The organism is Streptomyces bambusae, assembly GCF_020532645.1.
GTDB classification, from domain to species: Bacteria; Actinomycetota; Actinomycetes; order Streptomycetales; family Streptomycetaceae; genus Streptomyces; species Streptomyces bambusae.
In genome coordinates, this window is record NZ_JAJAUZ010000051.1 from 1 (window position 1) to 54,702 (window position 54,702).

The 54,702-nt window shown below is 73.2% G+C and carries 55 protein-coding genes and 1 riboswitch; of the genes, 19 read left to right on the plus strand and 36 right to left on the minus strand.

The window, feature by feature from the left end; all coding sequences use genetic code 11:
- Nucleotides 1–348: 348 nt before the first annotated feature.
- Nucleotides 349–1,104, minus strand: a complete 756-nt coding sequence (locus LG634_RS28060) for an acyltransferase (protein ID WP_226737632.1) — start codon at nt 1,102–1,104, stop codon at nt 349–351.
- Nucleotides 1,105–1,236: 132 nt separating this feature from the next.
- Between LG634_RS28060 and LG634_RS28065 the strand changes: the two genes are divergently transcribed.
- A complete protein-coding gene (locus LG634_RS28065) occupies nt 1,237–1,785 on the plus strand; it encodes a gamma carbonic anhydrase family protein (RefSeq protein ID WP_226737633.1) in 549 nt (182 codons plus the stop codon).
- A 270-nt stretch (nt 1,786–2,055) separates the two neighbouring features.
- Here the strand turns inward: LG634_RS28065 and LG634_RS28070 are convergent, their stop codons facing one another.
- The 3 genes from LG634_RS28070 to LG634_RS28080 form a co-directional block, all read right to left on the minus strand.
- Nucleotides 2,056–2,721, minus strand: coding sequence for a DedA family protein (locus LG634_RS28070; RefSeq protein WP_226737635.1), 666 nt, complete (start codon nt 2,719–2,721; stop codon nt 2,056–2,058).
- Between the two features lie 73 nt (nt 2,722–2,794).
- The gene (locus LG634_RS28075; protein WP_226737637.1) at nt 2,795–5,323 is read right to left on the minus strand and encodes a glycoside hydrolase family 3 protein; all 2,529 of its coding nucleotides are present in this window, start codon (nt 5,321–5,323) and stop codon (nt 2,795–2,797) included.
- A 446-nt stretch (nt 5,324–5,769) separates the two neighbouring features.
- Nucleotides 5,770–6,222, minus strand: coding sequence for a DUF4442 domain-containing protein (locus LG634_RS28080; protein ID WP_226737639.1), 453 nt, complete (start codon nt 6,220–6,222; stop codon nt 5,770–5,772).
- A 96-nt stretch (nt 6,223–6,318) separates the two neighbouring features.
- Between LG634_RS28080 and LG634_RS28085 the strand changes: the two genes are divergently transcribed.
- Both LG634_RS28085 and LG634_RS28090 read left to right on the plus strand, forming a co-directional pair.
- Nucleotides 6,319–7,431, plus strand: coding sequence for a DUF8017 domain-containing protein (locus LG634_RS28085; RefSeq protein ID WP_226737641.1), 1,113 nt, complete (start codon nt 6,319–6,321; stop codon nt 7,429–7,431).
- A gap of 137 nt (nt 7,432–7,568) precedes the next feature.
- Complete coding sequence (locus LG634_RS28090; protein WP_226737643.1) at nt 7,569–8,900, plus strand: MFS transporter; 1,332 nt, start codon at nt 7,569–7,571, stop codon at nt 8,898–8,900.
- Between the two features lie 7 nt (nt 8,901–8,907).
- Here the strand turns inward: LG634_RS28090 and LG634_RS28095 are convergent, their stop codons facing one another.
- From LG634_RS28095 to LG634_RS28110, 4 genes are all read right to left on the minus strand, one after another.
- Nucleotides 8,908–9,741: a spermidine synthase gene (locus LG634_RS28095; RefSeq protein WP_264203694.1), complete on the minus strand. Its 834-nt coding sequence runs from the start codon at nt 9,739–9,741 to the stop codon at nt 8,908–8,910.
- 160 nt (nt 9,742–9,901) lie between these two features.
- Nucleotides 9,902–10,744, minus strand: a complete 843-nt coding sequence (locus LG634_RS28100) for a patatin-like phospholipase family protein (RefSeq protein WP_226737647.1) — start codon at nt 10,742–10,744, stop codon at nt 9,902–9,904.
- A gap of 99 nt (nt 10,745–10,843) precedes the next feature.
- Entirely contained in the window at nt 10,844–12,019 is a 1,176-nt protein-coding gene (gene tuf, locus LG634_RS28105; protein ID WP_226737649.1) for an elongation factor Tu, read from the minus strand.
- Between the two features lie 96 nt (nt 12,020–12,115).
- Nucleotides 12,116–12,295, minus strand: a complete 180-nt coding sequence (locus tag LG634_RS28110) for a hypothetical protein (protein ID WP_226737651.1) — start codon at nt 12,293–12,295, stop codon at nt 12,116–12,118.
- Between the two features lie 183 nt (nt 12,296–12,478).
- Here LG634_RS28110 and LG634_RS28115 point away from each other — a divergent pair, with 183 nt between their 5' ends.
- From LG634_RS28115 to lnt, 5 genes are all read left to right on the plus strand, one after another.
- Nucleotides 12,479–13,171, plus strand: a complete 693-nt coding sequence (locus LG634_RS28115) for a TVP38/TMEM64 family protein (protein WP_226737652.1) — start codon at nt 12,479–12,481, stop codon at nt 13,169–13,171.
- 48 nt (nt 13,172–13,219) lie between these two features.
- Nucleotides 13,220–14,092, plus strand: a complete 873-nt coding sequence (locus LG634_RS28120) for an undecaprenyl-diphosphate phosphatase (RefSeq protein ID WP_226737654.1) — start codon at nt 13,220–13,222, stop codon at nt 14,090–14,092.
- A gap of 129 nt (nt 14,093–14,221) precedes the next feature.
- Complete coding sequence (locus LG634_RS28125; RefSeq protein WP_226737656.1) at nt 14,222–14,401, plus strand: DUF8839 family protein; 180 nt, start codon at nt 14,222–14,224, stop codon at nt 14,399–14,401.
- A 69-nt stretch (nt 14,402–14,470) separates the two neighbouring features.
- Nucleotides 14,471–14,974, plus strand: a complete 504-nt coding sequence (locus LG634_RS28130) for a nuclear transport factor 2 family protein (RefSeq protein WP_226737658.1) — start codon at nt 14,471–14,473, stop codon at nt 14,972–14,974.
- A gap of 14 nt (nt 14,975–14,988) precedes the next feature.
- Entirely contained in the window at nt 14,989–16,560 is a 1,572-nt protein-coding gene (gene lnt / locus LG634_RS28135) for an apolipoprotein N-acyltransferase (RefSeq protein ID WP_226737660.1), read from the plus strand.
- On the opposite strand, the gene LG634_RS28140 is transcribed toward lnt, so the two are convergent.
- Nucleotides 16,505–17,410, minus strand: coding sequence for a Gfo/Idh/MocA family protein (locus LG634_RS28140; protein WP_226737662.1), 906 nt, complete (start codon nt 17,408–17,410; stop codon nt 16,505–16,507). The genes lnt and LG634_RS28140 overlap by 56 nt on opposite strands.
- A gap of 114 nt (nt 17,411–17,524) precedes the next feature.
- Between LG634_RS28140 and LG634_RS28145 the strand changes: the two genes are divergently transcribed.
- A complete protein-coding gene (locus LG634_RS28145; protein WP_372482505.1) occupies nt 17,525–18,046 on the plus strand; it encodes a DinB family protein in 522 nt (173 codons plus the stop codon).
- Between the two features lie 73 nt (nt 18,047–18,119).
- On the plus strand, nt 18,120–18,677 hold the full coding sequence (locus tag LG634_RS28150) for a hypothetical protein (protein ID WP_226737666.1): 558 nt from the start codon (nt 18,120–18,122) through the stop codon (nt 18,675–18,677).
- A gap of 58 nt (nt 18,678–18,735) precedes the next feature.
- Here LG634_RS28150 and LG634_RS28155 read toward each other — a convergent pair whose 3' ends face one another.
- From LG634_RS28155 to LG634_RS28190, 8 genes are all read right to left on the minus strand, one after another.
- Nucleotides 18,736–19,251 carry a hypothetical protein gene (locus tag LG634_RS28155; RefSeq protein ID WP_226737668.1) on the minus strand — a complete coding sequence of 172 codons (516 nt, stop codon included), beginning with the start codon at nt 19,249–19,251 and terminating at the stop codon, nt 18,736–18,738.
- Nucleotides 19,252–19,336: 85 nt separating this feature from the next.
- Nucleotides 19,337–20,014 (minus strand): uracil-DNA glycosylase, encoded by a 678-nt coding sequence (locus LG634_RS28160; protein WP_226737669.1) that lies wholly within the window; start codon nt 20,012–20,014, stop codon nt 19,337–19,339.
- Between the two features lie 112 nt (nt 20,015–20,126).
- A complete protein-coding gene (locus tag LG634_RS28165) occupies nt 20,127–21,710 on the minus strand; it encodes an ABC transporter substrate-binding protein (RefSeq protein ID WP_226737671.1) in 1,584 nt (527 codons plus the stop codon).
- 153 nt (nt 21,711–21,863) lie between these two features.
- Nucleotides 21,864–22,622 carry an SDR family oxidoreductase gene (locus LG634_RS28170; protein ID WP_226737673.1) on the minus strand — a complete coding sequence of 253 codons (759 nt, stop codon included), beginning with the start codon at nt 22,620–22,622 and terminating at the stop codon, nt 21,864–21,866.
- A gap of 14 nt (nt 22,623–22,636) precedes the next feature.
- The gene (gene fabG / locus LG634_RS28175; protein WP_226737675.1) at nt 22,637–23,398 is read right to left on the minus strand and encodes a 3-oxoacyl-ACP reductase FabG; all 762 of its coding nucleotides are present in this window, start codon (nt 23,396–23,398) and stop codon (nt 22,637–22,639) included.
- Between the two features lie 145 nt (nt 23,399–23,543).
- Entirely contained in the window at nt 23,544–23,927 is a 384-nt protein-coding gene (locus tag LG634_RS28180; RefSeq protein WP_226737677.1) for a DUF3037 domain-containing protein, read from the minus strand.
- Nucleotides 23,924–24,763 carry a HipA family kinase gene (locus LG634_RS28185; RefSeq protein WP_226737679.1) on the minus strand — a complete coding sequence of 280 codons (840 nt, stop codon included), beginning with the start codon at nt 24,761–24,763 and terminating at the stop codon, nt 23,924–23,926. Before LG634_RS28185 ends, LG634_RS28180 begins: the two co-directional genes overlap by 4 nt.
- Nucleotides 24,764–24,833: 70 nt before the next feature.
- On the minus strand, nt 24,834–25,469 hold the full coding sequence (locus LG634_RS28190; RefSeq protein ID WP_226737681.1) for a cysteine hydrolase family protein: 636 nt from the start codon (nt 25,467–25,469) through the stop codon (nt 24,834–24,836).
- An 88-nt stretch (nt 25,470–25,557) separates the two neighbouring features.
- Here LG634_RS28190 and LG634_RS28195 point away from each other — a divergent pair, with 88 nt between their 5' ends.
- Complete coding sequence (locus tag LG634_RS28195; RefSeq protein WP_226737683.1) at nt 25,558–26,016, plus strand: pyridoxamine 5'-phosphate oxidase family protein; 459 nt, start codon at nt 25,558–25,560, stop codon at nt 26,014–26,016.
- A gap of 21 nt (nt 26,017–26,037) precedes the next feature.
- Here the strand turns inward: LG634_RS28195 and LG634_RS28200 are convergent, their stop codons facing one another.
- Together LG634_RS28200 and LG634_RS28205 are read right to left on the minus strand one after the other, a co-directional pair.
- Complete coding sequence (locus LG634_RS28200; RefSeq protein ID WP_226737685.1) at nt 26,038–26,442, minus strand: hypothetical protein; 405 nt, start codon at nt 26,440–26,442, stop codon at nt 26,038–26,040.
- Nucleotides 26,443–26,515: 73 nt separating this feature from the next.
- Entirely contained in the window at nt 26,516–27,433 is a 918-nt protein-coding gene (locus LG634_RS28205; protein WP_226737687.1) for a LysR family transcriptional regulator, read from the minus strand.
- A gap of 73 nt (nt 27,434–27,506) precedes the next feature.
- Between LG634_RS28205 and LG634_RS28210 the strand changes: the two genes are divergently transcribed.
- The gene (locus LG634_RS28210; RefSeq protein WP_226737689.1) at nt 27,507–28,493 is read left to right on the plus strand and encodes a DMT family transporter; all 987 of its coding nucleotides are present in this window, start codon (nt 27,507–27,509) and stop codon (nt 28,491–28,493) included.
- A gap of 56 nt (nt 28,494–28,549) precedes the next feature.
- On the opposite strand, the gene LG634_RS28215 is transcribed toward LG634_RS28210, so the two are convergent.
- Nucleotides 28,550–29,884, minus strand: a complete 1,335-nt coding sequence (locus tag LG634_RS28215) for an aminotransferase class I/II-fold pyridoxal phosphate-dependent enzyme (RefSeq protein ID WP_226737691.1) — start codon at nt 29,882–29,884, stop codon at nt 28,550–28,552.
- 23 nt (nt 29,885–29,907) lie between these two features.
- Between LG634_RS28215 and LG634_RS28220 the strand changes: the two genes are divergently transcribed.
- On the plus strand, nt 29,908–30,606 hold the full coding sequence (locus tag LG634_RS28220) for a pyridoxamine 5'-phosphate oxidase family protein (protein ID WP_372482507.1): 699 nt from the start codon (nt 29,908–29,910) through the stop codon (nt 30,604–30,606).
- A 64-nt stretch (nt 30,607–30,670) separates the two neighbouring features.
- On the opposite strand, the gene LG634_RS28225 is transcribed toward LG634_RS28220, so the two are convergent.
- On the minus strand, nt 30,671–31,615 hold the full coding sequence (locus LG634_RS28225) for a DMT family transporter (RefSeq protein WP_226737696.1): 945 nt from the start codon (nt 31,613–31,615) through the stop codon (nt 30,671–30,673).
- A 169-nt stretch (nt 31,616–31,784) separates the two neighbouring features.
- Complete coding sequence (locus tag LG634_RS28230; RefSeq protein ID WP_226737697.1) at nt 31,785–32,786, minus strand: EamA family transporter; 1,002 nt, start codon at nt 32,784–32,786, stop codon at nt 31,785–31,787.
- Nucleotides 32,787–32,956: 170 nt separating this feature from the next.
- On the opposite strand from LG634_RS28230, the gene LG634_RS28235 reads away from it, so the two are divergent.
- The gene (locus tag LG634_RS28235; protein WP_226737700.1) at nt 32,957–33,385 is read left to right on the plus strand and encodes a type II toxin-antitoxin system Rv0910 family toxin; all 429 of its coding nucleotides are present in this window, start codon (nt 32,957–32,959) and stop codon (nt 33,383–33,385) included.
- Nucleotides 33,386–33,470: 85 nt separating this feature from the next.
- On the opposite strand, the gene LG634_RS28240 is transcribed toward LG634_RS28235, so the two are convergent.
- Nucleotides 33,471–34,091: a PadR family transcriptional regulator gene (locus tag LG634_RS28240; RefSeq protein WP_226737702.1), complete on the minus strand. Its 621-nt coding sequence runs from the start codon at nt 34,089–34,091 to the stop codon at nt 33,471–33,473.
- A gap of 180 nt (nt 34,092–34,271) precedes the next feature.
- Here LG634_RS28240 and LG634_RS28245 point away from each other — a divergent pair, with 180 nt between their 5' ends.
- Nucleotides 34,272–35,093, plus strand: coding sequence for a PhzF family phenazine biosynthesis protein (locus LG634_RS28245; RefSeq protein ID WP_226737704.1), 822 nt, complete (start codon nt 34,272–34,274; stop codon nt 35,091–35,093).
- Nucleotides 35,094–35,106: 13 nt separating this feature from the next.
- Here the strand turns inward: LG634_RS28245 and LG634_RS28250 are convergent, their stop codons facing one another.
- The gene (locus LG634_RS28250; protein WP_226737706.1) at nt 35,107–35,919 is read right to left on the minus strand and encodes a CPBP family intramembrane glutamic endopeptidase; all 813 of its coding nucleotides are present in this window, start codon (nt 35,917–35,919) and stop codon (nt 35,107–35,109) included.
- 162 nt (nt 35,920–36,081) lie between these two features.
- Between LG634_RS28250 and LG634_RS28255 the strand changes: the two genes are divergently transcribed.
- Complete coding sequence (locus LG634_RS28255; RefSeq protein WP_226737708.1) at nt 36,082–37,833, plus strand: substrate-binding domain-containing protein; 1,752 nt, start codon at nt 36,082–36,084, stop codon at nt 37,831–37,833.
- On the opposite strand, the gene LG634_RS28260 is transcribed toward LG634_RS28255, so the two are convergent.
- Entirely contained in the window at nt 37,811–39,358 is a 1,548-nt protein-coding gene (locus tag LG634_RS28260) for a glutamate-cysteine ligase family protein (protein WP_226737710.1), read from the minus strand. The genes LG634_RS28255 and LG634_RS28260 overlap by 23 nt on opposite strands.
- Nucleotides 39,359–39,859: 501 nt before the next feature.
- Here LG634_RS28260 and LG634_RS28265 point away from each other — a divergent pair.
- On the plus strand, nt 39,860–40,456 hold the full coding sequence (locus LG634_RS28265) for a hypothetical protein (RefSeq protein WP_226737712.1): 597 nt from the start codon (nt 39,860–39,862) through the stop codon (nt 40,454–40,456).
- Between the two features lie 252 nt (nt 40,457–40,708).
- Nucleotides 40,709–40,915, plus strand: a complete 207-nt coding sequence (locus LG634_RS28270; protein WP_308072688.1) for a DUF5999 family protein — start codon at nt 40,709–40,711, stop codon at nt 40,913–40,915.
- Nucleotides 40,916–40,991: 76 nt separating this feature from the next.
- Here the strand turns inward: LG634_RS28270 and gcvP are convergent, their stop codons facing one another.
- A complete protein-coding gene (gcvP, locus tag LG634_RS28275) occupies nt 40,992–43,877 on the minus strand; it encodes an aminomethyl-transferring glycine dehydrogenase (RefSeq protein ID WP_226737716.1) in 2,886 nt (961 codons plus the stop codon).
- A gap of 196 nt (nt 43,878–44,073) precedes the next feature.
- Nucleotides 44,074–44,183, minus strand: a riboswitch (glycine riboswitch).
- Between the two features lie 114 nt (nt 44,184–44,297).
- Between gcvP and LG634_RS28280 the strand changes: the two genes are divergently transcribed.
- Complete coding sequence (locus LG634_RS28280) at nt 44,298–44,678, plus strand: PRC-barrel domain-containing protein (RefSeq protein ID WP_226737718.1); 381 nt, start codon at nt 44,298–44,300, stop codon at nt 44,676–44,678.
- Here LG634_RS28280 and LG634_RS28285 read toward each other — a convergent pair.
- From LG634_RS28285 to clsA, 10 genes are all read right to left on the minus strand, one after another.
- The gene (locus tag LG634_RS28285; RefSeq protein WP_226737720.1) at nt 44,591–46,036 is read right to left on the minus strand and encodes a DNA polymerase IV; all 1,446 of its coding nucleotides are present in this window, start codon (nt 46,034–46,036) and stop codon (nt 44,591–44,593) included. The two genes, LG634_RS28280 and LG634_RS28285, sit on opposite strands and share 88 nt — an antisense overlap.
- 70 nt (nt 46,037–46,106) lie before the next feature.
- The gene (locus LG634_RS28290) at nt 46,107–46,766 is read right to left on the minus strand and encodes a MerR family transcriptional regulator (RefSeq protein ID WP_226737722.1); all 660 of its coding nucleotides are present in this window, start codon (nt 46,764–46,766) and stop codon (nt 46,107–46,109) included.
- 186 nt (nt 46,767–46,952) lie between these two features.
- Nucleotides 46,953–47,426 (minus strand): bifunctional nuclease family protein, encoded by a 474-nt coding sequence (locus LG634_RS28295; protein WP_226737724.1) that lies wholly within the window; start codon nt 47,424–47,426, stop codon nt 46,953–46,955.
- 53 nt (nt 47,427–47,479) lie between these two features.
- Complete coding sequence (gene ftsR, locus LG634_RS28300; RefSeq protein ID WP_226737726.1) at nt 47,480–48,226, minus strand: transcriptional regulator FtsR; 747 nt, start codon at nt 48,224–48,226, stop codon at nt 47,480–47,482.
- A gap of 42 nt (nt 48,227–48,268) precedes the next feature.
- Nucleotides 48,269–49,204 carry an FHA domain-containing protein gene (locus LG634_RS28305; protein WP_226737736.1) on the minus strand — a complete coding sequence of 312 codons (936 nt, stop codon included), beginning with the start codon at nt 49,202–49,204 and terminating at the stop codon, nt 48,269–48,271.
- Between the two features lie 82 nt (nt 49,205–49,286).
- Nucleotides 49,287–50,099, minus strand: a complete 813-nt coding sequence (locus tag LG634_RS28310; protein WP_226737728.1) for a DUF881 domain-containing protein — start codon at nt 50,097–50,099, stop codon at nt 49,287–49,289.
- Nucleotides 50,100–50,104: 5 nt separating this feature from the next.
- Nucleotides 50,105–50,437 (minus strand): small basic family protein, encoded by a 333-nt coding sequence (locus tag LG634_RS28315; protein WP_003970459.1) that lies wholly within the window; start codon nt 50,435–50,437, stop codon nt 50,105–50,107.
- Nucleotides 50,434–51,327, minus strand: coding sequence for a DUF881 domain-containing protein (locus LG634_RS28320; RefSeq protein ID WP_226737730.1), 894 nt, complete (start codon nt 51,325–51,327; stop codon nt 50,434–50,436). The genes LG634_RS28315 and LG634_RS28320 overlap by 4 nt, the downstream gene beginning before the upstream one ends.
- 75 nt (nt 51,328–51,402) lie before the next feature.
- Nucleotides 51,403–53,898, minus strand: a complete 2,496-nt coding sequence (locus tag LG634_RS28325; protein WP_226737732.1) for a mannose-1-phosphate guanyltransferase — start codon at nt 53,896–53,898, stop codon at nt 51,403–51,405.
- 94 nt (nt 53,899–53,992) lie between these two features.
- A complete protein-coding gene (gene clsA / locus LG634_RS28330; protein WP_226737734.1) occupies nt 53,993–54,601 on the minus strand; it encodes a cardiolipin synthase ClsA in 609 nt (202 codons plus the stop codon).
- Between the last annotated feature and the right edge of the window lie 101 nt (nt 54,602–54,702).

Genomic DNA, 54,702 nt, shown 5'->3' on the forward strand with positions numbered 1-54,702 from the left:
GGACCGGCTCCTCAAACGCCGGAGGGGCTGGGGATGGCGGCGCCAGCCCCCGGGCACCGCCCAGACCCGCTCCTCAAACGCCGGAGAGGCTGGAGGTGCGACGCCAGCCCCCGGGCACCGCCCAGACCCGCTCCTCAAACGCCGGAGAGGCTGGATGTGCCCCCGCGGGGTCTCAAGCGCCGCAGGGGCTGGGATTCCCCCGCGCGCCGTTCACCGCGAAGGCGGCAAGCCCGTCAGGTCAAGGCGCAAGGCAAGAGCCCGCCGGGTCACGGCCGGAGGTTCGAGAGGCCGCCGGATCGCGGCGGAGGTACGAGAGACCGACGGGGTCGCGGCGGAGGCCGGAGGCCGTCACGGTGTCGGGAGCCGGCCCAGGCGCTCCGCTTCGGCGAGGGCGATCAGTTGGTCGGGGGTGACGTGGGAGGGGATCGGGACGGGGGCAGGGGTGCGGAGCGGCGGCTGCCACCCCTGGTCGGGGTCGTAGCGGCGCACGATCCGCGCCGGCGCGCCGGCGACGACGGCGTGGTCGGGCACCTCGCCCCGGACCACGGACCCCGCCGCGACCACGACGTTCCGCCCCAGCCTCGCCCCCGGCAGGATGACCGCCCCGGTGCCCAGCCAGCACCCCGGCCCGATCTCCACCGGCGCACTGCGCGGCCACTGCCGGCCGACCGGCTCGTCGGGATCGTCGTAGCTGTGGTTCGTGGAGGTGATGTACACCCCGGGTCCGCAGAACGTGTCGGACCCGATGGAGATCCGGCTGTCGGCGATGACGTGGCTGCCGCGCCCGAGCACCACCCCGTCCCCCAGCACGAGCACCGGCTCCAGCCCCAGGTCGAGCCCGGGCATCATGCCCGCGGTCAGCGTGACCTGCTCGGCGATGATGCAGCAGCTGCCGAGGTGGATCCACTCCTCGCCGAAGACCGTGCCCTGCGGGAAGGCCAGCCGGGTGCCGGCGCCGATCGCGCCGAACCGCAGCCGCCCCGGCGTCTGCGCGGAGATCGACCCGGCCCGCTGCATCCAGCGCCACCCGGCGTGGGCGGCGCGTGAGGCGGCCCGTCGCCGCCAGGCGGCCAGGGATGAGAACGTGTTCTGGTTCTTCGGCACCCGGCCACGGTAGTCCGCACGGCGTGGTGCGTCCGGCCGACCGGCCTGTGATCTTCACCCCATCGTCGGTGCGCGACGGCCCGTGCCCTACGGTGCTGGGGGCGCGCAGCGTGTGTACGAAGAGGAGAGACCATGACCAGCAGTCAGGCGGACCGGGCGCTCGTCGCCGGTGTCGGCGGCAAGAGCCCGCAGGTGGACCCGGAGGCGTTCACCGCGCCGACGTCCGTGGTGGTGGGCGACGTCACGCTCGCCGCCGGTTCGAGCGTCTGGTACTCGGCGGTGCTGCGGGGCGACTGCGGCCCCATCAGCCTCGGTGCGGACAGCAACGTGCAGGACAACTGCACGCTCCATGTGGACCCCGGCTTCCCGGTGACGGTCGGCGAGCGGGTGTCCATCGGCCACAACGCGGTCGTGCACGGCTGCACGGTCGAGGACGACTGCCTGATCGGGATGGGCGCGACCGTCCTGAACGGGGCGGTCATCGGGGCGGGCTCGCTGGTCGCGGCGCAGGCGTTGGTGCCGCAGGGGATGGTGGTGCCGCCGGGGTCGCTGGTGGCGGGGGTGCCGGCGAAGGTGCGGCGGGCGTTGACGGACGAGGAGCGGGAGGGGCTTCGCGTCAACGCGGCGATGTACGTGGAGCTGGCGAAGCAGCATCGCGCGGACGTGACCCCGCAGCCCTGACCCACGGGGCTCCGCCCCGGACCCCGCGCCCCAAGCGCCGGCGGAGCTGGATTTCGGGGCTCCGCCCCGCACCCCGGTCCTCAAACGCCGGACGAGCTGGCATACGCCCCCTGCCCGCAGGCAGAGGCGCGCCGCCCGGACCGGGCCCGCCCGCTACCCCCGGGCCAGGGCAGAGCCCCGGAAATCCAGCCCCGCCGCCTATTGAGGTGCGGGGTCCGGGGCAGAGCCCAGGTCTTTGCGGCTCGGCGGCAGGGGCAGGGGCGGGGCGGGTCAGTCGGACGTGCCCGCGGGGACCGGGACGGGGTCGGAGACCGGTTCGGGGGACGCGGCGGCCGCAGCCTTCCGCGCCTTCTTCTTCAGCACCAGCATCGACGTCACACCGATCAGCACCGCCAGCACCAGCCCCAGCCAGGAGAACCGCTTCAGCCAGGCCTCCGCCACGACGCCGACGTAGTAGATGACGGCCGTGGTGCCGCCGGCCCACAGGATCCCGCCGAAGACGTTGGCGATGAAGAACTTCCAGTACGGCATCTGCAGGACCCCGGCCAGCGGCCCGGCGAAGATCCGCAGCAGGGCCACGAAGCGGCCGAAGAAGACCGCCCACATGCCCCACTTCTGGAAGGACCGCTCGGCCATCGCGATGTTCTGCTCCCCGAAGTGCTTCGGGAACCGCTTGCCGAGCCGGGCCAGCAGCGGCCGTCCGCCCTTGCGCCCGATCGCGTACCCGATCGAGTCGCCGATGATCGCGCCGGCCGTGGCGCAGGCGCCGAGGATCACCGGGTCGATGTCGCCGTGCTGCGAGGCGAGCAGCGCGGAGCTGACGAGGATGATCTCGCCGGGCAGCGGAATGCCCAGGCTCTCCAGTCCGATGACCACGCCGACCAGCAGGTAGACGGCGACCGCCGGTACGGTTTCGAGCCAGTCCTGGATGTGCACTGCCGGGTCCTCCCGCGTCCCTGTGCGCCCGCGCGGCGCACGGCTGGGCAGCCTACCCGCTCCGCGTGCCCCGTCAGCCTCCGCCGGTGGCCCGTACCAGCGCCTCGGCCCGCAGCGGAAGGTCCCTGGAGGAGCGGCCGATCTGCACCACCCGCCGCCCGGTGCCCCGTACCCAGCCGTGCCGTCCTGGGTCCCAGGACGACAGGGTGCGGGCGTCGATCACGACGGCGACGCGCCGGGCCGCGCCGGGGGCGAGGGTGAGCCGACGGTAGCCGGCGAGCAGCCGGACCGGCTGGTCGAGGCGCAGGTCGGGCGAGGGCCCCAGGTACACCTGCGCGACGTCCGTACCGGCCCGGCGGCCGGTGTTCCGTACGGTGAACTCGACGCGCAGCCCGTCCCCGTCGGGGCGGACGGCCGGCTTCTCGTAGCCGAACGTGGTGTACGAGAGCCCGTGCCCGAACGGGAACAGCGGTGCCACCCGCTGCGCGTCGTACCAGCGGTGCCCGACGTGCACCCCCTCGGTGTACTCCTGCCGGCCGCCTACGCCGGGGTAGCGGAGCGGGTCGCCGGCGACGGGGTGCCGGGTGTCGGAGGCGGGGAAGGTCTGGGTGAGGCGGCCGCCGGGGTCGGCGTCGCCGAAGAGGACGGCGGCGGTGGCGGCCGCACCCTCCTGGCCCGGGTAGTACATCTGCAGGACGGCGCCCGTCTTCGCGAGCCAGGGCATGGCGGTGCTGGACGAGGTGTTGAGGACGACCGTGGTGCGCGGGTTGGCGGCGGTGACGGCCTCGATCAGCTGCTGCTGGGCGCCGGGCAGGGCGAGGGTGGTGCGGTCGCGGCCCTCGGTGGCGTCCTCGTAGGCGAAGAGCACGACGCTGTGGGCGGCCTTGGCGGTGCGCACGGCGGTGGCGAGGTCCTCGGCGCGGCTCGCCCGGCTGGTGTGGCGCAGCCGGAAGCGCTGGCCGGTGGTCCCGCCGTCGGCCCGGACGGCGAGCCGGTGGGGGCCGGGCGCGAGCTTGACCGTGGCGCGGCGGACGGTGAGTCCGTCGGCGGCGGCGGCGAGCAGCCCGCCGGCGAAGTACTCGGCCACGCCCGCGCGTACGGGGAACAGTTCGGCCCCGTCGAGGCGGACGGCCGGCCGCTTGCCGGTGTAGTGGACGATCAGCGTCCATTCGTCCTCGGCGGGCAGGGTGAGGGTGCCCTCCCAGGCCCAGGTGCGGCCGGCGGGCACCTGCCGGTCGTCGAGGTCCGTGGCGGGGGCCAGGGTGGCGGCGGGCAGGGGGCGGCCGTAGAGGTCCTCGCCGAGGGCCCGGGTGACCCGGGCGTCCTTCGCGGCGCCGGCGGCGCGGGCGGTGAGGGCGGTGAAGGGGCTGTCGGCGCGGTCGGGGACGACGTGGGCGCTGCCGCCCCCGCTGACGAACGGCACGCTGCCGGTGGGTCCGATAACGGCCAGGGCGCGGGCGGCGGGGGCGGCGAGCGGGAGGGTGCCGCGTTCGTTGCGCAGCAGCACGGCGCCCGCCTCGGCGATCCTGCGGGCGACGTCGGCGCCCGCGGCGGGGTCGCGGGCGGGCCGGGGCGGCGGGGTGCCGTCGAGGAGGCCGAAGCGGTCGAGGGTGGTGAGGATGCGGCGCACCGCGCGGTCGACGCCGGCGATCGGGACCGATCCGGCGGTGACGGCCGTCTTGAGTGCGTCGCCGTAGTGCCGGCCGCCGGGCATCTCCATGTCGAGTCCGGCGCCGAGGGCGCGGGCCGTGCTGTGGGTGGCGTCCCAGTCGGACATGACCCAGCCGGCGAAGCCCCAGCGGTTGCGCAGCAGGTCGTCGAGGAGGGGCTTGTTCTCGCACGCGTGGGTGCCGTTGACCTTGTTGTACGCGCCCATCACGGCGCCCACGCCGGCGTCGACGGCTGCTTCGAAGCCGCGCAGCTCGGTCTCGTGCAGGGTCTGCTCGCCGGCGATGACGTCGACGGTGGTGCGGCCCTCCTCCTGGTTGTTGAGGGCGAAGTGCTTGACGGTGGCGATCAGGCCTTCCTCCTGGATGCCGCGGATCATCTCGGCGACGAGGTCGGCGGTGAGGCGGGGGTCCTCGGAGAAGGTCTCGAAGTTCCGTCCGGCGTACGGGGTGCGGATCAGGTTGACCATGGGCGACAGGAGGACGTCCTGGCCGAGGGCGCGGCCTTCGCGGCCGATGACCCGGCCGTACTCGCGGGCGAGGGCGGGGTCGAAGGCGGAGGCGAGGAGGACGGGCGCGGGCAGGGCGGTGGCCGGTCGGGCCACGCGGACGCCGGCGGGCCCGTCGGCGAGCCGCAGCGGCGGGATGCCGAGGCGGGGCACGCCGGGGAGGTAGCCGGCCTGGCCGAGCGGGGCGGGGTCGCGGTCGCCGTGCAGGACGCGGATCTTCTCGTCGATCGTGAGGCGTTCGATCAGGGCTTCGACGCGGGCCTCGCTGCCGGGGCGGGCGGCCCGGCGGACGGCGGGGGCGGCCTCGGCGGGGGCGGCGGCGGTCTGCGGGCCGGGCGGCGGGGGTGCGCAGCCGGCGATGCCGGAGGCGACGGTGGCCGCCCCGAGCAGACGGATCGCGGAACGTCGGGAAACGGCCTCGCTCATCGGCGGTCCCTCCTCGGGGTCGGCGGCACGTCGCGGCCGCCCCGCGGTGCCGCGCCGTCCGGACGCTGCCCGCGCGGCCCGCCCCGGTACGGGAGTGACGCGGGGCGGGACCCGGCGGCCCGGGCGGGATCCGGCGTGCACGGCCCGGGCAGGCGCCGGCCGCGCGGCCACTGTGCGCCAGCCGCCGCCGGGACCACGTCAGGCGCCCCGGCCGCCCCGGGGATTCCCCCCGGCTGCGGGACACGACGCACCGGCGGGTCCGGGCACCCGGCAGACCGGTCGCCCAGGCCGCAGGGCACCGCGGTCCGGTCGGACGGGACCCGGCCGGGCCGGTCGGAGCCGGTCGCGGGCAGCCGCGGGACCCGCCCCGGAAACGCCGCACGCCCGCCCGGGGTCCCGGCTGGCGGGGTGCCCGGGCGGGCGTGCGGAGGAAAGGGGGACGTGGGTCAGCTGTTGGGGCGGAGGGTCCAGACGACCGTCATTTCGCCGGTGACCGCCTCGTCCTCGCGCTGGATCGCGATGGTGACGGGGAACTCGGGGCGGCCGCCGGCGTCGAGCTCGGCGACGATCTCGGCTGCCGGGCGGCCGAGGGTGGCGGTCGCGGTGACGACGCCCTTGGCGAGCTTCTTGTAGCCGATCTCGGCCCTGACGGCGAGCGGCACGGCGCGCTGGAGCTGGTCGCCGAAGGCGGCGAGGACGATCGCGCCGCTCGCGGACTCGGCCAGCGTGAACATGGCGCCGGCGTGCGGGCCGCCGACGTGGTTGTGGTACGCGGCCTGGTCCGGCAGCCGCACGACGGCACGCTCCGGGGTGGTCTCCAGGAACTCCAGGTTCAGCGTGCGGGCCATCGGCACGGTGGCGGCGAGCAGTTCGCCCACGTTCATCTGATCAGCGCTCATGGAGCAGGATGTTACCCGCGAGTAGCGGATATTGGCCAGACCCTGGCCGGGGGCGGCCGTAGCCCTGCCACCCCTCCCCCCTTATGGTTACTGGCCATGTGGCCAGAACAGCAGCCGCCCGGGGGCGAGCAGAACGCGCAGAACGGGCAGCCGAACCCGTACCAGCAGCCGGGGGAGCCGAACCCCTACCAGCAGCCGGCGCAGCCGGGTGGTTACGGCTACCCGCAGCAGACGCCGCCGCAGGCACCGCCGGCGGGCTACGGCTACCCGCAGCAGCCGGCCCCGCAGCCCGGCGCGTACGGCTACCCGCAGCAGCCGGCCCCGGAGGGCCAGTTCGGATACCCGCAGCAGCCCGGTCCGGACGGTCAGTTCGGGCAGTTCGGATACCCGCAGCCGCCGACGGTCGAGTCCTGGCAGCCCGAGCCGCCCAAGGGCCGCAACACGACGAAGATCGTCGCCATCGGTGCCGCCGTGGCCGTGGTGGTCGCCGCCTCGGTGACCGCCGGCATCGTCATGAACAAGGACGACGGCAAGAAGGACGTGGCCGACGACAAGCCCGCCGCCCCGACCCAGCCGGCGTCGCCCACCGCGAACCCGCGGGCCGGCGGCGACATCCCGCCGTCGATCCCCGGCTGGAAGGTCGTGGCCAACCCGAAGTACGGCGTCGCCTTCGACGTGCCGCCGGAGTGGAAGGTCGACAAGCAGTCGGTCTCCCGCGGCTTCCTGGACGCCAAGAAGAACGACGGCATGCCGGTCGTCAGCATGTCGGGCACCGCCACCCTCAAGGAGGAGTGGTGCACGACGGACACCAACCAGGACGGCGAGACGGAGAACACCAGCCTCGCCGACGCCGGCACCAAGGGCGGCCAGGGCGCCAAGAGCACCGCCGAGGCGGCCCGCAACGAGGCCGGCAACTGGGTCTGGGCCGGGTTCGCGCAGAAGGCCCCGAAGGGCACGGTGAAGGTGTCCAAGGCGAAGGCGTACACAAGCAAGTCGGGCCTGAAGGGCCACTACGCCAGCGCCAGCGCGAAGGGCATGAAGAAGACCGGCAAGTGCGACACCGACGGCAAGGCACTGGCCTTCAGCTTCAAGACCGCCAAGGGTGACTACGCCAGCTTCGTGCTAGTGGCGGTGGACCGGGTCAAGGACGAGATCCCCTCGGCCACCTCCAAGAAGATCATGAGCACGGTCCGTCTCACGGGCCAGTGATCCGGCCGGTGGTCCGGCCGGCGTTCCGTCCGCCGATCCGGCCGCTTCGCGTCCGGTGACCGGGCGGCCGCCCACCCCCGCAGCCCCCGCAGCCCGGTAACCCATTTGGATTACCGGGCCGCGGCAGGGATAGTCCCGTGGTGAGCTCTCCCACCGCACTGCGCCGCCGCCCCTCGTGGGCGGGACGCAACTACACCCTGCTGACGGCCGCCGCGGTCGTGACGAACCTGGGCAGCCACGGCGCCCTGATCGCGGCGGCCTTCGCCGTGCTCCAGGCCGGCGGATCCGGTGGGGACGTGGGCCTGGTCGCCGCCGCCCGCACTTTGCCGCTGGTGCTGTTCCTGCTGGTCGGCGGCGCGCTCGCGGACCGGCTGCCGCGGCACCGGGTGATGGTCGCGGCCAACGCCCTCAACTGCGCCTCGCAGGGCGTCTTCGCCGTCCTGGTCCTCACCGGGCGGCCGGAGCTGTGGCAGATGATGCTGCTGAGCGCGCTGGGCGGCACCGGCCAGGCGTTCTTCAACCCGGCCGCCGAGGGCATGCTGCTCTCCACCGTCACCGGCGAGCAGGCCGCCCGGGCGTTCGCCCTGTTCCGGCTGGCCATGAACGGCGCCGGGATCGGCGGCGCGGCCCTGGGCGGGGCGATGATCGCCGCGATGGGGCCGGGCTGGGTGCTCGCCGTGGACGCCGTCGCGTTCGCCCTCGCCGGCGCGCTCCGGGCGTTCCTCGACGTGAGCCACATCCCCGAACGCGAGCCCGGCGGCGGGCTCCTCGCCGACCTGCGCGAGGGCTGGAAGGAGTTCAGCACCCGGCCCTGGCTGTGGAGCATCGTGCTCCAGTTCTCCGTCGTGGTCGCCGTGGTCGGCGCCGCCGAGTCCGTCTACGGACCGCTGGTGGCGCGCGATCGACTGGGCGGGGCGGCGCCCTGGGGGCTGGCCCTCGGCGCGTTCGGCGTCGGCACCATCGCGGGCGCCGTGCTGATGATGCGGTGGAAGCCCCGGCGGCTGCTGCTGGCCGCCACCCTGTGCGTGTTCCCGCTGGCGCTGCCGTCGGCGGCGCTCGCGGTGCCGCTGCCGGTGTGGGGGCTGTGCGCGGTGATGTTCGTCAGCGGCACGGCGATCGAGGTGTTCGGCGTCTCGTGGATGACGACCATGCACCAGGAGATACCCGAGGACAAGCTGTCCCGGGTCTCCGCCTACGACTGGTTCGGCTCGGTCTCCATGCTGCCGCTGGCCACCGCGGTCGCGGGCCCGGTGGAGTCCGCCGTCGGGCGCACCGCGGCGCTGTGGGGCTGCGCGGGCCTGGTCGTCCTGGTGACCTCGGCGGTCCTGCTGGTCCCGGACGTACGGCGGATGACCCGGCGGACGGACCCGGTGGCGGGGAGCGCCGGGGCTCCGGCCCCGGCGGGCGCTGCGGGCGCTGCGGGCGCTGCGGGCGAGTCTTCGGCCGGCGCCGTGCGGGACGGCTCCTGACCCCCGGTCAGCCGAGGCTGAACGCGCCCTCCGGCGGCGGGGGCGACGGCACCGCGTCCACGTCCCCGACCGGGGTCGCGCCGCGCATCATGCGGGCCAGCGCGGACCCCTCCTCCACCCGGGCCGGGAAGGCGTCGGCCGCGCAGCGTCGGGCCAGGGCGGCCAGGTCGAGCGGGGCGTGCGAGGCGAGCAGCAGCACGTTGCCGAAGCGGCGGCCGCGCATGACGGCCGGTTCGGCGACGAGGGCGAGGTGCGCGAAGGCGGTGGCGAAGTTCGCCAGCTGCGAGCGGAGGAAGTCGAACGGGGCGCCGTCGGCGAGGTTCGCGGCGTAGATGCCCTCGGGGCGCACCACGCGGGCCGCCTCGCGGGCGTACTCCACGGACGTGAGCGTGGCAGGTACGCGGGAGCCGCCGAACACGTCCCCGATCAGGACGTCGGCACTGCCGGCCGGGGCGGCGGCCAGCCAGGCGCGGGCATCGGCGGCGTGTACGGCGATCCCCGCGGCGGCGGGCAGCGGCAGCACCTCCTCGACGAGCGCCAGCAGCGGGGCGTCGGCGTCGACGACCTGCTGGCGGGAGCCGGGGCGGGTGGCGGCGGCGTAGCGGGCGAGGGTGCAGGCGCCGGCGCCGAGATGGACGAGGTCCAGGGGGCGGCTGGGGGCGGCGACCGTGTCGAGGACGTGGCCGAGGCGGCGGACGTACTCGAATTCGAGGTGCGTGGGATCGTCGAGGTCCACGTACGACTGGGGTGCGCCGGACACGGTGAGCAGCCAGGCGTTGCCGCTGTCCACGTCCGGCATGAGCTTGGCGGTTCCGCCGCCGACTTCCCGCATCACGGGCATCGCATCGTCCACCCGCCCATTGTCCCCGCTTCCCGCGCCTCAATCGCCGGACGGGCTGGGTTCTCCCCTGCCGGGGACTGCCCAGGGGCTGGATGCTGCGGGGGAAAGTCAGGCCTCGCCGGCGATTGAGGCGCGGGGAGCGGGGCGGAGCCCCGACGGGTCAGCGGGTCCAGAAGCCCGCCGCTTCGGCCGCGTGCGCAAGAGATTGCGCACGCCCCGCCACCGCAGCCGGCGCCCGCCGCGCCGGATCCAGGACGTTGCGCCCGAACGCGGCCCGCGACGCCTTGTCGGGCGTGAGGAGCAGGACCGACGCCCCGCCCGCCCGCAACCGCTCCGCCTGCCGCCGGGCAGACGGCAGCACCCCCGCCCCGGCGGCGACCGGCGCCAGGATGACGACCCGCTCGCACCCGCCCGCCAGGTCCGCATTGGTCGCCGACCGCACCCCGCCGTCGATGAAGCGCCGCCCGCCGATGGTCACCGGCGGCCACACTCCCGGCACCGCGCAGCTCGCGGCGACCGCGTCGACGAGTCCCGCCCCGTCCGAGCGGCCGAACGCACGCAGCTCCCCGGTCAGCGCGTCCACCGCAGTGACGAGCAGGCGCCGGTCGGGCCAGTCGTGCGAGACCAGCCGGGCCGCGAGCACCCGGCGCCGGTCCGCCTCCGCCCCGGTGTCCGCGGCCAGGGCGAAGGCGCCGACCCGCCGCCGGTAGGCCCGCGGCTCCCGCTCCCGCAGCATGGCGAGGGCGTGCCGGGCGAGCAGGCCGGGCCCGAGCCGGGCCGGGGTCTCCCCCGAGGCGTCGCCGAGCTGGCGCTCGTACAGCTCCGGCAGGGTGAGCAGTCCGGAGGTCAGCTGGGCGCCGATGACGGAACCGGCCGAGGTGCCGATGACCAGGTCGGCGGTGGAGAGGTCGACGCCCGCCTCCGCCAGCCCGTGCAGCATGCCGGCCTCCCAGCCGACCCCGGTGAGCCCGCCGCCGCCGAGGACCAGTGCCGTACCGCCCATGTCCGCGTCCCCCTTGCCGTGTGCGTGGTGTGTGGCGGCAGTCTGACGCAGCCCGACCGCCGCCACCACGCCGGGGTCGCCCCCGTCACCGCATCCGCATCACAGCACCTCCGTCACCGTCCCCGCCCCCACCGTCCGCCCGCCCTCGCGGATCGCGAAGCCGAGCCCGGCCTCCAGGGGCAGGTCCCGCCCCAGGGTGACGGTCATCCCGACCGTCTCGCCGGGACGGGCCACGGCCGCGGCGCCGAGGTCCACGTCGCCGACCACGTCCGCGGTACGGACGTAGAACTGCGGCCGGTAGCCGCCGGCCAGCGGCGTGTGCCGGCCGCCCTCGCGGGCGGACAGCACGTACACCCGCGCCGTGAAGCGGCGGCGCGGCCGTACGCTGCCGGGCGCGGCGACCACGTCCCCGCGCCGTACGGCGTCCCGCGGCACCCCGCGCAGCAGCAGCGCCACGTTGTCCCCGGCCTCGGCCGACTCCATCGGCCTGCCGAAGGTCTCCAGCCCGGTGACCACGGTCTCGGCCGGACCGGAGGCGCCGAGCAGGGCGATCCGGTCGCCGACCCGCACGGTGCCGCGTTCGACGGCTCCCGTCACGACCGTGCCGCGCCCGGTGATCGTCAGCACGTTCTCCACGGGCAGCAGGAACGGCGCCGCGGTGTACCGCACCGGCGTCGGGACGTACGTGTCGACGGCGTCGAGCAGCGCCTCGACCGCGGCCGTCCAGCGCGGCTCGCCGGACAGCGCGCCCAGCCCGGAGACCCGGATCACCGGCACGGTGTCGCCGCCGTAGCCGTGCGCGGTCAGCAGGTCGCGGACCTCCAGCTCGACCAGGTCGGTCAGCTCGGGGTCCCCGGCGTCGGCCTTGTTGAGGGCGACGACGATGTGGTCGACGCCGACCTGCCGGGCGAGCAGGACGTGCTCGGCGGTCTGCGGCATGATCCCGTCGAGCGCGGACACGACGAGGATCGCGCCGTCCAGCTGGGCCGCGCCCGTGACCATGTTCTTCACGTAGTCGGCATGGCCCGGCATGTCGACGTGGGCGTAGTGGCGGGTGTCGGTCTCGTACTCGACGTGGGCGAGGTTGATGGTGATGCCGCGGCGGGCCTCCTCGGGGGCCCGGTCGATGCGGTCGAAGGGCACGAAGGAGGCGCCGCCGCGGTCCGCGAGGACCTTGGTGATCGCGGCGGTGAGGGTGGTCTTGCCGTGGTCGACGTGGCCCATGGTGCCGATGTTCAGGTGCGGCTTGGTGCGCACGAATGCCGTCTTGGGCATGGCTGAGCGTGTTCCTTCCCGGAACGAGGTGGAAGCGGGACCCCCGGGCCTGGCCGACCCTCCCCCTGCGGGGTCCGCCGGACGGTCCGGGAAGGGTCAGCTTCGTGCGCCGCCGTGGGGCGCGGCGGGCGCACCGGCCGGGAAGACCGAGCAGCCCGCCGGGCCCGGGAAGGGCGAGAAGGGCGAGAAGGCCGGGAAGGGCGAGGACGTCACCACGGCAGCCTTCGGCGCGTCCGCGACGGCGGACGGCACAGGGAGGAAGGCGAACCGGGACATGCTCCGATCATGCCGTCCGCCCGGCCGCCCGTCGAACGGATTTCCCTGCGGCCGGGGCCGGTTGGGGCCGGCGGGCGCTCCCGGGCCGCGCGGCGCACCGTCTGCCGCGCCCCTCCCCCGTCGTCCGTCCGCATGAGACCCCGGTTACGGCGATCACACATATGTGTCGGTTAGTCTCCCCGGATGTCCTTCCTGCTCGCGCCGTGGACCCGGCTGTCCCTGCTCGTCGTCCTCCTGGCGTCGGCGGGGGTCTGCGTGGTCCTGTACGAGCCGCAGCGGCTGCTGGCCGACGGCTGGCCGCCCGCGCTGCCGGCCGGTCCCGCGGTGCTGCTGTTCGCGGCCCTGTACGGCCTGTGCACCGCCGCGTTCGTCCCGCGTCCGCTGCTGAACCTGGCGGCCGGAGCGCTGTTCGGCTCCTGGCTGGGCCTGGGCGCGGCGGTGGCGGGGACGGTGCTCGGCGCGGGCATCGCGTTCGGTCTCGGCCGCGGGCTGGGCCGGGAGGCGCTGCGGCCGCTGGTGCGCGGGCGCTGGCTGGAGGCGGCGGACGGGCAGCTGAGCCGGCACGGGTTCCGTTCGATGCTCGCGGTGCGGATCTTCCCCGGCGTGCCCTTCGCGGCGGCCAACTACTGCGCGGCGGTGTCCCGGATGCGGTGGCTCCCCTTCCTCTTGGCGACGGCCCTCGGCACGGTCCCGAACACGGCCGCGTACGTGATCGCCGGCAGCACCGCATCGTCCCCTTCCTCGCCGGTCTTCCTGGCCTCGTTCGGCTTCATCGCGGTGTCCGGGCTGGTCGCGGGGGCCGTGGCGTGGCGCCGGCGGCACCGTCTCGTCCCCAAGCACCCCCCTGTGGTCGGGGGCGTCACTTTCGGGCCCTAGCATCGGACCCGACCTGCCCACGATCACTAAGGACGAGCGCACCCCGACATGAGCTGGTTCGAATCCCTAATCCTCGGTCTCGTCCAAGGGCTCACGGAGTTCCTCCCCATCTCCTCCAGCGCCCACCTGCGGCTGACCGCCGCCTTCGCGGGCTGGCACGACCCCGGTGCGGCCTTCACCGCGATCACCCAGATCGGCACGGAGACCGCCGTGCTGATCTACTTCCGCAAGGACATCATGCGGATCGTGTCCGCCTGGTCCCGGTCGCTCTTCGACCGCAGCATGCGCGGTGACCACGACGCCCAGATGGGCTGGCTGGTCATCGTCGGCTCCATCCCGATCGGCGTCCTGGGCATCACGCTCAAGGACCAGATCGAGGGTCCGTTCCGCGACCTCCGCCTGATCGCGACCACGCTCATCGTGATGGGCATCGTGCTGGGCATCGCCGACCGCCTGGCGGCCCGCGACGAGACCGGCGGCCGGCACCGGGTGGTGCGCGAGCGCAAGTCCCTCAAGGAGCTCGGCGTCCGGGACGGCCTGATCTTCGGCGTGTGCCAGGCGATGGCGCTGATCCCGGGCGTCTCCCGGTCCGGTGCCACCATCTCCGGCGGCCTGCTGATGGGCTACACCCGCGAGGCGGCGGCCCGCTACTCCTTCCTGCTCGCCATCCCGGCCGTACTGGCCTCCGGCGCCTACGAGTTGAAGGACGCGGGTGAGGGGCACGTCTCCTGGGGCCCGACGATCTTCGCGACGGTCATCGCCTTCGTCGTGGGCTACGCGGTGATCGCGTGGTTCATGAAGTTCATCACCACGAAGTCCTTCATGCCGTTCGTGGTCTACCGGATCATCCTCGGCATCGTGCTGTTCATCCTGGTCGGCGCCGGCGTGCTCAGCCCGCACGCGGGCGAGTCCGCCGGCTGACGGCGGCCGTCGCACGACGCGGGGCCCGCCCGGGAACGTTCCCGGGCGGGCCCCGCGTCGTTGTCCCTGCAGGGCCCGTCCTGGACGAGGCAGGGCGGGTGGCACCAGGCAGACGAGTTGGGGGTGCCCATGGGACGGCGAGTGGTGCTGGAGCGGTTTCCGGCGGGGAGTCCGCGCGGCAGCTGGCCCGCGGAGGAGTACGCGGCCGAGCGGCTGCGGGAGGGAGTGGCCGCCGAGGTGGTGATGGACCTGGCGTCGGACGCGTTCCTGGTCGTCGTACGGCAGCGGGAGGCGCATTCCGGCCACTGAGCGCGGCCGCCGGGATCCGGTGCCCGCACGGCCCTTGGCCTGGCGGGCGCGCTGTCCCACACTGACCCGATGACGCAGCGTGTGGATCTCGCGACGGTGATGGACCGGCTGGCGGTGGACGCGGTGGTCACCGGATACGCGGTGGCGGTGGACGACGGGGACTGGACGGCGTACCGGGGGCTGTTCACCCGGGACGGGCGGGCCGACTACCGCTCTGCGGGCGGCATCGAGGGGCCGGCCGCGGAGGTCGCGGACTGGCTGGCGGAGACCATGCAGATGTTCCCGGTCCGCCAGCACCTGATCGTGAACCGGCGGATCACCCTGGAGGACGCGGGCGGCTCACCGGGCGACCGGGCCGAGGTCCTCGCGGACTTCGTCAACCCGATGCGGCTGACCGGCGCGGCCGATCCGTCGACCGCACCCAATTTCGTGGCCGGCGGCCGCTACACGTTCGCCCTCGCCCGCACGTACGACGGCTGGCGGCTGCGCCGGGTGACCGTCGCCGAGCGGTGGCGCCACTTCGCCGCCGCGGGCCCGGACGGACAGGCGCGGCCGGACGGGCCCACACTGTAAAGCGGAGGCGTGTCATGCGATTCCCGGCCGGTCCGCAGCGGGCCACCCGCGGCAGGTGGCGGCTCGCTGCGGCCCCGGCCGCGGGTGCGCTGCCGGCGCTGGCCTTCCCGGCGCCGTCGCTGTGGTGGTTCGCGTACGTCGCGCTGGTGCCGTGGCTGCTCCTGCTGCGGACCTCGGCGACGCCCCGGCGGGCCGCGCTGGAGGCCTGGCTGGGCGGCTGGGGGCTGATGGTGGCCCTGCACCACTGGCTGCTGCCGAGCCTGCACGTGTTCCTGCTGCCGCTGGCCGCGCTGCTGGGGCTGCTGTGGATCCCGTGGGGGCTGCTGGTGCGCCGGCTGCTCGGCGGGCGGCCGGCACCGGCCGATGCCGCCCGGGCGCTGGTGGTGCTGCCGGCCGGCTGGCTGCTGGCGGAGCTGGTCCGGTCCTGGCAGGGGCTGGGCGGGCCGTGGGGGCTGCTGGGGGCCTCCCAGTGGCAGGTCCCGCCGGCGCTCCGGCTGGCCTCGGTGGGCGGGGTCTGGCTGGTGGGCCTGGTGGTGGTCGCCCTCAACTGCGCGGTGGCACTGCTGATCTCCGTACCGCGGGGCCGGCGGGTGGCGCTGGCCGGGACCGCCGGGTGCGCGCTGCTGACCGGCGTGGTGTGGGCGGCGGCCCCGCAGCCGGAGGCGTACGGAAGCCTGCGGGTGGCGCTGGTGCAGCCGGGGGTGGTGGCGGGTGCGGACTCGGTGGAGCGCCGGTTCGAGGCCGGGGAGCGGCTGACCCGGCAGCTGGCCGGCCGGCCGGTCGACCTCGTGGTGTGGGGCGAGAGCAGCGTCGGCGCGGATCCGGCGCGGCGGCCGGACCTGGTGCGGCGGCTGTCGGTGCTGTCGGCGCAGGTCGGGGCGCCGCTGCTGGTGAACGTGGACGCCCGCGGCGGCGGCGCGGACGGCCGGGCGGCGGGCATATACAAGAGCGCGCTGCTGTTCGGCCCGCAGGGCCCGACCGGGGACCGGTACGACAAGATGCGGCTGGTGCCGTTCGGCGAGTACGTGCCCGCCCGGGCGCTGCTGGGCTGGGCGACGTCGGTGGGCAAGGCGGCGGGCGAGGACCGGCAGCGGGGCAGCACGCCGGTGGTGATGGAGCTGCCGGGCCGGGACGGGGTGCGTTTCGGGCCGCTGGTGTGCTTCGAGTCGGCCTTCCCGGACATGGGCCGGCACCTGGTGCGGGACGGGGCGGCGCTGCTCGTCGCACAGTCGGCGACGTCGTCGTTCCAGCAGAGCTGGGCGCCGGAGCAGCACGCGTCGCTGGCAGCGCTGCGGGCCGCCGAGACGGGCCGCCCGGTGGTGCACGCGACGCTCACGGGTGTGAGCGCCGTGCACGGTCCGGCGGGCGAGCGGCTGGGCCCAGCGCTGGGCACCGGGGCGCGCACCGCAGTGGTCCGGGAGGTGCCGCTGGTCCGCGGCAGCACGCTCTACGTGCGGTTCGGCAACTGGCCGGTGTACGGGTCGCTGCTGGTGCTCGTGCTGTTCTGCGCGGGCGAGGCGGCCCGGACGGTCAGAGGGCCTGCTCCAGAGCCGTCAGCACCACTCGCTCGCACAGGTCGTGGGTGAGCAGGGCGTCGCGGGCACTGAGCGTCTTGCCGAGGGCGACGGCCTCCAGGAAGTGGTCCACGACCTGCTCGATGCCGCGCTGCCGGGCCACCGGGGTCCAGTCGCCGCGGCGGCGCACCGAGGGCTGCCCCTTGTGGTCGACGATCTCGGACAGGTTGAGGACCTGGCGCTTGGTGTCCTGGCCGGAGACCTCCAGGATCTCCTCGGTGGATCCGGAGAGCCGGTTCATGAGGCCGAGCGCGGTGAACCCGGGGCCGGACATCTGGAGCACGACCTGGTGCATCAGCCCGTCGCGGACGACGGCGCGCACGTCGATGTGGTCGGCGTCGCCGGGCAGCAGGAAGCGCAGGGTGTCGACGACGTGGATGAAGTCGTCGAGGACGAAGGTGCGGGGGTCCTCGGGCAGCCCGACCCGGTTCTTCTGCATGACGATCAGCTCGCGCGGGTGCTCGGCGCACTGCGCGTAGCCGGGGGCGTGCCGGCGGTTGAAGCCGACGGCCAGGGACACACCGCGTTCTTCGGCGCGTTCGACCAGGCGGCGGGAGTCCGCGTAGTCGTAGGCGAGGGGCTTGTCGACGTACGTGGGCACGCCGGCGTCGAGGAGGCGGGCGACGATCTCGGGGTGTACGGCGGTGGGGGCGTGCACGAACGCCGCGTCGAGCCCGGCGGCGAGGAGCGCGTCGAGGTCGGTGTGGCAGCGGTCGGCGGGCACGTGGTGGCGGGCGGCGACCTGCTCCAGGGTGGCGGGGGTCCGGGTCTGGAGGTGGAGTTCGAGACCCGGCCGGGCCGAGAGGACCGGCAGGTACGCCTTCTGCGCGATGTCGCCGAGCCCGATGCAGCCGACCTTCACCGGATGCCTCCCTCTGGTGTCGAGCCGGCCGCCGCGGTCCACGACCGCGCCGCCGGCTGCTTCCGATGCCCGCAGCAGCTTAATCCCTGGCGCTGAGCTGCGCGTTCCCTGAGGATGACCGCCATGACCATTACAGAACGTCCCGAACCCTCCACCACCGCCGGCGAGCGCGAAAGCCTGGAGGGCTGGCTGGACTACCACCGGGCGACCCTCGCCCTGAAATGTGAGGGCCTGGACGACGCGCAGCTGCGCAAGGCCGCGCTGGCTCCGTCGGAGCTGACCCTGCTGGGGCTGGTACGCCATCTGGCCGAGGTCGAGCGCTGGTGGTTCGCCATGGTGCTGGAGGGGCTGGAGCTGCCCGACCTGTATTCCACGGCGGAGGACAGGGACGGCGACTTCCACGTCACCGAGGAGCACACGTTCGCGGACGCCGAGGCGACCTGGCAGGCGGAGATCGACCGGGCCCGGGAGATCGCGGCCAAGCACGGCCTGGACGATCTGGCGGTGCGCCGTTCCCGCCTGGGCGAGGAGTTCAACCTGCGCTGGATCTACACCCACATGATCGAGGAGTACGCCCGTCACAACGGGCACGCGGACCTGCTGCGCGAGCAGATCGACGGCGTCACCGGCGAATGAACGCTCACCCGTGCGGGGTGAATATCGCCCGCGGGTTTCCGCAAGCGGGCCGGAGCACAGCAGAGTTGCCCGGGTGCATCGAAACCGAACCACGACAAAGCTGCTGCTCGGGGTGGCCTGTGCGGTCTCCGCGGTCTCCGGCTGTGTGAATGTGAACCCTGCGGCGGTGCAGCCCGCGGCGTCCTCCGCGGAGCCTCCCGGGCACGCCCCGCGGGGTGGTGCCGCACCCGAGCCGGTGGTCGTGCAGGCGCCCGCCCTGGAGGCGCTGGAGGCCGTGGAGGCCGGTCCGGCCGCCGCAGCCGGCGGGGCGGACCGGAAGGCGTCCGGAGCGGCCGGTCCGGCGGGTTCGGCCCGCCGGGCGGAGCCCGCGCCGGTGATCCCGGCCGCCGGCCTGGCCGACGATCCGCAGCCGCCCGCGCAGGCCCCGGCCCCGGCGGCCGGGCGGGCGCATCCGGAGCATCCGGAGCACCCGGACCGGCCCGGGAAGGCCAAGGCGCGGACGCCGAAGCTGAAGGACCTGCCGCAGCTGCCGGCGGAGGCGGCGGACGTGTGCGCCCTGGGCCGCAAGTACGGGAACTGGGGCAAGAACAGCCCCGAGTCCCGGATCTGCTCGGGGGTCTACGGGGAGTGACCACGGCCGGCCGGGTCCCGCCGCCGGTCGGCCGCCCGGGGCCGGCCGGGCATCGCCGTCAGGTGAACCGGCCCGGGTAGGTCCCCGGGCCGGTGCCGCCCCCGTCCGGCCCCAGCCGGTGCTCCAGGCGCGCGATGGCGGCCCTCACCCCGTTGCCGTAGCCGTCGTCCGGCAGGTTGGCGGAGGCGGCGCGGGCCCGGGCCAGGTGGACCCGGGCCGCCTCGGGCCGCTGCACCTTGAGGTAGTCGGCGGCCAGGTTGAGGTGGAGGGACGGGTAGAGCGAGCGGACGGGGGCGGCGGGTTCGCGGCCGGCGGGCCGGTCGTCGGCGAGGCCGTCGGCCGCGTTGAGCGCCCGCAGGTCCCAGGCCAGCTCGTCCGCGGGGTCGTCCTGCGCGTCGGCCATGTAGTGCGCCAGCGTGCAGCGGTGCAGCGGGTCGCCGTGGGCGCCGATCTCCGTCCAGATGGCGCCCAGCCGGTTGCGGGCCTCCTCGCGGTCGCCGGCGTGGAGCAGCATGATCGCCTGGCCGATCCTGGTCATGACGGCGTCCGGGGACGCCTCCTGCTGCTCCGTCACTGCGGCCTCCTGCGGCGTGCGCCCGATGGGATCGTCCCGACGCTAACCGGCCGCCGACGCATTCCCGCCCAGGCGCGGTCCGGCGTCAGCCCAGGTCCGGGATCCGCCAGTCGATCGGCTCATGGCCCTGCGCGGCGACGGCCTCGTTGATCTGTGTGAAGGGCTGGGAGCCGAAGAACTTCTTGGCGGACAGCGGGGAGGGGTGGGCGCCCTTGACCACGACGTGCCGCTCCTCGTCGATCAGCGGGAGCTTCTTCTGCGCGTAGGCGCCCCAGAGCACGAAGACGGCGGGGTCCGGGCGCTCGGCGACGGCGCGGATCACGGCGTCGGTGAACTTCTCCCAGCCCTTGCCCTTGTGCGAGTTGGGCTCGGCCTCGCGGACCGTGAGGACCGCGTTGAGCAGCAGGACGCCCTGCCGGGCCCACGGCATCAGGTAGCCGTTGTCCGGGATCGGCAGGCCCAGCTCGGCCTGCATCTCCTTGTAGATGTTGCGCAGCGACGGCGGGGTCTTGACCCCGGGCTGCACGGAGAAGCACAGCCCGTGTCCCTGGCCGGCGCCGTGGTACGGGTCCTGCCCGAGCACCAGGACCTTGACCTGGTCGAACGGGGTGGCCTCCAGGGCCGCGAAGACCTGGTCGCGGGGCGGGTACACCGGCCCGTTGGCCCGCTCCTTCTCGACGAACTCGGTCAGCTCCTTGAAGTAGGGCTGCTCCAGTTCGCCGCCGAGGACGGGGAGCCAGGACTCGGGCAGGATCTCGGTCACGTCAACAACCTCCGGTAGCGCTTCGCGGCGTTCTGCAACGCACGACACGAACCTACCGGCGGCCACTGACAGTGGCTCACCCGCCTGCGGATCCCGGCTCCCCGGGGCCTCGTTACCAGCTGGTCTTGCGGTACAGCACCCACACCTGCATGACGGTCTGCGGGTCGAGGGCCTGCTCGGCGCCGCCGATGTCCTCGCCGGCGGCCACGTACAGCTTGCCCTGCCACAGGGGCAGCAGGCGGACGTCCTCGGCGAGGATCTGCTGGGCCTGGGCGAACTCGGTGTCGACGGCCCCGCGGTCGCTCTCGCGGCGGGACTTGGGCAGCAGCTCGTCCGTGATCTTCTTGGCCTCGTACGGCGTACCGACGGCGTTCTGCTTGCCGACGAACGGCGCGATGAAGTTGTCCGGGTCCGGGAAGTCCGGGAACCAGCCGCGGCCGAAGACCGGGAACTCGCCGTTCTTGTAGCCGGCCTGGAAGGACTTCCAGGGCTGGCCGCGCAGGGTGATCCTGAACAGGCCGCTGGCCTCCAGCTGCCGCTTGAGCTCGGCGAACTCGTGGGCGGTCGAGGAGCCGTAGCGGTCGGTCGTGTAGTACAGCGTGAGGTCGACCGTGTCGGTGATCCCGGCCTTGCGCAGGATCTTCTTGGCCGCCGCCACGTCGGGGTGGCCGAACCGGTCGTAGAAGGGCGTCTTGTGGCCCGCGACGCCCTTGGGGACCATCGAGTACAGCGGCTCGGCCATGCCCGGGTAGACCTTGGCGACGAGGGCGCTGCGGTCGATGATCTGGGCCACGGCCTCGCGCACGGCGGGCTTGGCGGCGGCGCCGTCGGCCGGGTTGAAGACCAGGTAGCGGATCTCGGAGCCCACGTTGTCGACGAGCTGGACGCCCGCCTTGCGGGACTCTGAGCTCTTGAGGTCCTTGATCTGGTCGGCGGTCAGGCCTCGGTAGGTGGCGTCGATGTCCTTGTTCTTGAGGGCGGCGACCATGTCCTTCGAGTCCTCGAAGTACCGGATCGTCACGGCGTCGTTCTTGCGGTCGGCGAAGCCGCTGTAGTCCGGGTTCCGGACCAGTTCCGCCTGCTTGCCGTCCTCGTACTGCTTGAGGACGTACGGGCCGGAGCCGGTGACCCTGCCGTCCTCGCGGAGCTTGTCGAGCGGGTAGTCCTTCGGCGCGACCAGGGAGGCGGCCGGGGAACCGAGGACGAAGGGGAAGGTCGCGTCGGGCGTCTTCAGGTGGAAGACCACCGTGAGGTCGCCACTGGCCTCGACCTTGTCGAGGCTGCCGAAGAGGTCCTTGGGGCCGACCTTCGAGCCGATCGTGAAGATCCGGTCGAAGGAGTGCTTGACGGCGTCGGCGTCGAGCGGCTCGCCGTTGGAGAACTTCAGCCCCTTGCGCAGGGTGCAGCGGTAGGACTCGTTGCCGGAGTCGGTGAACTCGCAGCTCTGGGCGGCGTCCGGCATCGGCTTGGCGGAGCCGGTGGGGAAGCTCAGAAGGGTCTGGTAGACGTTCCGGTAAAGCTCCCAGGAACCGTCCCAGGCCGCTGCGGGATCGAGGGTGGTCGGCTTGCTTGTCGTGCCGACGACGATCTTCTGATTGCCCTTTTCGTCGTCTTCCGAAAGCAGGCCGCAACCGGCGAGCAGGGATATGGACGCAAGGGCCGCAGCGGTCTGCAGACATCTGGTCCGGTTGAACACGTGCACGCTCCTCGATCAGCCAGGGGATCGGCGAACGATACCGCAGTGCCCCACGAATCCAAGGGGGAGGGACCCGTGGGGCACTTGACCGGTTCCGTGCAGATTAGGGATGCATTTTGCACCGGTCAGGAGGTGAATTCGTCCGATTAACGGTCATCCAACTCCGGCATTCAGAAAGATTCCACCATCAACAATCAAAGTCTGTCCGGTGATCCACTCCGACTGGTCGGATGTGAGGAATGCGGCAGCACCTCCGATATCGGCCGGTACGCCCAGTCTGCCCAGCGGATAGGCCGCGGCGGCTTCCGCTTCGCGCCCTTCGTAGAGCGTCTGGGCGAACTTGGTCTTGACCACCGCCGGGGCGATGGCGTTCACCCGGACCCCCGGGGCCATCTCGTGCGCGAGCTGGAGGGTCAGGTTGATCATCGCGGCCTTGCTCATGCCGTACGCCCCGATGAAAGGCGAGGCCGACACCCCCGCGATCGACGCGATGTTCACGATCGCGCCGCCGTGGTCCTTCTGCCAGGCGTGCCAGGTGCGCTGCGCGAAGCCCAGCGCCGAGATCACGTTGGTCTCGTAGACCTTGCGGGCCACACCGAGGTCGAGGTCGGCGAGGGGGGCGAAGACGGGGTTGGTCCCGGCGTTGTTCACCAGGAAGTCGACCCGCCCGAAGGCCTCCATCGTGCGCTCGACCGCCACGGCCTGATGGGCCTCGTCGTGGGCCTTGCCGGGCACCGCGATGACCCGGTCGGCCCCGAGGCGCTCCACGGCCTCCTTGAGGGCGTCCTCGTTGCGTCCGGTGATGCACACGCGGTCGCCGCGGGCGACGAGCGCCTCCGCGACCCCGTAGCCGATGCCGCGGCTCGCCCCCGTGACGAGGGCGGCCTTCCCGCTGTCGGGCACTGCGGTCATGTTCCCTGCCTCCGTCAGTTGAGCGGGCCGCCGGCGACGTACAGGACCTGGCCGGACACGAAGCCGGCCGCCTCGCCCGTGAAGAAGGCGATGGCGTTGGCGACGTCGTCGGGCACGCCGACGCGCGCGACGGGGATCTGGGTGGCGGCGGCGGCCTGGAAGTCCTCGAAGCCCATGCCGACGCGGGCCGCCGTCTGGGCGGTCATCTCGGTGGCGATGAAGCCCGGGGCGACCGCGTTGGCGGTCACGCCGAACTTGCCCAGTTCGATGGCGAGCGTCTTGGTGAAGCCCTGCAGACCGGCCTTGGCCGCGGCGTAGTTCGCCTGGCCCCGGTTGCCCAGCGCGGAGCTGCTGGACAGGTTCACGATGCGGCCGAACTTCGCGTCGACCATGTGCTTCTGACAGGCCTTCGCCATCAGGAACGCACCGCGCAGGTGCACGTTCATGACGGTGTCCCAGTCGGTGTCGCTCATCTTGAAGAGCAGGTTGTCGCGGAGCACGCCGGCGTTGTTGACGAGGATCACGGGCGCGCCCAGGGTCTCCGCCACGCGCGCGACCGCCGCCTCCACCTGCGCGGCGTCGGAGACGTCGCAGCCGACCGCGAGGGCCGTGCCGCCCGCCGCCGTGATGGCCTCGACGGTGTCCTTGCACGCCGTCTCGTCGAGGTCGAGGACGGCGACGGCCCGGCCCTCGGCGGCCAGGCGTACGGCAGTGGCGGCGCCGATGCCCCGGGCCGCCCCGGTCACGATCGCTACGCGCTGCTCGGTGGTGGACATGCTGGTTCTCCTCGCCCTTGAGACACGGCCGCCCATCCATGAGCAACCGCTTAGTAGGTTCAGCGCTGGAGACGCTAGAAGCCCTGGCACCCGGTGTCAACGGCACCCGGCTGCCAGGGCTTCGGGCCCGGACCCGTCCTGCGGATCAGCGGACCAGCAGGTCGAGCAGGCGCTCCACCTCCGCCTGGGGGTCGGCGGTGAGCCCGGTGTGCACCGGACCCGGCTGCACGACGGTGCTGCGCGGGGCGATCAGCCAGCGGAACCGCCGTCCCGCGTCGTCGCCGGCGGCCTGCCCGGCCGCCTCGCCGCCCGTGCACACCCCTTGCACCCCGTGCAGGGCCGCCCGTACGCCCGGTACGTCGGCTCCGGGATCCAGGGCGAGGAGCTTGGCCTCGTCGAGGTGGGTGCGGGCGGCCACGAAGGACTTGGCCCGGCAGTAGACGATCACTCCGGCGTTGAAGCACTCGCCGCGTTCGACCCGGGGCACGACCCGCACCAGTGCGTACTCGAAGACGTCCCGCTTGCTCACTTGCTGTCGCTCTTCTTCTTGTGGGGCCATTCGGTCAGGTGGTCGGTCAGCCAGCCCGGCGGGCCCGACGGGGCCTTGGCCCGGGCCTCCATCGAGATCCGCTCGTGGATGACCGCCGCCCGCGGCAGCAGCGTATCGACGTACGCCCGCCGGACCTCGTCGGCAGAGCCGAAGCCGGGCTCGTCGACCAGCCACTCGTCCGGCACCTCGGCCGCGACCTCCATCAGCAGCTCGCGGGTGACCAGCGGCGCGAGGGCGGCGGCCGCCGCGGCGAGGTCCGGGCCGAACGGGGCGAGGACGTGGTCGGATGCGTTGTACGGCTTGTCCGCGGCGGTCTTGGCACCCGGCCAGTTGTGGTGCCAGATCATGGTCGCGCCGTGGTCGATCAGCCACAGGTCGCCGTGCCAGACGAGCATGTTCGGGTTGCGCCAGGACCGGTCGACGTTGTTGATCAGCGCGTCGAACCACACCACGCGCCCGGCCTCGGCCGGGTCCACCTGGTACGCGAGCGGATCGAAGCCGATCGAGCCGGGCAGGTAGTCCATCCCGAGGTTCAGTCCGCCGCTGGACTTGAGCAGCTCCTGCACCTCCTGGTCCGGCTCGCCGAGCCCGATCACGGGGTCGAGCTGCATCTGCACCAGCCGCGGCACCCGCAGCCCCAGCCGCTGGGCCAGCCGCCCGCAGACGACCTCGGCGACGAGCGTCTTGCGCCCCTGCCCGGCTCCGGTGAACTTCATGACGTAGGTCCCGAGGTCGTCGCCCTCGACGATCCCCGGGAGCGAGCCGCCCTCACGCAGGGGCGTGACGTAGCGGGTCGCGATGACTTCGGACAGCATTTCCCCAGGCTAACCGGCTGCCCGCCGGAGCAGCCACGGCTTTCCCGCCGGCCCGGGGGACCTGAGGCCCTCAGCCCGCCGGCCGCCAGGCGGCCGCCACCGCCTCCGCGGTGGTGACGGTGGCCACCAGGGAGAGGGAGTTGCGGAGCACCTCGGCGGTGTACGCAGCCGGCACGCCGGCGATCGCGTCGGCCGGCACGACCACGGTGTAGCCGAGGTTCACCGCGTCGAAGACGGTGTTGGGGACGGCCACGTTCGAGGAGACGCCGGTGACGACGAGCGTGCGGCAGCCGAGGTTGCGCAGCAGCGGGTCGAGGTCGGTTCCGGCCATCGGGGAGAGCCCGTGCAGCCGCCGCACGACCAGGTCCTCCTCGGCGACCTCGACGGGGTCGGCCACCCGTACCGCCGGGCTGCCGCTGAGCTGCTGCACGGGCAGCCGGCCGGCCGCCCGGAACAGGCGGGCGTTGTCGTTGGCCCCGCGCCCGTCGGGCCGCCGCTCGGCCACCGCGTGCACCACCTGGACGCCGGCCAGGTGCGCGGCGCGCACCAGTGCGGCCACCCGCTCCAGCATCCCCGACTCCCGGGCCTCCTTGGCGAGTTCGGGGAGGGCGCTGTCGGGTCCCACCACGCCCTGCTGGCACTCGACGGTCAGCAGGACCGTGCGGGCGGGGTCGAGCAGGGCGGCGATCCGGTCGTCCGGGTCCATGGCGGTTCTCCCCCTGTGCGATTGCGCCGCTGCGGCCGATCCCCCATGCTTCCTGACACACAGTCAGATGTGAAGGGGTGGCGGGCAGATGGACGAGACCCAGCGGCACGGCCGGCGGATCATGATGACCGGCGAGGAGGTGGACGCATTCCTCGCGGAGCAGCGCACGTGCCGGGTCGCGACCGTCTCCCCCGACGGCAGGCCGCACGCGGGCGCCCTGTGGTTCGCCTGGGACGGCACCTCGCTGTGGCTGTACTCGCTGACCCGCAGCCGCCGTTGGGCCGACCTGCGCAAGGACCCGCGGATCTCGGTGCTCGTGGACGCGGGCGAGTCGTACGACGAACTGCGCGGGGTGGAGCTGACGGGCACGGCCGTGTTCGTGGGCGAGGCCCCCCGCACCGGGGAGCCCTGCCCGGAGCTGGCGGAGGCCGAACGGATCTTCCCCGCCAAGAACTTCGGCATCCCGGACATGCCCCACGACGGGCGGCACGCCTGGATCCGGCTCACCCCGGAGTCGGTGGTCTCATGGGACTTCCGCAAGCGCTGAGGGCGGGCCCGTGCCGGGCGGTCACGTCCACTCGAAGAGCCGGGCCGTGACCTCGCCGCTCTCCTCGGTGTCGAACTCGAACAGCACCGAGATGCCGGTGAGCCCCTCGAACCCGCCGGCGGCCGCCTCGTAGAAGATGGCGCCGCGCCAGTTCACGCCGCCCGGTTCGGTGAACCGCCCGACGCCGGAGCCGTGCCAGGTGAGCACCTCGCCGCTGCCGGTCGTGACGACCCCCTGGCCGTCGCCGAAGAGCGTGCCGTCGGCGCGTACGACCGACTCGTAGGTGCCCATGTCCTTGACCGGCTTGCCCCGCAGGGCGCCGGCGCCCTGGAACGAGGCCCCGACCACGGCGTGCCCGCCGTCGGCGGCCAGCACGCGCATGCCGGTGATGCGGCCCTGTTCCTCGCCTATCTGCTCGCCCGGCATGACGGACTCCACTCCTGCCCCTGGCGGGGCGGACGGGTCCCCCCTTGCGGACTACGCCTGCCGCCCGGGGCCGTCAAGCCGGGGCAGGTGCGGGGTGCGCGGCGCCGGCCGCCTGCAGGGCGGCCAGGGCGGCGCGCACCGAGGGCCGCCGGTCGGCGTCGGCCCGCCAGACGGCGTAGATGTGCCGCCGGACCGGATCGCGCACGGGCAGCAGCCGCACCCCCTCCGGTACGTGCCCGCGCCCCAGTCGCGGGGTCACGCAGACGCCGAGACCGGCCGCGACGAACGCCAGCTGGGTGTGGTGCTCCTCGGCGATGTGCTCGATCCGCGGCTCGATGCCCTCGCCGCGCAGGGTGAAGACGAGCCATTCGTGGCAGAACTGGCCCTCGTTCCAGGAGATCCAGTCGTCCTCCGCGAATTCCGCGAGGGAGACCTCCGTACGGCCGGCCAGCGGGTGGTCCGCGGGCACGGCGACGTCGGCGAGGTCGTCGAGCAGGGGCGCGCGCAGCAGTCCGCCGGGCACCGGCATGCGCTTGTTGTGCCAGTCGATCGCGACGGCGAGATCGAAGTCACCGCGGACCAGTGCGGCCAGGCTCTCTTCCGGTTCGGCCTCGCGGGTGCACACCCGCAGGTCCGGGTGGTCCCGGCGGAGGGCGGCGAGCGCCGTGGGGAAGAGGCCGCGCAGGGCCGTCGGGAAGGCGGCGACGCGCAGCTCGCCGACCGCCCGGCCGCGCTGGGCCTCGACGTCCGCCTGGGCGAGTTCCACCTGGGAGATGATCCGGGCCGCGTGTCCGGCCAGCAGCAGGCCTGCGTCGGTGAGGCGGATGCCGCGGCCGTTGCGGGCCACCAGCGGCTGCCCGACCTCGCGCTCCAGCTTGGCCATCTGCTGGGAGACGGCGGAGGTGGTGACGTGGAGTCCTTCCGCCGCGCCGCTGACCGATCCGTGGCGGGCGAGGGCGTCGAGGGTGCGCAGGCGCTCCAGGTTCAACATGTAAGTAACACTACGCGATGGGGTCCATGAAATCTCGCTTGTGCTAAGAGGTTGACGCCCACAGGGTAGGGGCATGAGCGCACCCGCAGCACCGCAGCACCGGCCGGCCGACCCTGCCTCCGCCTCCCCCTCCTCCGCCCCCGCGCCCGCGGCGCGGGCGGCCGCCACCCCGAAGTCCGCCCTCGACTGGCGGATCCGCTTCGGCGTGCTGTCGGTGATCTGGGGCTTCAGCTTCCTGCTGATCAAGGTGGGCACCGAGGGCTACGCCCCGATGCAGGTGTCGCTCGGCCGGGTCCTGTCGGGCGCGCTCGTGCTCGGCGCCGCCCTGCTGGTCCGACGCGAGCCGCTGCCCCGCGGGCTGCGCACCTGGGGCCACCTGGCGGTGGCGGCCGTCCTGCTCAACGCGCTGCCGTTCACGCTCTTCGCGTACTCCGAGCTGGCCATCCCCAGCAGCCTGGCGGGCATCTGCAACGCCACCTCGCCGCTGTGGGGCATGGCGCTCTCGCTGGTCGCGCTCTCGGAGGACCGGCCCACCCGGCGCCGGGTCGCGGGACTGGGCCTCGGGTTCCTCGGGGTGCTGACGGTGCTGGGCGCCTGGCAGGGCTTCGCGGGGGTGGACCCGGCGGGCACGGCGATGGCCCTGCTGGCGGCGTTCTGCTACCCGGTCGGCTGGATCTACGTGCGGCGCACCCTCACCGGCACCCCGGGCTCGCCCCTCGCGCTGACCGCGGGACAGCTGGCCCTGGCCACCGCGCAGCTGGCGGTCGTCACCCCGTTCGTCACCGGGGCGCCCGCCGGCTTCCCGCTGTGGCCCACCCTCGCGGTGCTGGCGCTCGGCGCGCTCGGCACGGGCCTGGCGCTGCAGATGCAGTACGGCCTGGTCACCGAGGTCGGCCCGACCACCGCCCAGATGGTCACGTACTTCATCCCGGTGATCGCCACCGCGGCCGGCGTGCTGCTGCTGGACGAGAGGGTGGGCTGGAACACCCCGGTCGGTGCGCTGGTCGTGCTCGCCGGCGCGGCCCTGACCCAGAGCCGCGGCCGCGCCCGCGCGGCCTGACCGCACGGCTCCCCCGTCCCGGCCGGTCCGCCCCCGTGCGGCCCGGCCGGGACGGTTCAGTACGAGCGCCCCGGCGGGGCCGGCCGGGCCGCGGCCGCCACCACGTCGGCCAGCGGCTCGATCTCGGCCTCCGTCAGCGTGGACACCGTCAGCCGGATCCCCGGCCCGCTGGCCACCCGGAACCGGGCCCCCGGCGCCACCGCCCAGCCCGCCTGCAGCAGCCGGGTCACCGCCCCCGTCTCGTCGGGCACCGGCACCCACACGTTGAGCCCGCTGCGCCCGTACGCCTCGACGCCCCGCCGGGCCAGCGCCCCGATCAGCGCCTCCCGGCGGCGGCCGTACGAGCGGGCCACCGCGGCCGGATCCACCGCGTGCACCGACCACAGGTGGACCACCGCGTTCTGCAGCAGCCGGCTGACCCAGCCGGGCCCGAGCCGGAACCGGCCGCGCATCCGGTCCAGGGTGGTGGCGTCCCCGGTGACCACGGCCAGCCGGAGGTCGGGCCCGTACGCCTTGGCGGTGGAGCGCACCATCAGCCAGCGCTCGGTGGCCCCGGCGAGGGCGTGCAGCGGCTGGTCCACGATGGCGTGCCCGTGGTCGTCGTCGATCACGAGCACCTGCGGATGCCCGGCCAGCAGCTCCCGGAGGACCGCGGCGCGCTCCGCGGTGACCACGGCGCCGGTGGGGTTCTGGGCCCGGTCCGTGACGACCAGCGCCCGGGCACCGTCGGCGAGGGCCTTCGCCACCCCGTCGGGCTGCGGCCCCTCCTCGTCCATGGGCATCCGCAGGGGCCGCAGGCCCATGGCGGGCAGCAGGTCGAGGAGGGCGCCCCAGCCCGGGTCCTCGACGGCGACCGCGTCCCCGGGCTTGAGGTGGGCCGTCAGGGCCCGCTCGATCGCGTCGAGCGAGCCGGAGGTCGCGGCGATCGGACCGGCGGGCACGCCGTCGGCCTCGAAGCCGGCCCGGGCCAGCCGCTCCAGCTCCGGCAGCACGGAGGCGCCGTGGGCGTAGAGGCCGGGCCGCTCCTCGTTGATGCGGGCGGCCGCGGCGAGGGCCTCGGTGAGCGAGGGCAGCAGCGCCACGTCGGGGTCCCCGGCCGCCAGGTCGCGCGTCCCGGGCAGCACGTCGACCCGGATCGACTCCCGGGGCGCGGTGGCGGGGCGGGCCCGGACCCGGCTGCCACGGCGCCCGTCGGTCTCGATGACCCCGCGCTCGCGCAAGGTCCGGTAGGCGGCGGCGACGGTGTTGGGGTTCACGCCGAGGGTGGCGGCGAGTGCGCGCATCGGCGGCAGCAGGGCGCCGGGCGCGAGCGCGCCGGCGCCCACCCCCTGCTCGACGCTGTCGGCAATCTCCGCTGCACGGCGTCCGGTGATCAGGTACTCTCCTAGCACAAAGCCAAGTATGCACTAGTGCAATGGAGTCCGCAATGTCCGTCGACACCGAACCCCAGACGTCCACCGGGTCCTACGCGCCGACCGACCGCACGGTGCCCACCCGCTCCCGGGAGCGGGCCGCGTACGACCACGAGACCGTGCACGCGATCCTCGACGAGGGATACCTCTGCCACCTGGGGTTCGTCCGCGACGGCGCGCCGGTGGTCCTCCCGACGCTCTACGGCCGGGTGGGCCAGACCCTGTACGTCCACGGCTCGACGGGATCCCGGCCCCTGCGGATGGCGGGCGGCGCGCCCGACCCCGGGCTGCCGGTGTGCCTGACCGTCACCCACGTCGACGGGCTGGTGCTGGCCCGCTCGGCCATGCACCACTCGATGAACTACCGCTCGGTGGTCGTGCACGGCACGGCCTACCAGGTCACGGACGAGGCGGAGCGCCGGATGGCGCTGGACGCCCTGGTCGACCAGGTCGTGCCGGGCCGCTCGGCCGACTCCCGGCCCGCGAACGCCAAGGAGCTCGCCGCCACCGCCGTGATCCGCCTGGACCTCCTCGAAGTCTCGGCCAAGGTCCGCAGCGGCGGCCCGAACGACGACCCCGAGGACCTGTCGCTCCCCTACTGGGCCGGTGTGGTCCCGGTCCCGCGCACCTACGGCACCCCGGTCCCGGCGGCCGACCTGGCCGAGGGCACGCCGGTCCCGGCGTACGTCGGCGCCCTCTGAGCCGGGCGCACCCAAGACGGCCCGGGCAGCCGGACGGGGGTCTGCTGCCCGGGCATCGCCGTGCCTACCCGGCCACCGCCGGGGCCCGCCGGGACTCGGCCACGGTGAGGGCACCGACCGCGGCGAGCAGCAGGAGCGTTCCGGCGACGGTCCCGGTGGTGAGCCGTTCGCCGAGCAGCAGCACCGCGATCACCGCCGCGCTCACCGGCTCGATCAGCATGATCACGGACACGGTGGCGGCGCGCACGGCCGCCGCCCCGGTGAAGTAGAGCGCGTACGCCAGCGCGGTGGGCACGGCGGCGATGTAGACGATCAGCCCCAGCACCCGGCCCGGCGCCTCGGCGTGCGGCAGCAGGCCCTCGACGAGGCCAAGCGGCAGCAGGGCGACGGTGCCGACGGCCAGGGACCAGGCGGTGGTCACGAGCGGGTCGCCGGCGGCTCCGCGCCGTCCCGCCGCCCGGGTGCGCAGGGTCATCCCGGCGTACCCGGCGGCGGACAGCAGGGCGTAGCCGATGCCGAGCGGCCGGACCGCACCGGCGCCGCTGCCGAGCACCAGTACGGCGAGCCCGGCGAGGGCCCCGCCGACGGCGAGCGCCCCGCCGGGCCCGAGCCGCTCCCCCACGCCGATGCGGGCCCCGAGGGCGATCAGCACGGGGCCGGCACCGAGGCAGACCACGGTGGCCACGGCCAGCCCGGTCTCCTGGACGGCAGCGAAGTAGGCGGCCTGGAACAGGGTGAACAGCAGGCCGGTGACGGCCATCGAGCGCCGGCCGGGCCCGGCGGCCGCGGTCCGGCGGGGCCGCAGCGCGAGCGCGCCGAGGAGCAGGAGCAGGCCGCCGGCGCAGCGCCAGAACGTGAGCGCGAGCGGCCCGAGGTCGCTGGCGAGGTAGAGGAGGGAGGCGGCCGCTCCGGCGGTGCCCCAGGCGGCGCCGGCCACGATCAGGGACAGCAGGCTGCGCCCGAGCGGCGACACGGGCAGGGAAAGGGAAAGGAGGCTGGACTTCGACACGGGTGCTTCTCCGCGGCATCAGGAAGGCAGGACGGAAGGTCACTGGGTTCCGACGCGGGCGGCAGCGGCCCGCCCGGGGCCGAGCCCGGGCAGGCTGAAGAAAAACGGAACGCCGGCCGCCCGCTAGGCGGCGGGCGGCGAAAGCACGGTCGAGTACATGTCCAGCACCCTATGCGGAGGTCGGCTCGGGGTCCAGTGCGGCCGGATCGCCATCGGAAGCGGAGGCGGTGGGCCCGCCCGTGGCCACCGGCTCGGCGGGAGCCGCCGCGGGCCGCGCGGTCTGCGCGACGAACGCGCCCACGAGCACCAGCGCGCCGCCGATCATCTGCGGTCCGGACAGCTGCTCGCCGAGCAGGATCCAGCCGAAGACCACGGCCGTGATGGCCTCCAGGAAGGCCACCACGCCGGCCACCTGCGGGGAGAGCCGGCGCACCGAGACCACCCCGGTGACGTACGCGAAGACGGTCGCGACCAGGACCACCCAGCCGAGCAGCGCCAGGGCGGGCACCTCGGTGCCGTTCATCGAGGCCGAGCCGCCGAGCACGTCCCAGTCCATGTTCCAGGGGCGGGCGATGGCGGTGAGGACCAGCGCGCCGACGAGCATGCCGTACGCGATCACGCCGAGCGGGTCGGGCGCGTCCTCCTTGCCGTCGCTGCCCTGGTCGGCGAGGACGAAGTAGCAGGCCTGGCAGCAGGCGGCGGCCAGGCCGAGGAGGACGCCCAGCAGGTCGAGGTTGAGGCCCGCCCAGATCTCGACGACGAAGGCGAGGCCGGAGACGGCGAGCGCGGCGCCGCCCGCGGCGGCCCGGCTGACCGGCTTGCGCTGGACGAACCGGATGTAGCCGAGCAGCAGGGCGGGGCCGAGGTACTCCAGGAGCAGGGCCACGCCGACCGGGATCCGGGATATGGAGGCGAAGTAGAAGGCCTGGACGCCCGCGACGGCGAGGAGGCCGAAGCCGGCGAGAAGTGCGGGGCGGCGCCGGACCAGGGAGCGGTGTTTCCACGCCAGCGGCGACAGCACGAGGGCGGCGCCGGCCACCCTGAGCCACACCACGTGCAGCGGGTCGAGACCCGCTTCGATCAGCGGCTTCGCCGCGACACCCGAACCACCGAAAGCCAGGGCCGAGACCAACGCGAGTCCCAGTCCGGCGTTTCTCCCAGACGCTTGCATCGGGCCATCATGACAGCCGTCGTCAGCACCGTCATCCCCGTGACGCCTGTTGAGACGGGCACCGCGGCAGCCCCCTCCGCACCCGGCTTTTCTGACAGGTCGTCAGTATTGAATGTTCCGGCCGTCCGCACTACGTTCCGCGGCACGAATCGTCGAGAAGGGGTGGTCGCATGGCCGAAGTCACCGCGGAATCACGGATCGAGGCGTCCGCCGCGAAGGTCTGGTCGCAGCTGACCGACTGGAGTGCGTACGGCCGGTGGAGCCAGACCCACACGGGATTCCCGAAGGGCGGCCCGGAGGTCCTGGAGGTGGGCAGCACCTTCGAGGAGAACATGAAGATGATGGGCTTCCCGGCCGAGGTGACCTGGACGATCGAGGACCTGGAGCCGGAGCGGGTGCTCGCCATCCGCGGCAAGGGCCCGATGGGCGTGATCGTCGGCACCCGCTACACGCTCGTCCCCGACGGCGAGGCGACGACGGTCCGCATCGACGGCGAGTTCACCGGCGCGGCGGTCTCGCTGATGGCCGGCAAGCTCAAGGACTCGGCGACCGCCGCGCTCACCGAGTCGCTGCGCAAGCTCGCCGGCCTGGTCGCCTGACCGGCGCACCCACCCCGTTCCACAGACGCGGACGGCGCCCCGCGGACCACCGCGGGGCGCCGTCGCACGCGAGCCGCCCGGACCCTCAGTCCTCGTCGGCCAGGATCAGGTACAGCTTCTTGCGGGCGTCCCCGATCACGGCGACCGCCTTCTGCCGCTGCTCGGGCGAGCCGGTCTTCCAGACCTGCCCGAACGCCTCCATCAGCGCGAAGCCGGCCTGCCGGATCTCGTCCATCGACTCGCGGTCGACGCCCCGTCCGGCCTCCTCCCACGGCGCGTCCGGGCCCGACCCGGCCTCGGCACGCCCCGCCTCGGTGAGCGTGAACAGCTTCTTGCCGCCCTCGCTCGCGCTGGTGATCAGCCCCGCGTCCTCCAGCATCTGGAGGGTCGGGTAGACCGAGCCCGGGCTGGGCTTCCACACCCCGCCACTGCGCTCGCCGATCTCCTGGATCATCTCGTAGCCGTGCATCGGCCGGTCGGCGAGCAGCGCCAGGATCGACGCCCGGACGTCGCCGCGCCGGGCCCGCCGGTGCGGTCCGCCGCGGCCGCGGCCGAAGGGGCCGCCACCGCCGCCGAAGGGCGGGCCGAACGGCCCGAAGGCCGCCCGCCGGCCGTCGAAGTCGGCGCCCTGATGACCCGGCCCGCAGTGGCCGTGGCCCCGTCCGTACTCGTGCCCGTGAACCGGTCCGTGTCCATGTGAACGCATGGCTGCGCTCCTTCCGTCATCGTTTCCGTCGGTGTTCGTCATCACTGTCGCGAAACACTCACAACCGATCATCGACCGATTGCGATGTTTCAACGATATATCGGTACCGCGCTCACGACAAGGCCGCCCGCCCCGGATTGGCCTTGGCGCCCCGGCCGGCCCCCGCTCTAGGTTCGTGACATGCGCATTCGTATCGTCGACGCCTTCACCGACCGCCCCTTCTCCGGCAACCCGGCCGGCGTGCTCGTCCTCGACGGCTGGGAGTTCCCCGAGGCCGGCTGGCTCCAGCAGGTCGCCGCCGAGGTCAACCTCTCCGAGACCGCCTTCGCCCACCGGCTGCCACCGGGCGGCCCCGCGGACTGGGCGCTGCGCTGGTTCACCCCGGCCACCGAGGTCGACATGTGCGGGCACGCCACGCTGGCCACCGCGCACGTGCTCGCCACCACCGGCCTGGCGAGCGGCCGGGTCCGGTTCGCCGCCCGCTGCGGGATCCTGAGCGCCGAGGCGCACGACGACGGCCGGCTCACCCTCGACTTCCCGACCTCGTCCCTCACCCCGGTCGAGGCCCCGCCCGCCGTGGCCGAGGCCCTCGGCGCGGAGATCCTCTCCGTGCACGACACCGCCGAGCACATCGGCGACCTGCTCGTCGAGCTCCGCGACGAGCGGACCGTCCGGGAGCTGCGCCCCGACCTGCACGCCCTGCGCGCGTACGCCCGGCGCGGGGTGATCGTCACCGCCACCGCCGAAGACCCGGCCCGCGGCTACGACTTCGCCTCCCGCGGCTTCTTCCCGGCGTGCGGCATCGACGAGGACCCGGTCACCGGCAGCGCGCACACGGCCCTCGCCCCGTTCTGGGCGGCCCGCCTCGGCCGCACGGAACTCACCGGGCAGCAGGGTTCGGCACGCACCGGCCGGATCCGGGTCGGCCTGCGCGGCGACCGCACCCTCCTGACCGGCCGCGCCGTCACCGTCCTCGACGGCGAACTCCTCACCCGGCCGTGAGCCGGCCGGGGGCTCAGTCCTTCGTCGGGGTGGGCAGCCAGCCGACGTGCCCCGCCAGCAGCGCGTAGCCGACGAAGGCGACGACGTCGAGCAGCGCGTGCGCGGCGACCAGCGGGCCGACCCGCCCCCACCGCCGGTACAGCAGCACGAACACGGCGCCCATCACCATGTTCCCGATGAACCCGCCGATGCCCTGGTACAGGTGGTACGAGCCGCGCAGCACCGAGCTGGCGACCAGCGCGGCCATCGGCGTCCAGCCCAGCTGCCCCAGCCGGCGCAGCAGGTAGCCGAGCACGATGACCTCTTCGACCACCGAGTTCTGCACGGCGGACAGGATCAGCACCGGGTACTTCCACCACACCTCGGGCAGCGCCTCCGGCACCACCGTCAGGTTGAAGCCGGAGGCCCGCGCGATCAGGTAGAAGGCCAGGCCGGCGCTGCCGATGCCGGCGGCGACGAGTGCCCCGTGCCCGAGGTCGGGCCACGGCCGCGACCGGTCGAAGCCGAGCGCGCGCAGCCCGCCGGCACCCTCCCGGGTCAGCAGGTGCGCCACCAGCAGGACGGGAACGAGCGCGGTCGCGATCCCGAACAGCTGCCAGGCCAGGTCCAGCCACGGCCGGCCGGGCGCGTACGAGCCGTTCAGGGTCGCCGCCTGGTCCTTGAGCCCGCCGGGCCGGGTCAGCGAACCGACGAAGCTGATCAGCGCCGACACCCCGCTGGCGCCCAGCGACAGCCCGAGCACGAGCAGCGTCTCCGACCTGAGGATTCCCCGCTCGGACCCGGCTTCGAGCGAAGATCCGACGTCCTGTCCCGGCTGTGCCCGCACAACTGACTCCAGTTCAGCTTTCCCGTTCCATCCGCCCCGGCACCCCGCTAGGGTCTCGCCAGCGCGTACGAAGATCGCGCACACGAGCGGCCCGGCGGAGCCCCGCCTCCCCCATACTGCCCGCCCGTCTCCTCATCGCGGTCCACGGAGGGCGCAACCAGCATGGGACGACACCGCCTGCCCGCAGCTCCCGGCCCGGCCCGCCGCCGGCCGCGCCCCCGCACGCTGGCCGTCGCCACGGCCCTGGCCCTCGTCGGCGCGGCCGGCGCCGCCGCGGCCGCCGGGCTGCTGCCCGCCCTGGACGGGAGGTGCGCCGACGGCACCGTCCGCCTGCGGGTCGCGGCCAGCCCCGACGTGGCCCCGCTGGTCGAGGAGACCGCCGCCCGGGCCCGCGCGGACCGCGTCCTCACCGACGGCAGCTGCCTGGACGTGCGCGTCACCGCCCGCCCCTCGCACGAGGTAGCGGCGGGCCTGGCCGCCGCCGCCGACCCGGACTTCGAGGTGTGGATCCCCGACTCCGGGATCTGGGTGGAACGCGCCCGCCTCCTCCCCGACGCCGTGACCGTCACCGCATCGGGCGAGGTCGCCGCCTCCCCGGTGGTCCTGGCGGCCGCCCCCGCGGCGGCCGGCGCCCTCGGCGGGAGCGGGACGGCCCACACCTGGGCCGAACTCGCCGCGGCCGGGCTGCGCGACCCCCGGCTGCGGACCGGCGCCGCCGACCCGCTGCACAGCGCGAGCACCCTGCTGGCACTCGGCCGGATCGCCGCCTCCGCCGGCCGGCTCGGCCCCGACGGCGACGCGGTGGTGGCCGGCGCCGCCAAACAGCTCGCGCAGCGCACCTCCGCCTCCGACACCCGGGTGCTCGCCACCCTGCCCCGCAACGGGTCGGACGCCGAGCAGACCGACCCCCGCCGCAACCAGTCGCTGATCCTTTCCGAGCAGGCCGCCTTCCGGCACCACTCCCGCCCGGGCGCCACCCCGCTCGACCTCTACTACCCGGCCGACGGGGCGCCCGTACTGGACTACCCGTACACGCTGGTCGACGAGCGGCGGCTGGACCTCACCCACAGCCGGGCCGCCCTGCGGCTGCTGCGGCTCCTCGGTGACGAGGAAGGCCGCCGGGCTCTGGCCCGGCACGGCTTCCGCGACCGGCGGGCCACGCCCACCGCCGGCGTGGTGAAGACCGCCGGGGGCAGCGACCCCCGCCACGCCGCGGCCGTGCTCGCCGAACCGCCCACCGGCCGGGAGGTGCAGCAGATCCTCGCCCTGTGGACCATCACCGTGCAGAACGCCCGGCTGCTCACCGTCGTGGACGCCTCCGGCTCCATGGGCACACAGGTCCCCGGCCATCGCGGCCGCACCCGGATGGAGATCACCCGCGACTCCCTGCTGCAAGGACTCGCCGGCTTCACCCCGCAGGACGAGATCGGCCTGTGGACCTTCGCCACCCGCCTCGACGGCGACCGCGACCACCGCGAACTCGTCCCCGCCCGACCCCTGGGCGAGACCGCCGAGGACGGCAGCACCCGCCGGCAGCGGCTGACCGCCGCCTTCGAGGCACTGGCGCCGGTGCCGGACGGCGGCACCGGCCTGCACGACACCGTCCTCGCCGCCTACCGCGCGGGCCGGGACTCGTACGTCCCCGGCACCTTCAACGCCGTGGTCGTCGTGACCGACGGCGTCAACGAGGACCCCGGCTCACCCGACCGGGCCGCGGTCGTCGCCCGGCTCCGCGAACTCGCCGACCCGCAGCGCCCGGTACCGCTGATCGCCCTGGCCATCGGCCCCCGCGCCGACCTCGCGGAGCTGGGGCCGATCGCCCGCGCCACCGGCGGGGCCGCCTACCGGGTGAGCGACCCCGCACAGATCCACACCGTCATCCTCAAGGCGATCACCGCCGTCGGCCGCGGCTGACCGGCGCCGGCCCGGCCGGGTCCACCTCCGGCACCCCGGCCGGCCAGGTGTGCACCGGCTCGCCCCGGCGCATCAGCTCGGCGTACCGGCGGGTCAGCGCGGCCAGCGCCGCCTCCCGGGACAGCCCGGCCGCCCGTGCCCGGTGGAAGGCGTCCACCTGCCAGGTCGCCCCGTTCACCCGGCGCCGGCAGCGCTCCTCGATGATCCCGAGGTACAGGTCACGGTCGGCCGGCTCGATGCCCCAGGCATCGAGCCCGGCCGCCGCCATCGGCAGCAGCTCGTCCAGCACCAGCCGGTCGGCCGGCACCGTCGCCAGACCACCGCCGCGCCCGCGCCGCGGCCAGCGCAGCCGGGCGTCGATCCCGTACCGGCAGGCCGCGTCGAAGTTCGCGCCGGCCTCGGCGAACGGCATCCGCGTCCACACCGGCCGCGCCTCGTCCGCCAGCGCCCGCACCAGCCCGTAGTAGAACGCGGCGTTGGCGACGACGTCGACGACCGTGGGACCTGCCGGCAGCACCCGGTTCTCGACGCGCAGGTGCGGCACGCCGTCCGCGACCCCGTACACGGGCCTGTTCCACCGGTACACCGTGCCGTTGTGCAGCACCAGCTCCTGGAGCCGCGGCACCCCGCCCTCGTCGAGCACCCGCAGCGGCTCCTCCTCGTCGCACAGCGGCAGCAGCGCCGGGAAGTAGCGGACGTTCTCCTCGAAGAGCTCGTACGCGGAGTCCACCCAGCGCTCCCCGAACCAGGTGCGCGGCCGCACCCCCTGGGCCTGCAGCTCGGGCGGCCGGGTGTCGGTGGCCTGCGTGAACAGCGGCGGCCGCGACTCGCGCCACAGCTCGCGGCCGAACAGGAACGGCGAGTTGGCGCCCACCGCGATCTGCACCGCCGTCACCGCCTGCGCCGCGTTCCACACCGCCGGGAACCGGCCGGGCGTGACCTGGAGGTGCAACTGCACCGACGTACAGGCGGCTTCGGGCACGATCGACGTGGTCGTGCAGGTCAGCCGCTCCACGCCCTCGATGTCGAGCGTGAAGTCCTCCCCGCGGGCGGTCACGATCTGGTCGTTCAGCAGCGTGTACCGGTCCACGTCCGAGAGGTTCGCGGACACCAGATCGGCATGGGCGATGGTCGGCAGAATGCCGATCATCACCACCCCCGCATCGATCTCCGCGGCCTGCCGGTGGGCATAGCCCAGCCCTGCCTCCAGTTCCTCGGTGAGCTGGTCGAAAACCCGCCCCGTGATCCGGTGCGGAACAATGTTGACCTCCAGATTGAACATCCCGAGTTCCGTTTGGAAATCCGGGCTGGCAATACGGTCGAGCACCTGCGCGTTCATCATTCTCGGCAGTCCGTCGGAACCCGCGAGATTCAGTTCGATCTCCAGCCCCATCAGATTCTTCGGGCGATCGAACCTCTTCTCCGCCAGTAGGCGCCCCAGCCCCTCCAGACACTCGTGGAGCTTCCTCCGATACCGTTGCCGATCGGACAGGTCGAAATCGCCTGCCACGACCTTCTCCCCCATCGAAGCGTCCCTCCTCGACTGGGCGGCCCCCTGGATCCCCGGCCGTCGCGTTACGGTCGATGATGCCCCGCGCCGGTGATCGATAACGCCCGGGGCAGTGATCGCGCCGGGAGCGCGCGCCGGTTTGGCCGAAGGGGCGCTACGGCATATTCCCTTTGCATGGCCCGGTCCGCACATTCCCACCGCCTGTGCCGCACCCTGATTACCAGAGCTTTCCAGCCGAGCACCCTTCAGGTAACCTCCGAGCTCAGCGCGGCAATCCCGCGTCCCTCCGACATGAAATCCACCGCGGTGGGTCCGGTATGCGTCTTGTCCGCAATGACGGGGACGGCTAGCCGAAACATCGCGTGAACACGTGTCGTATAAACTCGCAATCGAGGTACAGAGTCGGCGCGCGGCCACTGCCCCTCAGCCCCCCTCTGGCCCCAGAATGCGACAGCGTCGTCCGCACTCTCTGCTGTTCCCCGTTCCCCAGGTCTCCCAAGTGAGAGGCGACCCACCATGCCGCTGCATGTCCCCCCGGCCCCCGCGCCTGCCCTGCGCAGCGTTCTCGCGGCACTCGGTTCACCCCTGGCCGTCCACGAGGCGCACACCCCCGCCCTGCGCGCCCTGCAGGGACCGGTGTCCGCCGAACTCCCGCTCCCCGTCCACGTCCTGGAGCGGCTGAACCTGTCGCGGGCCGCGGGCGGCAGGCCGCCCCGCACCCGGCTGTCGGGCTGGCGGTTCCTCATCCGCAGCGGCGACCGCTTCGTGGCCGCGGCGGACACCCGCCTCACGGCGGACGGCTGGGTCTTCTCCCATTTCTTCGAAGGACCGTACGTGGCCGCCACCGAACGCGCCCTGCGGCAGGCCGAGTCCATCGGTACGCCGTACCAGCCCCGGCTGCTGTCGGTGCCCGAGCTGTACATGCTGACGCTGTGGCTGCACCGGTCCACCGGCGCCGACCCGGCCGCCGGCCTGCCGGCCCCCGCCGACCTGCTGGTCCCCCTGGCGCCCGCACCACCGGGGATCGCCGCCTACCGCCCGCATCCGGTCTCGGAACTGCTCCCGGTGCTGACCCACCGGATCACCCCGCCGGCCCTGGCCACCCCCGCCTGACCACGTACGCCATTCGGACTAGTCCACCCGGGCCAGTCGTGAACCACCCGAAAAGGCAGGGCAGTTGGACTGAACCGCCCGCACGAGTGATGCGTCATCAATCGGTGAGGACAGCTACCGGGAAATCCCTGCGGAACGACCGCCGTGGGGGAACACTGTTGCCGGACCGACCGAATGACGATACGGGGGGCGGCCATGAACACCGCATCGAGCCGCAGCACACTCACCACACCGCAGCGAAAGAACGCATCCATGTGCCAGCACCAGCCACCTTGCCCGTCAGCCGACTCCGCCGACCGGGAGGCCGCCCACCCGGTGGCCCTCCACCCGGAACAGGGCTGGAGCCTGCTGTGCAATGGCGTCCTCCTCTTCGAGGACACCGGTGAGCTGCTGCCGGACGGCCAGATCATCGCCCCGCACCGCCCGCTGGCGGCCTCGCAGGTGATGAAGGCGGCCTGACACCGGCACCCACGACGGCCGAGGGCCGGTACGGGAAGGTTCCCGTACCGGCCCTCGGCCGTCACTGCGTCACCGGTCAGGCGTCGTACTCGTCCAGGGGCGGGCAGGAGCAGACCAGGTTGCGGTCGCCGAAGGCACCGTCGATGCGGCGCACCGGCGGCCAGTACTTGTCCGCGGCGGACACGCCGGCCGGGAAGACGGCCTCGTCGCGGGTGTACGGGTGGTTCCACTCGCCGCCCAGCGCCGCCGCGGTGTGCGGGGCGTTGTGCAGCGGGTTGTCGTCCGCCGGCCATTCGCCGGAGGAGACCCGCTCGATCTCGGCGCGGATCGCGATCATGGCGTCGCAGAACCGGTCCAGCTCGATGAGGTCCTCGGACTCGGTGGGCTCGATCATCAGCGTGCCGGCCACCGGGAAGGACATCGTCGGCGCGTGGAAGCCGTAGTCGATCAGGCGCTTGGCGATGTCGTCCACACTGACGCCGGTCGCCTTCGACAGCGGGCGCAGGTCGATGATGCACTCGTGCGCGACCAGGCCGCCCGGACCGGTGTAGAGGACCGGGAAGTGCGGCTCCAGGCGCTTGGCGATGTAGTTGGCGCCGAGCACGGCCACCTGGGTGGCGCGCTTGAGGCCCTCGCCGCCCATCAGGCGCACGTACGACCAGGAGATCGGCAGAATGCCCGCGGAGCCCCAGGGAGCGGCCGAGATCGGGCCCACGCCGGTCTCCGGGCCCGCGGTGGGCTGCAGCGGGTGGTTCGGCAGGTACGGCGCGAGGTGCGCGCGCACCGCGACCGGGCCGACGCCCGGGCCGCCGCCGCCGTGCGGGATGCAGAACGTCTTGTGCAGGTTCAGGTGCGAGACGTCGCCGCCGAAGTGACCCGGCTTGGCGAGGCCGACCAGGGCGTTGAGGTTGGCGCCGTCGACGTAGACCTGGCCGCCGGCGTCGTGCACCTGGGCGCAGATGTCCGCGACGTGCTCCTCGAACACACCGTGCGTGGACGGGTAGGTGATCATCAGCACGGCGAGCTCGTCGCGGTACTGCTCGATCTTGGCACGCAGGTCGTCCGCGTCCACCTCGCCGTCGTCGGCGGTCTTGACGACGACGACCTTCATGCCGGCCATCACGGCGCTGGCGGCGTTGGTGCCGTGTGCCGAGGACGGGATCAGGCAGATGGTGCGCTGGGTGTCGCCGTTGGCGCGGTGGTAGGCGCGGACGGCCAGCAGACCGGCCAGCTCGCCCTGCGAACCGGCGTTCGGCTGGATGGAGACCTTGTCGTAGCCGGTGACCTCGGAGAGACGTTCCTCCAGCTCGGTGATCAGCGTGACGTAGCCCTGCGCCTGCTCGACCGGGGCGAAGGGGTGCAGCTGACCGAACTCGGGCCAGGTGACCGGCTCCATCTCGGTGGTCGCGTTGAGCTTCATGGTGCAGGAGCCCAGCGGGATCATGCCGCGGTCCAGCGCGTAGTCGCGGTCCGAGAGCTTGCGCAGGTAGCGCAGCATCGCGGTCTCGGAGCGGTGCTGGTGGAAGACCGGGTGGGTCAGGTACTCGTCGGAGCGCAGCAGGCCGGCCGGCAGGGCGTCGGCGACGGTCTCGTCGAGCGCCGCGATGTCGGCGGTCACGCCGAAGGCGGCCCAGACGGCCTCGATGTCGGCCCGCAGGGTGGTCTCGTCCACCGAGGCGGAGACGAGGTCGGCGTCGACGCGGTACAGGTTTACCCCGCGCTCGGCGGCCGCGGCGACGACCTCGGCGGCCCGGCCGGGGACGCGCGCGGTCAGGGTGTCGAAGAACACGTCGTGGACCAGCTCGACCCCGCCGGCCGTCAGGCCCGCGGCGAGGATGCCCGCGTAGCGGTGGGTGCGGCGGGCGATCGTCTTCAGGCCCTCGGGCCCGTGGTAGACGGCGTACATGCCGGCCATGACGGCGAGCAGCACCTGCGCGGTACAGATGTTGCTGGTGGCCTTCTCACGGCGGATGTGCTGCTCACGGGTCTGCAGCGCCAGGCGGTACGCCTTGTTGCCGTCGGCGTCGACGGAGACGCCCACGAGGCGGCCCGGCAGCGAGCGGGCGTGCTTGTCCTGGACGGCCATGTAGCCGGCGTGCGGACCGCCGAAGCCCATCGGGACACCGAAGCGCTGGGTGGTGCCGACGGCGATGTCGGCGCCCAGCTCGCCCGGAGAGGTGAGCAGGGTGAGCGCGAGCAGGTCGGCGGCGACGGTGACGACCGCGCCCAGCTCGTGCGCGCGGTCGATCAGCGGCTTGATGTCGCGGACCGCACCGGAGGCACCCGGGTACTGGATCAGCACGCCGAAGACGCCGCGCTCGGCGACCTCGGCCGGGATGCCCTCGGACAGGTCGGCGACGACGACCTCGACCCCCGTGGGCTCGGCGCGGGTCTCGATGACCGCGATGGTCTGCGGCAGCGCGTCGGCGTCGACGAGGAAGACCCCGCCCTTGACCTTGCCGACCCGGCGGGCCAGCGTCATGGCCTCCGCGGCCGCGGTGCCCTCGTCCAGCAGCGAGGCGCCGGAGGTGGGCAGGCCGGTGAGGTCGGCGACGACGGTCTGGAAGTTGAGGAGCGCCTCCAGGCGGCCCTGCGAGATCTCCGGCTGGTACGGCGTGTACGCGGTGTACCAGGCCGGGTTCTCCATGACGTTGCGCAGGATCACCGGCGGGGTGAAGGTGCCGTAGTAGCCCAGGCCGATCATGGAGCTCATGACCTTGTTGCGCGACGCGAGCGCGCGCAGCTCGGCGAGGACCTCGGCCTCGGTACGGGCGGCGGGGAGGCCCAGGGCCTCGGCGCTCTTGATCACGTCCGGAACCGCGGCGGCGGTCAGTTCGTCCAGGGAGCCGTAGCCGACCTGGGCGAGCATCTTCGCCTGCGCCTCGGCATCCGGGCCGATGTGGCGCTGTTCGAAGGGGATGCCACTCTCAAGCTGGTCGAGCGGAATGCGGTGGGCGGTCATTGCGGAGGCCTCCTGGTCTCGCGACCTACGAGGGGTGCCACGGCGCGGGCACCCGGACGGCCTCCCCCTCTGTCATCTCAACCTGAGAGCTTCACCGGGTCTCCTGGGGGTTGCCCGTGGAGTCCCGGCTTTCACCGTCGGTGAGGAGGGGTTCCGGCACACCGGTCCGACGCCCGCCCCTGCTTTCCAGAGTGGCCTCGTCCGTGCGGTACGTCTGCCTGAGAGATTCCGGGGAGGATTTGCTCCTTCGGCGCCGACGAGGGGCTCTGGAGGAGCTCGCTCGACGGACTCTCCCGCACAGGGTCATCAGCCGGAAACCAGACTACCAGCGAGGCTGCTGGGAACTCCCTCGAGTGGCCCCCTCTCCGAATATGCACTTTCGTAGACATCACGGAGGAGTTGCGACCAAATGGAGGGACCGTGCAGACCGACATCGATCCGCGCAGCCTGATCGGCCGCAAGGCGTTCGACCGCAACGGCACCAAGATCGGCACGATCGACGAGGTGTACCTGGACGACGCGACCGGCACCCCGGAGTGGGCGGCGGTCCGCACCGGCCTCTTCGGCCGGGACGCCTTCGTCCCCCTGGAGCCCAGCGAGCTGGTCGGGGACACCCTGCGGATCCCCTACGAACGGGCCCTCATCAAGGACGCCCCCGATTTCGGCGTCGGCCGCCACCTCTCCCCGGAACAGGAGCTGCAGCTCTACCACCACTACGGGCTCGATGTGGCCCTGCCCGGTGACATCGCCGCCCCGCCCCCGGACCGCGACTTCGGCCGGCTGAGCACCGACGAGGCCTGACCCACCAGCGGCAGCGGCTCCGCCGGCTCCAGGTCGGGATCGTCCACCGGGAAGGTGCGCACCCGGCCCGGAGCCGGGCTGCCGGGCTCCTCGAACCGCACGGTCACCCGGCCCACCCCGCTGCCCTGCACCCAGCCCGCCCCGTACACGGCGTGGCGGACATCACTCCCGGCCGCCCAGCGGCGCCCGGCCGGCGGAGCGTCCGCGGCCGCCTCCGCCGGTTCGGCGGCCGGGGTGCTTCCGGAGGCCGCGGCGCCGTCCGCGGCCTCCCCGGCCGCTTCCTCCGCCGCCGCCTGCGCGAACAGGTCCTCCTGCGTGTAGTCGGCGAGCCCCGACACACCGACGCCCAGCAGCCGCACCCCGCCGGTGGTGTCCACGGCGTCCAGCAGCCGGGCCGCCGCCTCCCGGACCACGCCCGGGTCGTCGGTGGGACCCCGCAGGGTTTCGGAGCGGGTCAGGGTGGAGAAGTCGTACCGCCGCACCTTGAGCACGATGGTCCGGCCGGAGTGCCCGGAGGCCCGCAGCCGTCCGACGCACCGTTCGGCGAGCCGCTGCACCTCGGTCCGGATCCGCACCCGGTCGTGCAGGTCCACGTCGAAGGTGTCCTCCACGGAGACCGACTTCGCGTCCCGCTCGGCCACCACCGGCCGCTCGTCCAGCCCGAGCGCCATCCGGTGCAGGGCCACCCCGTGGGCGCGCCCCAGCAGCCGTACGAGCTCGTCCTCGCCTGCCTCGGCCAGATCGCCCACGGTGGTCATCCCGGCCCGCCGCAGGTGCTCCCCGGTGGCCGGCCCGACCCCGGGCAGGGTCCGCACGGTCATCGGGGCGAGCAGGTCCCGCTCGGTGCCCGGCGCGATGACGACGAGCCCGTCGGGCTTGGCCTCCTCGGAGGCGATCTTGGCGAGCATCTTGGAGCCGGCCAGCCCGACCGACCCGCTCAGCCCGGTGGCCGCCCGGATGTCGGCCCGCAGCCGGAGCGCGACCGCCCGGGCCGCCTCCGTCCCGTCCGCGGCCCCGCCGGCCTCCAGGTCGACGAACGCCTCGTCCAGGCTCAGCGGCTCCACCAGCGGTGACAGTGCCTGCAGCAGCGCCATCACCTGCTCGCTGACCGCCCGGTACAGGTGGAAGCGGGGCACGAGGTACGCGCCGTTCGGGCACAGCCGCCGGGCCTGCGCCATCGGCATCGCCGAGTGCACGCCGAAGCGCCGGGCCTCGTACGAGGCGGTGGCGACCACGCCGCGCGGCCCGAGCCCGCCGACGATCACGGGCTTTCCGCGCAGGCTGGGCTTCGCCGCCTGTTCGACGGCGGCGAAGAACGCATCCATGTCGAGATGCAGGATCGTCGGCGCGGCTCTCACATCTCCGATGCTGCCCTACGCCACTGACAGCGCGCCCGTCCGGCACCCCGCGCCGGGCCGGGCGCCCCGGTCAGACCGCGCGGTTGCGCCGCCGGGCCAGCTCGTCCGCCGGGTTGTGGCCGATCAGCGTCTCGCCGGTGTCGATCCGCTCGCCGTGCAGCTGCGACAGCGCGTTCTCCACATCGCGCCGGACCACTCCGACCGCGATGCCGAAGACGCCCTGGCCGCCCTGGAGCAGGTCGACGACCTCGTCCGGCGAGGTGCACTCGTACACGGTGGCGCCGTCGCTCATCAGCGTCATGCGCTCCAGGTCGGCGAAGCCGCGGTCGCGCAGGTGCTGGACCGCGGTCCGGATGTTCTGCAGCGCGACGCCGGTGTCCAGGAACCGCTTCACGATCTTGAGAACGACCACGTCGTGGAAGCTGTAGAGGCGCTGGGTCCCCGAGCCGTACGCGGGCCGGACGCTGGGCTCGACCAGCCCGGTGCGGGCCCAGTAGTCCAGCTGCCGGTACGTGATGCCGGCGGCGGCGCAGGCCGTCGGCCCGCGGTAGCCGATCGACGCGGACGCCGGGTCGGCGTTGACCACGTGCGGAGCTCCGGTAGGGGCGGCCGCCGGCTCCGGCTGGCGGCGCCCCGCGCCGACCGCCGTGCCGTGCAGCGGATACGGACCGCTCTCCCCCGGACTGCGTGCGGGGATGCCCCCGGTCGTACCGTCGCCGCTGATTCTCACGCCGACCCTCCGTCCTTGACCTGCCATCTCGACGGTAGGCAGTCACCAGGGGTGCGTCAACGATCGCCACACTCGGCACGCCGAGTGATAATCACCCTGAGAGTGGTTTCCCGTTCCCCTCCGTGGGGAAAGGCTACTCGAATGACTTGAGCATTCCTTGAGGGAAAGCGGGGACGCGGCCGGTCCTCACTGGCTGCCGGTGCCGAAGTCCTCGGGCGAGATCTGGTCGAGGAACTCGCGGAACTTCTCCACTTCGTCCTCCTGCTCGTCGGGAATCGCAATGCCGGCGTCGTCCAGCACGCCGTCGCTGCCGTAGATCGGCGTACCCGTGCGCAGGGCCAGTGCTATCGCGTCCGACGGCCGGGCGCTGACCTCCACGCCGCTGGCGAAGACGAGCTCCGCGTAGAAGACGCCCTCCCGCAGGTCCGTGATGCGCACCTCGGTGAGCTCCTCGCCCACCGCCTCCAGCACGTCCTTGAAGAGGTCATGGGTCAGCGGCCTGGCAGGGGCCATGCCCTGCTGGGCGAAGGCGATCGCGGTCGCCTCTCCAGGACCGATCCAGATGGGGAGGTAGCGATCGCCTCCCACTTCGCGCAGGAGCACGATCGGTTGGTTGGAGGGCATTTCCACCCGGACACCCACAACGTCGAGCTCGTTCACACAGCAACCCTAGGACCTGCCCGGCCGGTTTGGGTAGTCGGGGTTCTCCGCCGTCAGCGGATCCGTACTCCGAGGGCGGTCTGGACCAGCGCTTCGTGCAGGCGTACGGAGAGCCCGGCGAGCTCCTTGAGGGTGGCTTCGGCATGCGCCCGGGTCTGCGGGTTGCGGTGCCGCCGCAGCGGTGCCACCACCTGCTCCACCAGCCCGGCTTCGCGGTCGGCGGCCGCCTTCATGGCCCGCAGGTGCCTCGGTTCGAGCCCGAACCGGCCGAGGTCGCAGAGCAGCCGGGCCACGGTGACGGCCTCGGCGTCGTAGCCGCCGCCTTCCGTCTCGGCGATCAGCCCGTACTCCTCCCACTCGGCGAGCTGCGCCGCGTCCACCTCGGCGGCTGCGAGCAGCTCGGACCGCCCTACCCTGGCGACGGTGGGCCGCTCGGGGTCGGCAGGACCGTCGGGTACGGGGGTCGCGTCGCCCTGCGGGGAGGGCGACGGGATGCGCGCCTGCTCGCCGCGTGCGAGGGCGTCCAGGTGCTCCCGGATGACCTTCAGCGGCAGGTAGTGGTCGCGCTGGAGGCGCAGGATGCGGGCGAGCCGCTCGACGTCCTGCGCGGTGAACTTGCGGTATCCCGAGGGCGTGCGGCGGGGCTCGACCAGCCCTTCGGCCTCGAGGAACCGGATCTTGGAGATGGTGACTTCGGGGAACTCGTCGCGCAGCTGGTTGAGCACCGTGCCGATGCTCATCAGCCGCCCGGCCGAGCCGGCGGTGCCGTTTCCGGCACCGCCCGTCGGTGTCAGCAGCATGGACCTTCCCAGGGATGCCCCCGGACCCGGTCCGGGGGAGGGTCAGATGCCTCGCTGGCTCGCATAGAAGACCAGTCGGTACTTGCCGATCTGCACCTCGTCACCGCTGTTGAGCGCGACCGACTCGATCGGCTCGCGGTTGACGTAGGTGCCGTTGAGGCTGCCGACGTCGGCGACGGTGAAACCGCCGTCCTGGCTCCTGCGGAACTCGACGTGCCGCCGGGAGACGGTGACGTCGTCCAGGAAGATGTCGCTCTGCGGGTGCCGGCCGGCCGTGGTCAGCTCACCGTCCAGGAGGAAGCGGCTGCCCGAGTTCGGACCGCGGCGGACGACGAGGAGGGCCGAGCCCGGAGGCAGTGCCTCCACCGCGGCCTGCGCCTCCGGCGAGAGCGACGGCAGGGCGTGCTGCCCCGTCATCTCGGCCTCGTAGGCCTCCAGGCCGGAGATCGAGATCGTCGACGTGGTCTCCGAGGCGCGCTCCGGCGTCAGACCCGGCCGCAGCGGTGCCCCGCAGTGGGAGCAGAAGCGGCTGTCCGCGCCATTGCGGTGCCCGCACCTGCTGCACACCTGCACGGCCGACATGGACGGCTCCTCGCGCCGCGGCTGCCCCGCGGAGGCATTGGTTGCATACGGGTCGGCGGAAAACCCTCCACCCGTACCTGAGGTTGATGGTTCTCCGAAACCTATGCGGCCGGACGCGGCAGGGTCAACAGACGACGCGCCCTGTGCGCCCGTGTTGTCACCCGCCACTTCGTCGCGGAACAGCGGGCGTCCGCCCTGCGCTTCTTCCTCTGCGTGCCGCGAGGCACGGTGCTTGGCCGCGCTGTCCTCGCGGGCCTTCTTGCCGAACAACTTCTCAAACAACTTCACGGGCGATTCCCCTTGACCGAAACAGACCCGCCCGTGGGGCAGGACGAACCCTGAATGCACACACCTGCCGACCCGGACATTCTCACAACGTCCGTAACCACCAGACAGTTTCCACCACGCACCGCTCGTTCGGTGCGCCGACCCCCCGCAAGCAGCCGCGCGCGTGAGGCCCTCCCGTCACTGCTCCGCGTCATGACGAGGACGACCGAGCGTAGTCAGGCTGCTTCGCCGCCCGCAAGGCGTCGACGACGATCTTCGTCGAGCGTACGACCTCCGCGGTGGCCTGCTCCTTCTCCAGCGTCTGGATGACGCCGCCGGGGATGTTCAGCGCAGGTTCGAGGTCCTGGGGCCTGCCGATGACCTTGAACTCGTACGGCTGTGTGATCTTCTTGCCGTCCACGCCCACGCCCCCGTCCTCGTCGGAGAAGTACGTTCCGGCAACCACACGGACCCCGTTGACCTGGATCGCCTCGGCGCCCGCGGCCCGCAGCTCCTGGATCGCGTCCAGCAGCATGTCCGACTCGACGAGGTGCTTGGGGTCGGAGACCGTCAGCGTGATGCCGGGGCCTTCGGCCGCCACCGTACCCGCCAGGATGCCGAGTTGGCGCTCCTTCTCGACGGTCTGCTTGCGCGCCTCCTCGGCCTGGTCGGAGCTGTTCTCCAGCTCCTTGCGCTGGTCCTCCAGGCGCTGCTTCTCGTCCTCCAGCCGCTCGGTGCGGCCGTCGAGCTCGTCGAGGATGCGTACCAGGTCCTCCTGGCGGGCGCCGCGCAGGGCGCTGCTGTCGCTGTTGGAGCGGACCTGGATGGCCAGGCCGAGGCCCAGGACGAACAGCAGCAGCGCGACGATCAGTTGGGCCCGGGTGACGCGCGGCGGCCACAGGCCGGCGGCCAGCCGCTGCCGGCCGGTCATGGCGGGGGCCGTCGGCCCTGGCTGCGGCCCGGGGGCCCCGGCGTCGGCCGGCCGGGGCGCCGGGGGCTCCTGCGGGGTGTTCTCGTCGCTCATCGGCCTCACGCCCTGAACACGTGCCGGCGGATGGCCGCGGCGTTGGAGAAGATGCGGATGCCGAGGACGACGACCACACCGGTGGAGAGCTGGGCGCCGACGCCGAGCTTGTCGCCGAGGAACACGATGAGCGCGGCCACCACGACGTTCGACAGGAACGACACGACGAAGACCTTGTCGACGAAGATCCCGTCGAGCATGGCGCGCAGGCCTCCGAAGACGGCGTCGAGAGCCGCCACCACGGCGATCGGCAGGTAGGGCTCGACCACGGCCGGCACCTCGGGCCGCACCAGTAGTCCGACCACCACTCCGACCACCAGGCCCAGTACCGCGATCACGATGCACCCTTCTTCGGCTCTGCTGTACGAACGATCAGGCTCGACGCGGCGGGCAGCCGGACGTCGTCCTCGGCGGAGATGCTGTAGCGGATCCCGTAGTTCTCCTGCAGCACGTGGAGGTACTGGCCGTCCACGCTGTCCTGGAACTCGGTGCCGAGCCGGTTCTTCGCCCCCACCGCCAGCACCTCGTACGGCGGCACCAGCGGCTTGTTGTCGACCAGTATGGCGTCACCCGCGGCTCTGATGGCCGACAGCGAGGTGAGGCGCTGGCCGTTGATCGAGACGGCTTCCGCCCCGGCCTGCCACAGTCCGTTGACGATGCGCTGCATGTCGCGGTCGCGGACCCGCCCGGTGTCGGAGAACCCGGAGCTTTCGCGCGGTCCGCCGCCGCCGGTGTCGGCCTCCTTGGCGTCGTTCACGACGAGTCTGACGCCCGGGCCGCGCACTTCGGTGGCTCCGGAGAGCAGCGCGACGAGTTCGCCCTGGTCGCCGCCGTGCTGTTTGAGGGCTTCGCGCTGCCGGTCGGCGACGTCGGTGCGCAGCCGCTCGATTTCCTCCTCCAGGGTGTCGGCCGCGGCTCCGGCCCGTTCCACCCGGTCGATCAGTTCCTCGCGCTCCTTGGCCAGCACCGGGGCCTCTATGCGCGCCTGCGCTGCCCCGAGGGTCACCACCATCGCGGCGAGCACCAGGCCGCCGGCCAGCGCGAGCTTCGCCTTGAGGGTCCGGGGCAGCCCGGCGTCTCCGGCTGCCGCGCGGCGGGCCGCGGCCTCGGCGTATCCCTCGTCGAGGCTGTGGTCCATCACGTGCGTCAGCAGCGACATGGACGCGTCCGGGCGTGCCGGCGGCGCCGCCGGGGTCCGGTGGGGGGACGGCTGCGACATGCGGCACATCGTCGCATGTCGGGTGCGCGGGCAACGAATGGGCCCGGGGCCCACGGGATTCCTCCCGCGGACCCCGGGCCGGGTTCAGCGTCCGGCGCCGTCCACGACGGTCGACCACTCGTCGAGCAGTGCCTGGGCGGAGGCGCCGTCGGGGCCCTCGGCCCACAGGTGGGTGACGGCTTCCGCCGGGTCGGGCAGCACCAGCGCCCACCGGCCGTCAGCCTCCACCACCCGCACCCCGTCGGTGGTGTCCACGTGCCGTGCTCCGGCCGCCTCGACCACCCGGCGCATCACGAGGCCCTTGACGGCCCACGGGGTCGCGAGATCGCGCTTGAGCACGTGGGCCCGCGGTATCCGGGCGTCGATCTGGCTCAGGGTGAGCTGGGTCCGCGCGACCACACCGATCAGCCGGACGAACGCCGCGGCCCCGTCGAAGACGCTGCTGAACTCGGGGATGATGAATCCGCCGCGGCCGTCGCCACCGAAGATCGTCGAGTCGGCGGCGCCGACCCGGGTGAGGTCGTCGGGCGAGGTGGTCGTCCACTCCACCTGGGTGCCGTGGTACGCGGCGACCTGCTCGGCGATCCGGGTCGTGGTCACGGGCAGCGCGACCTTGCCGCTGCGGCGCTCGGCGGCGACGAGGTCGAGGAGCACCAGCAGCGCCCGGTCGTCCTCGATGATCCGTCCGCGTTCGTCGACGAGTGAGATCCGTTCGCCGACGGGGTCGAAGCGGACGCCGAACGCGGCCCGGGCGGAGGCCACGATCTCGCCGAGCCGGACCAGCCCGGCGCGGCGGGATTCCGCGGTCTCGGTGGGCCGGGATTCGTCGAGTCCCGGGTTGATGGTCAGGGCGTCGACCCCGAGCCGCCCCAGCAGGCTGGGCAGCACCAGGCCGGCGCTGCCGTTGGAGGCGTCCACCACGACCTTGAGCTGGGAGTCCGCGATCCCGCTGGTGTTGACCCGCCGCAGCAGCGACCCGGTGTACGAGTCGAAGACGCTGGAGGGGAACTGCAGGTCGCCGATCTCGCCGGGGAAGGCCCGCCGGTACTCCTGGCGCGCGTACACGCGGTCCAGCTTCCGCTGGCCGGCCTGGGACAGGTCGGCTCCGGTCGCGTCGAAGAACATGATGTCGACGGAGTCCGGGACTCCGGGAGAGGTCCGCAGCATGATCCCGCCGGCGCTGCCCCGCGCGGTCTGCTGGCGGGCCACCGGCAGCGGTACGTTCTCCAGGTCGCGCACGTCGATCGCACTGGCCTGGAGCGCGGAGATCACCGCCCGTTTGAGTGCACGCGCACCGCGCGAGTGGTCACGCGCAGTGGTGACGGTGGCGCCCTTCTTGAGGGTGGTGGCGTAGGCGCCTGCCAGCCGGACGGCGAGCTCCGGGGTGATCTCCACGTTGAGGATCCCGGAGACCCCGCGCGCGCCGAACAGGTGCGCCTGGCCGCGGGACTCCCAGATGACGGAGGTGTTGACGAACGCGCCGGCCTCGATCGTCTTGAAGGGGTAGACCCGGACGTTGCCCTGGACGATCGATTCTTCACCGACCAGGCACTCGTCGCCGATGACGGCCCCGTCCTCGATCCGGGCGGCCCGCATGATGTCGGTGTTCTTGCCGATGACGCAGCCGCGGAGGTTGCTGTGCGGCCCGATGTACACGTTGTCGTGGACGACGGCCCGGTGAAGGAAGGCGCCGCTCTTGACGACGACGTTGGACCCGACGACGGTGTGTTCGCGCACCTCCGCCCCGGCTTCGACCTTGGCGTAGTCGCCGATGTACAGCGGCCCGCGGAGCACGGCGTCGGGGTGCACCTCGGCGCCTTCGGCGATCCAGACCCCGGGAGAGATCTCGAAGCCGTCCATCTCGACCTGGACCTTGCCCTCGAGGACGTCGGCCTGGGCCTTCACGTAGCTCTCGTGGGTGCCCACGTCCTCCCAGTAGCCCTCGGCCACGTACCCGTAGATGGGCCGGCCTTCCTTCATGAGCTGCGGGAACACGTCTCCGGACCAGTCGACCGGCACGTCCGGGTCGACGTAGTCGAAGACCTCGGGCTCCATCACGTAGATGCCGGTGTTGACGGTGTCGGAGAACACCTGGCCCCAGGTCGGCTTCTCGAGGAAGCGTTCGACCTGGCCTTCCTCGTCAACGATGGTGATGCCGAATTCGAGCGGGTTGGGGACCCGGGTGAGGCAGACCGTGACGAGCGCACCCTTCGCCTTGTGGAAGGCGATGAGATCGCTCAGGTCGAAGTCGGTCAGCGCATCGCCGGAGATCACCAGGAACGCGTCGTCCTTGAGGGCCTCCTCGGCGTTTTTCACGCTGCCAGCGGTCCCGAGTGGCTTTTCCTCGTTGGCGTAGGTGAGCTCCATGCCGAGTTCTTCGCCGTCACCGAAGTAGTTCTTGACCAGGGAGGCCAGGAACTGGACGGTGACGACGGTCTCGGTGAGCCCGTGCCGCTTGAGCAGCCTGAGCACGTGCTCCATGATCGGCCGGTTGGCCACCGGCAGGAGCGGCTTGGGCATGCTCGAGGTCATGGGGCGAAGGCGGGTGCCCTCGCCTCCGGCCATCACGACGGCCTTCATGTCGGAAGGATCCTCCTTGAAGAGACGACGGTCCAGCCGATGTCACCCGCCGGACACGGACCCCCCGCCGCTCCCCCGCGACATTGCGGCGAGCTCAATCGGCCGCGGTATCCGCCTTTACGAGTCGGCGGACCTGCACCACGTACAGGATCCCTGCCCACCAATAGAGGGTTGTACCCCATCCAGCGAACGCCCATCCGAAAACAGACGCAAGCCAGCCGAGCCAGCCGTCTTGATCACTGAGAAGGAGCAGCGGGAACGCGTACATCAGGTTGAAGGTCGCGGCCTTGCCCAGGAAGTTCACCTGCGGCGGCGGATAGCCGTGCCGGCGCAGGATCCCCACCATCACCAGGAGCATCAGTTCCCGGGCGAACAGGGCGGCGGTGAGCCACAGCGGGAGGATTTCCCGCCAGGTCAGTCCGATGAGCGTGGAGACGATGTACAGCCGGTCGGCGGCCGGATCCAGCAGTCGGCCGAGGCTGCTGATCTGGTTCCAGCGCCGGGCCAGCTTGCCGTCGAGGTAGTCGCTGATGCCGCTGAGCATGAGCACGAGCAGCGCCCAGCCGTCACTGTTGGGCCCGCCGAACACCGGCCGCAGGATGAGCCAGAGGAACAGGGGTACGCCAACCAGGCGAGCCATGCTCAGGATGTTCGGGATGGTGAGGATTCGGTCCGTCTGGACCCGAGTCTCCTGGACCTCCACCCGGGGGCCTCCACTGTTGAAACGTGCGAACGACCCTCTGACCCTACAGGAGAACATCTGTGCCCTGAACGCAGAAAAGCCCTGCACCGTAACCCGGTGCA

Coding starts and splice junctions, on each gene's coding strand:
- fabG (WP_226737675.1), bottom strand. CDS start 23,398: ATGTCCACCACCGAGCAGCGCGTAGCGATCGTGACCGGGGCGGCCCGG.
- LG634_RS28310 (WP_226737728.1), bottom strand. CDS start 50,099: ATGAGCGACGAGAACACCCCGCAGGAGCCCCCGGCGCCCCGGCCGGCC.
- LG634_RS28145 (WP_372482505.1), top strand. CDS start 17,525: ATGACCGCCATGACCATTACAGAACGTCCCGAACCCTCCACCACCGCC.
- ftsR (WP_226737726.1), bottom strand. CDS start 48,226: ATGCTGCTGACACCGACGGGCGGTGCCGGAAACGGCACCGCCGGCTCG.
- lnt (WP_226737660.1), top strand. CDS start 14,989: ATGCGATTCCCGGCCGGTCCGCAGCGGGCCACCCGCGGCAGGTGGCGG.
- LG634_RS28240 (WP_226737702.1), bottom strand. CDS start 34,091: ATGCGTTCACATGGACACGGACCGGTTCACGGGCACGAGTACGGACGG.
- LG634_RS28130 (WP_226737658.1), top strand. CDS start 14,471: ATGACGCAGCGTGTGGATCTCGCGACGGTGATGGACCGGCTGGCGGTG.
- LG634_RS28115 (WP_226737652.1), top strand. CDS start 12,479: ATGTCCTTCCTGCTCGCGCCGTGGACCCGGCTGTCCCTGCTCGTCGTC.
- LG634_RS28100 (WP_226737647.1), bottom strand. CDS start 10,744: ATGGGCGGTACGGCACTGGTCCTCGGCGGCGGCGGGCTCACCGGGGTC.
- LG634_RS28220 (WP_372482507.1), top strand. CDS start 29,908: ATGGAGTCCGCAATGTCCGTCGACACCGAACCCCAGACGTCCACCGGG.
- LG634_RS28260 (WP_226737710.1), bottom strand. CDS start 39,358: ATGGGGGAGAAGGTCGTGGCAGGCGATTTCGACCTGTCCGATCGGCAA.
- LG634_RS28265 (WP_226737712.1), top strand. CDS start 39,860: ATGCCGCTGCATGTCCCCCCGGCCCCCGCGCCTGCCCTGCGCAGCGTT.
- LG634_RS28080 (WP_226737639.1), bottom strand. CDS start 6,222: ATGAGCGCTGATCAGATGAACGTGGGCGAACTGCTCGCCGCCACCGTG.
- LG634_RS28235 (WP_226737700.1), top strand. CDS start 32,957: ATGGCCGAAGTCACCGCGGAATCACGGATCGAGGCGTCCGCCGCGAAG.
- LG634_RS28125 (WP_226737656.1), top strand. CDS start 14,222: ATGGGACGGCGAGTGGTGCTGGAGCGGTTTCCGGCGGGGAGTCCGCGC.
- LG634_RS28095 (WP_264203694.1), bottom strand. CDS start 9,741: ATGCCCGTGATGCGGGAAGTCGGCGGCGGAACCGCCAAGCTCATGCCG.
- LG634_RS28065 (WP_226737633.1), top strand. CDS start 1,237: ATGACCAGCAGTCAGGCGGACCGGGCGCTCGTCGCCGGTGTCGGCGGC.
- LG634_RS28320 (WP_226737730.1), bottom strand. CDS start 51,327: ATGTGCCGCATGTCGCAGCCGTCCCCCCACCGGACCCCGGCGGCGCCG.
- LG634_RS28205 (WP_226737687.1), bottom strand. CDS start 27,433: ATGTTGAACCTGGAGCGCCTGCGCACCCTCGACGCCCTCGCCCGCCAC.
- LG634_RS28185 (WP_226737679.1), bottom strand. CDS start 24,763: ATGCTGTCCGAAGTCATCGCGACCCGCTACGTCACGCCCCTGCGTGAG.
- LG634_RS28325 (WP_226737732.1), bottom strand. CDS start 53,898: ATGAAGGCCGTCGTGATGGCCGGAGGCGAGGGCACCCGCCTTCGCCCC.
- LG634_RS28190 (WP_226737681.1), bottom strand. CDS start 25,469: ATGGACCCGGACGACCGGATCGCCGCCCTGCTCGACCCCGCCCGCACG.
- LG634_RS28245 (WP_226737704.1), top strand. CDS start 34,272: ATGCGCATTCGTATCGTCGACGCCTTCACCGACCGCCCCTTCTCCGGC.
- LG634_RS28110 (WP_226737651.1), bottom strand. CDS start 12,295: ATGTCCCGGTTCGCCTTCCTCCCTGTGCCGTCCGCCGTCGCGGACGCG.
- LG634_RS28230 (WP_226737697.1), bottom strand. CDS start 32,786: ATGCAAGCGTCTGGGAGAAACGCCGGACTGGGACTCGCGTTGGTCTCG.
- LG634_RS28255 (WP_226737708.1), top strand. CDS start 36,082: ATGGGACGACACCGCCTGCCCGCAGCTCCCGGCCCGGCCCGCCGCCGG.
- LG634_RS28120 (WP_226737654.1), top strand. CDS start 13,220: ATGAGCTGGTTCGAATCCCTAATCCTCGGTCTCGTCCAAGGGCTCACG.
- LG634_RS28195 (WP_226737683.1), top strand. CDS start 25,558: ATGGACGAGACCCAGCGGCACGGCCGGCGGATCATGATGACCGGCGAG.
- LG634_RS28170 (WP_226737673.1), bottom strand. CDS start 22,622: ATGACCGCAGTGCCCGACAGCGGGAAGGCCGCCCTCGTCACGGGGGCG.
- LG634_RS28200 (WP_226737685.1), bottom strand. CDS start 26,442: ATGCCGGGCGAGCAGATAGGCGAGGAACAGGGCCGCATCACCGGCATG.
- LG634_RS28085 (WP_226737641.1), top strand. CDS start 6,319: ATGTGGCCAGAACAGCAGCCGCCCGGGGGCGAGCAGAACGCGCAGAAC.
- LG634_RS28210 (WP_226737689.1), top strand. CDS start 27,507: ATGAGCGCACCCGCAGCACCGCAGCACCGGCCGGCCGACCCTGCCTCC.
- LG634_RS28075 (WP_226737637.1), bottom strand. CDS start 5,323: ATGAGCGAGGCCGTTTCCCGACGTTCCGCGATCCGTCTGCTCGGGGCG.
- gcvP (WP_226737716.1), bottom strand. CDS start 43,877: ATGACCGCCCACCGCATTCCGCTCGACCAGCTTGAGAGTGGCATCCCC.
- LG634_RS28270 (WP_308072688.1), top strand. CDS start 40,709: ATGTGCCAGCACCAGCCACCTTGCCCGTCAGCCGACTCCGCCGACCGG.
- tuf (WP_226737649.1), bottom strand. CDS start 12,019: ATGCCCAAGACGGCATTCGTGCGCACCAAGCCGCACCTGAACATCGGC.